The sequence below is a fragment of the Cyanobium sp. Morenito 9A2 genome, assembly GCF_024345575.1.
Classification (GTDB): domain Bacteria; phylum Cyanobacteriota; class Cyanobacteriia; order PCC-6307; family Cyanobiaceae; genus ATX-6F1.
Window position 1 is genome coordinate 54,269 of sequence record NZ_JAGQBJ010000002.1, and the last position, 55,155, is coordinate 109,423.

Genomic DNA, 55,155 nt, shown 5'->3' on the forward strand with positions numbered 1-55,155 from the left:
GAGCGGTGGGCAACGGCTCTTGGCTGGGAGAGGTCATGGCTGCCGGCGTGGGGCGGGTGTCGGGAACAGCTCTCGAAAGCCGTCCAGGCGCACCGGGGCGGGTTCGGGGGCCAGACGCCAGAGCGATTCGAGGTAGAAGTACACCGCCCCGATACCCCGCCCCCGGGCGGCGCGGGTCTGGGCTTCGATGCGCTCCAGGGGCACGGGGCTGCTGCGCTGGCCGGCCATGATCCCGATCGCCGTGGGGATCAGCCGTTGGCTTTCCGCCAGCTCGGGGCGCTCCAGCTGGCTCTCGAAACTGGCCAGGTCGGGGCGGTAGAGCTGAACGACCACCTCGTCGACGATTCCGCGCCGTACCCAGGTGAGCCAGTCCTGGAGCTGCAGGCGGTAGGCGAAGTCGTAGTAGTTGGGAGAGATGGAGACGATGGCGTTGGGCTTGCGCTCCCGCACCGCCTGGCGCAGCCGTGCCATGAAGGCCGTGATCTTGCCGGCGCGCCACGTCACCCAGGCCGGATCCTGGGGGTTGGCGGGGGGATCTTTTTTGGCTTCCTTGCGGTAGAGCGCCACGGTGAACGGGTCGTAGCCGAAGTCTCTCGGCAGGACCATGTGGTCATCGAACTGAATCCCGTCGACGTCGTAGCTGCCGACGATCTCCAGCACCAGCTCGGTGATGAACGCCTGCACGTCGGGGTGGAACGGGTTGAGCCAGACCACCTCCCCCGCCGCCGTGATCGAGGTGGTGCCACCATCGCGCTTGCGTGTCAGCCAGGCGGGATTCTTGGCCACCAGCTCGGAGCTGGGCGGCGCCATGAAACCGAATTCGAACCAGGGGATCACCAGCAAACCGCTCTGGCGGGCGCGGGCACTGATGTCGGCCAGCAGGTCCTGGCCCTGAAGGCCCAGGTAGGTGAAGGATTGAATCCCGCGCCGCTGGGTGACGGCGCTGGGGTAGTAGGCGAAGCCGCTGTTCCAGACCACCGGGTAGAGGGTGTTGAAGTGGAGCGCGCTGAGCTGGTCGATGGTGGCCTGAAGGCGCCCCTGGTCCCGCAGCACGGCCATGTCGTTGCTGGTCAACCAGACGCCGCGGATCTCGGCCCTGGTCAGCGGCGCAGGACCTGGGGGAGGTGGCGCTTCAGGCGCTGGCCCCGTTGGTGGTGGTGGCGCAGGCAGGGGAGGGAGCCAGTCCTGGGCCCGGGACGCTGGGACCAGAGCGGAGGGGAGCAGCAGCAGGCTGCCCAGAACCAGGCCGCAGCAGCGTCCCAAGGACCCGACGCCGGATCTCGTGCCGCCTGATCCCGCGCAGCCGGACGGCCGGGCCGGGCCCATGGTCAGATGCGGAGCCTCGCCCACCAGCACCTTCAGGGCTGCATGGGCTCAACGTTAGGGGGGCTCGACGACGAACGGCCCTGAAGGCAGCATGCTGTTTATGGTGCTGATCGGCTGAGCGCGGCTCAGATGCCTTCCCTGAATGACCGCCTCGCCACAGCCCCTTGGCCTGCCATGGCACACCGTTGATTCCGGACCGTCGCGATGCGGTGGAGGTGGAGCAGGATCCGCTGGCCTAGAGCCTGCGCGCCAAGGAGATCCTGGCTGAAGGTTCCGAACTGGAGCCCAACCAGATCCCTGCCATGCTGCTGTCCGCCGCTGTGCTCGCTCGCCTCCATGGGTTGGAACCGCTGCCGGCGTGAAGCTGTTGCTGGCCGCCACGGCCCCGGGTTGTCTCAGTCGTCGCCTCGGCGAAATGCACCATGACGCGATTCACAGCTTGGAGAGCTCCATGGGCCACGGCAGGAGTGATCAGGACAACGCGGCGATCGCGGATCAAGACAGGAGCGGTTCGCTCAGCAACGATGGGATGGTCCAGATTTCGCCTGAGATCGCGGCTTCCCCCATGACTTGGGGGCTGGTTTCGCTGGGACGCATCCGGAACGGTCGGTGCCATGCGTTGCTGCTGGCTCCCATCGAGCCCGTCGAGGTGGCCCGCAACCCCCATGGATTGCTTGACCATGGGCAGGAATCGCCTGTGATCAGGTGATCGTCGAACCCATGCCCATCATCCGCGCCGACAACCTCTCCAAGACCTACCGGGTCGCCGACAAGCAGCCCGGGCTGCGCGGCACGTTGCGCCATTTCGTCGCCCGCCGGCACCGCGACGTGCCGGCGGTCACGGGGGTGAGCTTCCAGGTCGAACCGGGGGAGGTGGTGGGCTTTCTGGGCCCCAATGGCGCCGGCAAGACCACCACCCTCAAGATGCTCTCGGGCCTGATTCACCCCACGGGCGGCTCGGTGCGGGTGGCGGGCTTCGAGCCCGCCCGGCGCGAGGGCGCTTTTCTGAACCAGATCACCCTGGTGATGGGCCAGAAGCAGCAGTTGATCTGGGACCTGCCGCCGCTCGATTCCCTGCGGGTCAATGCGGCCGTCTACGGCATCCCCGATGGCGAAGCCAAGCGACGCATCGACGAGCTGGCGGAGATGCTCGAACTGGGTCCCGAGCTGACGCGGCCTGTGCGCAAGCTCTCCCTGGGGGAGCGCATGAAGGCCGAGCTGATGGCCGCCCTGCTGCATCAGCCCGCGGTGCTGTTCCTGGATGAACCCACCCTGGGTCTGGATGTCAACGCCCAGGTGCGGGTGCGCGATTTCCTCGCCGACTACAACCGCCGCACGGGTGCCACCGTTCTGCTCACCAGCCACTACATGGGCGACATCACCGCCCTCTGCCCGCGGGTGCTGCTGATCCACCAGGGCCACCTGTTCCATGACGGCTCCCTCGAGGCCCTCACCGAACGGCTCGCCCCCCAGCGCCAGGTGCGGTTGGAGCTGAAGCAGCCCCAGCCACCGGAGGCGTTCGCCGGCTACGGCACCCTGGAGGAGTGCCAGGGCCACCAGGTGCGGCTGCTGATTCCCCGCGAGGGCCTCACAGCCACGGTGGGTCGCCTGCTCACGGCGTTTGAGGTGGTGGATCTGGAGGTGAGCGAGCCGCCGGTGGAAGAGCTGATCGGGCGGCTGTTTCGCCAGGGATCCCTCTAGGCTGCTTGCATTCTGCTAGCAGCCCGCGCCATGCGCACCCTCTACCTGCGCAACGTGCCCGATGAGGTGGCCGAGCGGCTCGAGCGGCTCGCCTCCCGGGCTGGCCTGCCGCTGAGCACGTTCGCGGTGCGTGAGCTCACCGAAGCCTCCAGGCGCGCCGATGCGGCGGCCCTGCTGGAGGGCCTCCCCGACCACGCCATTTCGCTTGAGGCGATCACCCGGGGCCTGGGGGCCGAGCGGGAGGAGCGATGATCGTGGTTGATGCCTCTGCCGTGGTGGCGGGGTTGCTGAACGCAGGCCCAGCCCGCACAGCCTTGGCCATGGAGGCCCTGCAGGCGCCCCACCTGCTGGATGGGGAGGTGGCCTCCGTGTTGCGGCGGCTCTGCCGCACCGGAGAGTTGCAAGTCGTTGGGGCTGAGCACCTGTTGCTCGTTTTCTCAGCCCTGGGAATCCGTCGCCATGCCAGTGCCCCCCTGCTGGGCAGGATCTGGGCGTTGCGCGACAACCTCAGTGCCTACGACGCCAGCTACGTGGCCCTGGCTGAAACCCTGGGCTGTCCGCTGCTCACGGCCGATCGCCGGCTGGCCGCCGCCCCTGGCCCCACCTGTGGAATCACGCTCCTGGCCGCCGCACCACCATGAGGATTCGCCCGAACGCCAGACCCACACCCCTCCAAGCCGCCCTTCGAGCCGCCCGCCACGCCCTCCGCCTGGCCCGGGTGCTGCTGGGTAGCCAATACGCCCTGATGCTCGAATACCGCGCCGAGATCGCCCTCTGGGCGCTCTCCGGCGTGTTGCCGCTGATCATGCTCGGGGTCTGGAGCGGTTCGGGGGCCGCCGCTGATTCAGGCTTCAGCCCCCTGCAGCTGACGCGCTACTTCCTGGCGGCCTTCGTGGTGCGTCAGTTCACGATCATCTGGGTGATTCACGCCTTTGAGGAGGACAACCTCCAGGGCCGCCTCTCCCCCTACCTGCTGCAACCGCTGCCGCCGTTGTGGCGCTACCTGGCCGCCCACCTGGCGGAGCAGGCCACCCGGCTGCCCTTCGTGGTGGTGATCCTGGCGCTGGTGTTCCTGGTGCTGCCCCACACCTTCTGGTTGCCCTCGCCGGCCACCTTCCTACTGGCGGTGCTGGCCACCTTGATGGTGTTTCTGCTCCGCTTTCTGATCCAGAGCCTGATCACGATGCTCTGCTTCTGGAGCGAACGGGCCGCCGCCCTGGAGCGCCTGCAGATGATCCCCTACCTGTTCCTCTCCGGCCTGGTGGCGCCCCTGGACACGTTCCCCGCGGGCATGCGCGCCTTGGCCTACGCCACCCCCTTCCCCTGGATGATCGGCTTTCCGGCCCAGCTGCTCAGCGGTGGTGAGGTGAATCTGGCGCTGGGCTTCGGGGCCCTGCTGGGCTGGACGCTGCTGGTGTTTCCGTTCGTGCTGCTGCTCTGGAGCGCCGGCATGCGTCGTTACGCGGCGATGGGGGCGTGATGCCAGCACCAACGGCGAACTTGCGCTCGACGTTCAGACGCTATCGGCGCACCCTGCGGCGCTTCTGGGCCACATCGCTCACGGCGGAGCTGGAATACCAGGCCAATTTCCTGATTGAGCTGCTTTCGGTGGGCGGCAACCTGGCGGGCAGCATCTTTCTGCTCTCGCTGTTCTTCGCCAATGGCCGCAGCCTGGGGGGCTGGAGCTGGGAGCAGGCGCTGGTGGTGCTGGGGATCTACACCCTGCTCGATGGGATCACCAGCACGCTGCTGCAGCCGAACCTGAGCACGATCGTCACCCACGTGCGCACGGGCACGCTCGATTTCGTGCTGCTCAAGCCGATCGACAGCCAGTTCTGGCTCTCGGCCCGCACGGTGTCCCCCTGGGGTCTGCCGGGGGTGGTGCTGGGGCTGGCGTTGATCGTCGTGGCCGCGGCGCGCTCCGGCGCCACCCCAGATCTGCTCACCGTGCTGAGCGCTGCCCTGCTGCTGCTCTCCAGCACCTTGATTTTGTATGCGCTCTGGTTCGTGCTGGCGGCCACCAGCATCTGGTTCGTGAAGGTCTGGAACGCCACCGAGGTGCTGCGTTCGGCCCTGGTGGCCGGCCGCTACCCGATCAGCGCCTACCCGGCGGCCCTGCGCACCTTCTTCACCGTGGTGCTGCCGGTGGCCTTCCTCACCACCGTGCCCGCCGAGGCGATCCTGGGCACGGGCAGCGCCCGTTGGCTGCTGGCCTCGTTGGTCGTGGCGGCGGCGGCGCTGGCCTTCAGCCGCTGGTTCTGGGGCTTTGCCCTGCGCTTCTACACCTCGGCGTCCAGCTAGAGCCAGGCTCCAGCTGAAGACCAGTGTGCTGCGATCGGTCGCAGGCAAATGGGTAAGTCGACCCATTGCCTGCTGGTTGTAGCCGTCCGATGGTGATCTCAACCGCAGCACCAGAGCCTGCGGAGTCGTGATTCGGAGACCTCCATGGACGACACGCCGCCTAACCAGATGTCAGGAGCGCGCTGACGTTTCGGACCCCTGCTCCAACAGTCTCATTGGGATCTTGGGTCATCCGGCCGAGCCCCGTGCTCAACGGCCACCCACCGCACCGCCCCAGGTGCCCCGGGTCCAACGGACGACCACCGCTTGAACGTCATGGCCCCAGGGGCCTGCGCCAGCCACTCCGCCCCCTGCGCCCAACCTGAGGATCGATCCATCGATCCGTTGCACAACTCTCAAGCCTCTGGCCCCGATGGGCCTCCAAATGGGCAAAGCCCGGTGACCCGCTCGCCGGGCTTTGTTGTGGGACGACCAGAAAACGGCTCCGGGGGGAGTCCCTCCAGTCCGGGCGAAGCCCTCAATCAAGTCGACGGCCCAGCAGCAGATCACGGGCGCCATTGATCGCAGTCATGGTGTGGTGCTGGCCGCCGCGGTCGGGGTGATGCTCGCCGGCCGCCCTTTTCCAGGCCTGGGTGACCACGTCGCTGCTGAGGCGCCCCGCCAGGGCAAGCCCCAGCAAGTGCCGCGCTTCGATGGCTTCAAGATCCGGGCTTTTGCCCAGGGGCGAACGATCGGCCGCGGTGAGGCCGGATCCCTTGCGCTTGCGGCCCTTGCCGCCCGCAGCTTTTGAGTGCTTGGCGGGCTTACCTCCGAATCCCCGGGTGTCGTTGCTGCTGGTGCCGCTGGCCTGGTCGGCCGCTGGTTTCGGTTTCAGCCGAACGAGGGCCGGGCTCATGGGGTTGCTTCGCTATCACTCCAGCATCCTCCATGGGGCCATGCCGGTCTGCGTCACGCATCACCAAGGGCCGGCGTCACGGCTCACCAAGGGGTGACGGCCCTGTCGTTTCGCCCTCCGCTCAGATCGTGCTGAACCGCATCGGCATCAACGTGCCCATCCAGTCGATTGAGGTGGTGTGCAGGTTGTAGTGGGCTGCCTCCACCTGCAACTTTCCCTCGCGCATGCGGTCGGTGAGCAGCACGCTTGAATCCACCAGATTGCGGGCCGAGGTCAGCGTGTGGTGGCGGCAGGCCTGTTCCAGATCGTCGTTTCCCCCCAGGTTGGCCAGTTCCATGCGCAGCTGACCCACCACTTGGGCCAGGTTGGGGGTGAGGTTGATGCGGGGGTTGAGGGCCGCCTGCACCGCGCCGCAGCGGTCGTGGCCCAGCACCACGATCACCGGTACGCCCAGGTGCCCCACGGCGAATTCCAGGGAGCCGATTGAGGCCGCCGACGACATCGTGCCGGCGTTGCGGACCACGAAGAGATCACCGAAACCCGTGTCAAACAGCAGCTCCACGGGTACGCGTGAATCGGCGCAGCCGAGCACCGCGGCCATGGGGTGCTGGGCCTCCTCCAACTCCAGCATCCGACGCCGGTCGCTGTGGGGATGGAGCGAGTGCCCGTCAAGAAAGCGCTGGTGGCCCTCCCGCAGCTGATCCAGCACCTGCTCAGGCGTGGCCAGATCGGTCGAAACAGCCGCGGAAGGGGGCAGGGTGGTGGTCACAGATGGGTGGCTTCTAGTCGGAATTGTCACTGTCGTTGGGTGGTGGCGCTGTCCGGATGGGCACCGACTGACCAAGCCTCCGAAGGGTGCGGCGGCGGGATTGCCCTGACCCACCGGCAAGGCATGGTGGGTTCACAGGTGCTGGGGCAGATGGGATCGGAGTTCGGCCGTCGCCTGCGCCAGTTCCTGGCCCTGTTCGTCGTGTTCGTGCTCAGCGCTGATCTGCCCATCCGGGTGTTTCACATCGCCCAACATCTGATCTGGGGTGGTCCGGGCATCAGCGGTGCGGTCTTGGAGCATGGCCTGCCACTGCTGGCGGTGGGCGTTGCGTTGGTCTGTGCCCTGTACCTCGCCCAAGGAGAGCTGGGCACCCAGCGCTTGATCGCCTCCTACCCGCCGAGCGAGCCCGTGCCCCTCGCCCTGCACGGGCTTGGACTGCTCTCGGGACTGATCATGCTCCTGCTTGAGCGCTGAGGGAGCTGGCGTAGCCCGGATCCTCGCTGCCGAACAGGCGATCGAGGTGAGTGAAGTAAAGCCCGAAATGCACCGCTGGTCGCCGGTGGTGCAGGGCGTGGTGGGAGGGCCCGATCAGCCAGCGCCCCAGCCAGTGGTGGGGGAAGGCCGCCGGCAGTCGGTCCAGGCCGAGGTGGTTGACCACCGCCCAGATGGTCATGGTGGTGAGCACGGCGATCAGAGTGATGGGGTGCAGGGGCAGCACCAGCACCACCGCGATCAGGAAGAGGGCCTGCAAGGCCGCTTCGGGGGGATCGAAGGCGAAGGAGGTCCAGGGGTTGGGGCAGAGGGAGCGGTGATGGCCCCGGTGCATCCAGGGGTAGAGCGCCGGCAGGTGCACCAGCCGGTGGGTCAGGTAGAACCAGGCGTCCTGCAGCACCAGCACCAGGGCGTAGCTCACCATCCCGTAGGTGATCCCGGCCAGGGGCCCCGGCACGGCTGTGTACAGGCGCGTCAGGCCATGGCTGTGGGCCGCCAGCAGGGCCAGGGTCGCCAGGGCGAACACCCCGGCCGAGAGCACCGACAGGCCGATGTCGCGGCGGATGGAGGTGGCCGAAGGTTGCTGGGCCCGGGGCCGGAGCTGGCGGCCGGGCTGGGCGGCTGGTGGGCAGGTGGCTGTTCGTTGCAGCGCCGGGGACTCCGCTCCGCCGCGGTAGAGCAGCAGGTAGGAGCCGCCGGCCACCAGGAAATAGCGCCCCAGGATCAAGCCGAACACGATCAGACCGTCGATCAGCAGGGCGTGCCCCTGAAATCCAGTCGAAAAAGCCAGCGCTGGAATCAGAGTCAACCTGCCCCCACGGCCAGCCCTGCTGGTCCGGCCTCTAGTGTCCCTGTCGCCATCTCCTCTCCCCGCTCCGCTCGCAATCAAGCTAGGCACGGTTTCGCTTGGAGCCGCTTTCCGGCGACACCCGCGGAACGGGCCTTTCCACTGGCACCTGTCCTTCTTGTCCTGCACGCGCCATGGTGAACGATCCGATCACCCTCTTCGGTGTCGTGGCGGTGGCCGTGATGCTGATCGCCTACACCCTTGAAGAACGGGCTCCGGTCTGGGTGCTGGTGTTTGCGGCCGGCTGTCTGGCTTCAGGGGTCTACGCGCTGCTGGCGGGGGCTTGGCCCTATGCGGTGGCGGAGTTGATCTGGACAGTGGTGGCCCTGCGGCGCTGGCGCAGACGCGTCCGGCCCAGGCCCGTGGCCGAGGGAGGCCTGCGCTGACGGTCACCACCGGCTCCCACCGCGCGGGAGATGGCCGCATCAGGCGCCAAAAAGCTGCTCCATGCGGCCTTGCTCAGGAGCCGAGCAGCGCCGTACATTCCAGCCGCTCCTGGGCGCTGGCACGGCGCTCGTGCCGCAACCGGATCGCCTCCGCCAAGTAGGTCGCGTCATCGGCCACACCGCAGAAGCGCGCGGATCCCCAGGTGTGCAGCCAGGGCAGGCCGAGCAGGTACAGGCCGGGGGCCTGGGTGAGGCCTCGCTGGTGGGCCGGCTGGCCGGTTCCATCAAAGATCGGCACCTCCACCCAGGAGAAATCGGGGGAGTAGCCCGTGCACCAGATCACGGCGGCCAGGGTGAGTGGATCCAATTCCTGGGGCGTGGTGCCGACTGTGGGTTGCCAGCAGGGGGCGTAGGGCGGTTCAACGGGCGCCTCAAGGCCGTTGGCGGCGATGTGTTCGTCGATGCTTCGGCGGATGCGGCAGTAGACGGCATCGGCCCCATCGAGGCTGGCGGCCAGGTCGTCACGGAAGCTGATCCGCGCGCTCCCCAGACTCTCCACACGGCCATGCAACACCATGCCCTCCAGGGCCCTGCGGCGCAGGTCGATCTCTCGCCCGCCATCGCGACCGGTGAGGTAGTGGTTGGTCTTGGAGCGCACGGAACGGGGATCGTCGTGCTGCTCGATCGCCATGGCGTAGTAGCCCATGCGATCAAGCCAGTCGACCACGTCCTTGCCGCGGTAGCGCCGGGGCGAGCGCGGGGCGCTGCCCACACTCAGGTGCACCGGACGGCCGGCGAGGAACAGATCTTCAGCGATCTGGCAGCCCGACTGGCCGCTGCCCACCACCAACACCGGACCCTCCGGCAGCTGGCCTGGGTTGCGGTAGTCACGCGCATCCAACTGCAGCAGCCCCTCCGGCAGGCGCAGGGCCTGCCCATGGCGCCTGGGACGGTGGTAGCCACCCGTGGCGATCACCACTTGATCAGCCTCCAGCTCCCCCTCGCTGGTGTGCAGCCGGTAGCCCGTGCCGGCGCTGGTGAGCCGTCTCACCTCCACGCCCTCCCGCACGGCCAGCCCCGCCTGGGCCGCGAAGCGCTTCACGTAGTCGACGATCTGGGTGCGGTTCATGAACCCCTCGGGGTCATCGCCGTCGTAGGGGAAGTCAGGCAGTCGGCATTGCCAGTTGGGGGTCACCAGGCAGAAGGAATCCCAGCGCTGCTGAGCCCAGGCGTAGCCGATGCAGTGCCGCTCCAGCACCAGGGGCTTGAGGCCGCGCTGCTGCAGGCCGTGGGCCACCGACAGCCCCGCCTGACCACCCCCCACCACGACCACGGGGTGGCGCGGGATCTGGGGGGAGGACTTCTCCATGGGCTGCAGGGGATTGAGGACGGCTGCGGTGAATGCTGGAGCGAAGCGCCCGGGGGGCAAGTACCGAAGGCGACCGTTCCGCGGGGTGAGTGCTCAGGAGCGTTGCGGCGCTTCGGTCACATCGGCGACACAAAACAAAACTTCAACCGTGGCACCGTCAACCCGACAACTCTCAGCGATCGACGTCCGATGCCCGAGGTCACCCATCCCGCCCATCAACCCGGGGATTTCCTGGTCGATTACGAGGAGAAGGTCTTTCCCGACGTCAAGGCCGAGCCAGGCGAGAAGGCTCTTGTGACGTTCCATACGGTGGCCTTCGAGGGCTCCATCGGACTGGTGAACCTGCTGCAGGCCAGCCGCCTGATCAACAAGGGCTTCGAAACCTCCATCCTGCTTTACGGCCCCGGCGTGACCCTTGGGGTGCAGCGCGGTTTCCCCAAGCTCGGGGATGCCGCCTTCGATGGCCACCTCAACTTCAACGCCCGCCTTCAGAAATTCATGGACCAGGGCGGCAAGGTCTACGCCTGCCGCTTCGCCCTGCAGGCCCTCTATGGCCATGGCGAAGGTGCTCTGATCCCCGGCATTACTCCGGTGAATCCGCTCGATGTGCTCGACATCATCTTGCTTCACCGCCAGCAGGGGGCCTTCATCCTCGACACCTGGACCCTGTGAGCCCCACCGCCCGTCCCTTGCCCTGAGGTCGCCGAGATGGCTGCCACGATCACCGTCGCCGCAGCCCAGATCCGGCCGGTTCTGTTCTCCCTGGAGGGGTCCGTTGAGCGGGTGCTGGCCGCCATGGCTGAAGCGGCCGCTTCCGGGGTTGAGCTGATCGTCTTCCCCGAGACGTTCTTGCCCTATTACCCCTACTTCTCCTTTGTGGAGCCGGCGGTGTCCATGGGCCAGTCCCACCTGAAGCTCTACGAGCAGGCGGTGGTGGTGCCCGGGCCCGAGATCGAGCGCATCGCTGCTGCCGCCCGCCGGCACAGGCTGCACGTGCTTCTTGGTGTCAATGAGCGCGATGGCGGCAGCCTCTACAACACCCAGCTGCTCATCGACGGCGACGGTGAGCTGGTGCTCAAGCGTCGCAAGATCACGCCGACGTACCACGAGCGCATGGTGTGGGGCCAGGGGGACGGCTCTGGTCTCAAGGTGGTACCCACCACCCTGGGGCGGATCGGCGCCCTGGCCTGCTGGGAGCACTACAACCCCCTGGCCCGCTTCAGCTTGATGGCCCAGGGGGAGGAGATCCATTGCGCCCAATTCCCTGGGTCTCTGGTGGGCCAGATCTTCAGCGAGCAGACCGCCGTCACCCTGCGGCACCACGCCCTGGAAGCCGGTTGTTTCGTGATCTCCTCCACCGCCTGGCTCGATCCCGCCGACCACGCCACGATCACGGCCGATACCTCGCTGCACAAAGCTTTCCAGGGGGGCTGCCACACAGCGGTGATCAGCCCAGAGGGGCGATACCTGGCTGGCCCCTTGCCGGAAGGGGAGGGCCTGGCCATCGCCGAACTCGACCGTTCCTTGATCACCAAACGCAAACGCATGATGGACAGCGTGGGGCACTACAGCCGCCCGGATCTGCTCAGCTTGAAGATCAACCGCACCCCCCAGGTCCATCAGCAGGAGTGGGCGGGTCCCAGCGAGGCCCTCGGCGCCAGCGACGTTCTGGAGGAAACCAACCATGGCTGAGGCCAGCGGGTCGGCCCTGGGCCGGCGGCTCACCGAACTGCAGGTGCGGGGGGTTGTGGATCCGGCCGTTCCCGGCAACCCCGGACGACGGGGCGGTGCCGGACCCTCCGACCATCGGGCGCTCACGATCGAGGGCACCACCGTGATGGTCCCCGTCTACAACGCCACCGCCCAGGACTCCCCCTATCGGCTGACGGCCGGAGACGATGGGGCTCTCCATGTCGAAGCGGAAGGTGTCATGCCCTGGGCTGTGGAGGCGCCACCCGAGCCCCGCTTCTATGGCCTTCAGACGGCCGATGGCATCTCCTATCGCTCGATCGCCCTGCTGCACGGCCGCGACGTGCTGGCCACCACCTTGCTACAAACCTGTATCCGCTTCCGCGACCGAACGCAGTCCTGTCAGTTCTGCGCCATCGAGCAGTCGTTGGAGGAGGGGCGCACCCTGGTGCGCAAGACCCCAGAGCAGGTGGCCGAGGTGGCCGAGGCGGCCATGCGCCTCGATGGGGTGAAACAGCTGGTGATGACCACCGGCACCCCTAACTCCGACGACCGTGGTGCCCGCCTGATGGCGGAGACCGCTGCCGCCGTCAAGGCGCGCGTGCCGCTGCCGATCCAGGCCCAGTGCGAGCCCCCGGAGGATCCGATCTGGTACCGCCGCATGAAGGAGGCAGGGGTGGACAGCCTCGGCATGCACCTGGAGGTGGTGGAGCCGGAGGTGCGGCGGCGGGTGCTGCCGGGCAAGGGCGAACTGACCCTGGAGCGCTACTACGAGGCCTTCGCCAAGGCGGTGGAGGTGTTCGGCCGCGGCCAGGTGTCCACCTACCTGCTGGCGGGGCTCGGTGATTCAGCTGAGTCGTTGATGGCCTGCTGCGAGCGGTTGATCGCCCTTGGGGTTTACCCGTTCGTGGTGCCGTTCGTGCCGATCGCCGGCACACCGCTTGAGGGCCACCCGCCCCCCAGTACCGAGTTCATGCTGCAGGTCTACGGCGCCGTAGGGGGGCTGTTGCGCGCTTCTGACCTGAGCTCGGAGGCGATGAGCGCCGGTTGCGCCAAGTGCGGTGCCTGCTCCGCCCTCTCCCTCTTCGAGGCCACCCCTGAACCCGCCTTCTGAGGGAGCGCCATGTTCTTCATCGACCCCTCCAGCCACAGCATCGGCCGCAGTTCCAGCTCCGCCCCAGCTGCCTTCACGCCTTCGGTGCGGCGCGGCCTGGCCATCGACGCCGAAGACTTTCAGCTTTCACCCACCGCCAGCTCCGAGCGTTTCTCCTTCCACCTGCTGCGATCGAGATCACCCCTGGAGCGTGGCTACTGGGAGCTGAGAAGTGCCATCTTCTGCCAGGAGCAGCACTTGTTCGAAGACTCCGACCGCGACGGACGCGACGATCGCGCCTACCCGATTGCCGCTCTCGATCATGCCGCCGCCCGGGGCGACGGGGTGGTGGGCGTGGTGCGCATCCTTGAGGAGCAGCCGCGGCTCTGGTACGGCGGCCGGTTAGGGGTCCACGGTGACTACCGGCGTCTGAATCAGATCGGCAAGGGGTTGATCTGGAAGGCGGTCACCACCGCCAACGGCTGGGGCTGCGATCGCTTTCTGGCCACAGTGCAGATCCAGAACGTGCGCTTCTTCCAGCGCCTGCATTGGAGCTCCATCGACAGCCTGGAGATCCGTGGCATGGCCCATCACCTGATGGAGGCTGATCTGGCCTACTACCGGGCTGCCGCCGAACGCCGGCCGCTGCTGGCGGCGGCGTGAGTCCCACGCCACTGGAGGAGCTGGCGGCGCGGCTGCAGCGGCTGCCGGGGCTCACTGGCAAGGACGACATCCAACACCCAGCGTCGGTGTTCCCCCACCAGCCCTTTCCCCAGCTGGGACCTGCGGCGGCCCTGGGCGATGACGCCGCTCTGTTGCCGCCACAGGGTGGCGCGCTGCTGCTGGCCTGTGAGGGTCTCCATCCGGGCTTGGTGGAACGGGATCCCTGGTTTGCCGGCTGGTGCGGGGTGCTGGTGAACCTGAGCGACATCGCCGCGATGGGAGGCACACCTCTGGCGGTGGTGAACAGCCTCTGGAGCCGTGGCGGCGAGCCCGCAGAGCAACTGCTGAGTGGGATGCGTGCCGCCTCGGAGACGTTTGCGGTGCCAGTGGTGGGGGGACACACCAACTTGCAAAGCCCCTATGAAGCTCTGTCCGTCGCGGTGCTGGGGGTGGCGCCGGGGCCCATCCTCTCGGCCCGATCCGCCCGCCCCGGGGACAGCTGCCATCTGCTGATCCAGATCGATGGGGGCGTCCTGCGCCGACCGGACCCCTTCTGGGATGCCGCCACTGGCGCCGATCCGGCCCAGCTGCGCGCCCAGCTAGCGCTGCTGCCCCTGATCGCCGCTGAAGGGCTGGCCCATGCCGCCAAGGACATCAGCATGGGCGGCCTGATCGGCACGGCGGCGATGCTGTGCGAGGCGGCGGGCTGCGGCTTAGTGCTCGATCTGGACGCCATCGAGCCGCCCGAGGGGGTGGAACTGGAGGAATGGATCACCTGCTTCCCCAGCTTCGGTTTTCTGCTGGCCAGTGCCCCGGATCAGGGCCAGGCCCTGCGGGCGGTGCTGGAGCCGCATCCCGAGCTCCGCTGCCAGCCGATCGGCCTGTTCCAGGAGGGCCAGGCCCTGGAGTTGAGGCGCGGCGACGAGCGGGTCATCGTGCGCACCGCCGCGACGGCGCTGACGGGCTTTGGGGCGCTGTCGTGACCGGCACGGCCCGGGGGGCGCTGGCGGGTGAAACTCTCCGGGCGTTCACAGGCGGCAGGCCGTGCCCGAAGTCGAGTTGGATCTGGTGTGGCCCGATGGGCGCACCACCCGCCTGTATTCCCCCTCCACGGTGATCCTGAATTACCTGAGCCCCGGCCAGATCGTGTCTGTGCGGGAGCTGCAGGAACGTGGCAGCGAGGCCCTTGAGCAGGCCTCCGAGCGCGTGCGGGACCGCTACGGCTTCGCCTGCACGCGCGCTGAGGAGGAAGGGCGCAAGCTGGAGTGCTGGGCGGCCGGCTACGACAGCCAGGAGCAGGTGTTGGTGACGGCGACGTCCGACACAAACGCTGACCAGCGTTGAGCTTGGGGGCCTGGACGGGGCGCTGGCCAGGGGGGCGCTGGAATCCAGCGGGGGGCCTGGTGGCCTTCACCTGTGCCTCCAGCGAACAACGGTGGGTCTGCTCGACGCTCGCATCGAGCCCCTTCCAGGCGCCGCTCGTGCCGTGGCCCCGCCTGCTGGCGGTCGCGTCGGACCAGGCTCACCCGGTGCCCTTCCCCCCTGCTGGGCGGCCCAGGAGGAGCCGATGGAGGCCAGGCCAACCTCAGGGCGCTAACCGCTCGATCAACCAGGGCTCCCCGGTGGTGCTGCGGACGTAGCGCAAGCGGTCGTGGAGCCGGTTCTCCCGCCCCTGCCAGAACTCCACCTCGCGCGGCACCACCCGGAAGCCTCCCCAGAAGTCAGGCAGGGGTACCTCGCCTCCGGCGAACTTGCGTCGCATCTCCTCCCACTTCAGCTCCAGGAGCGTGCGGGAGTTGATCACGGCACTCTGCTGGGACACCCAGGCCCCGAGCCGGCTGCCCTGGGGCCGCGAGGCGAAAAAGGCCAGGGATTCGCCCACGCTGATGCGCTCGGCGCGGCCGATCACACCCACCTGACGCTCCAGGGCATACCAGGGAAACAGCAGGCTGACCTGGGGGCAGGCGGCGATGTCGCGGGCCTTGCGGCTGCCGTAGTTGGTGAAGAACACGAAGCCCCGCCCGTCGAAAGCCTTGAGCAGCACCGTGCGCGAACTGCAGCGCAAGCCATCGCTGCTGGAGAGCACCAGGGCGTTGGGCTCAGGCAACTCCGCCGCAGTGGCCTCGGAGAGCCAACGGCGGAACTGGGCCACGGGATCGGCCGCCAGATCGCTCCTGCGCAGCCCGGCCAGCCGGTACTCCCGGCGCAGGGAGGCCACCTCCCCGCTGGTGGCGTTGGCGGAGGCTGCGCTGGCGGCCTGATCCATCCAGGGCGTGGCGGTGGAATCGCTGGAGTCACCGTAGGCAGCTGCGGAAGGGGCGCCAGAGCCGCCGGCGGCAGTGGTGCAGCCCTGGCCTCAGGCCATCGCTCCTCCGGCCGGCGGAGACCGAGTCGGCAAACCGTGCGTCCTCGGTGGGGTTCCCCCCTTCCACTGGCCCCCGGTTGCCTGCAGATTGGCCCCACGTGCCCCACAGCCATGGATTGGAAGCCCCGGGCCCTTGGCCACAGAGTCGGCACCCTGCTGATGCGCTGGGGCCTGGCCCTGCAGGCGCCGCCGGTGGCCCCGACGCCCACCCCGTCAGCGGTTCAGCCCCCCGTGCGGCCATTGACAGCACCTGCAGCCTCAACGGAAGCGGCCCTGTCACCCCAGGCGCCGGCGCCAATCCCCCAGCGGCCGGGCGTGCGCCTGCCGCTCTCCGTGGAGCGGGCGGTCCAGAGCCGCAACCTCTCAGTGCTCAAGCGCGAAGCCAGCGATGCCCTGGCGGCCCTCGGTTCGGCCCATGCCCTGGTGACGTCAGCTCGGCTGGCCCAACTCCAGGGCCTGCACCAGGGGCTGGAGCAAGGGAAGGTGTCCGAACAGGATCTCAACGCCGTCGCGATTGATTACCAGGCCTGGCAGCACGACCAAGTGCGCCTGTTCGACGCCCTGCGCCTGGTGGCGGCCATGCAGGTGCCCAGCGGCCGAGCGCTTGATCAGATCGATCCCCGGCTGCACGAGGCGGCCAAACACCACCTGGAGGCGCTTTCGATCGAGTACCAGCGCAACCTGCTCTCCAATCAGTTTCGCAACAGCCTGCCCGCGGCCGGCAGTGATGGCCCTGACAGCGACTGAGCCTCCCCAGGAGCCATGCTGCTGCTGGTTCAGCGCACAACACCATGAGCCATGACGCCGGACGCTCTGAGCGCCACCGCTCCCACCGCGCCGGATGGCTGCGCGCCGTGGTGCTCGGGGCCAACGACGGCATCATTTCGGTGGCCAGCCTGGTGGTGGGCATCGCCGCCTCCGGGGCAGCCAAGGAGCAGGTGCTCGTGGCGGGTGTGGCGGCCACCGTCGCCGGGGCGCTGTCGATGGCGGCGGGGGAATACGTTTCGGTGCAATCCCAGGCCGACACCGAGCGGGCCGATCTGGCCAAGGAGCGCCAGGAACTGGCCCTCGATCCCGCCGGTGAACTCGCTGAGCTGACGGAGATCTACATCCGGCGGGGCCTCGATCACGGACTCGCCCGCCAGGTGGCCGAGCAACTCACGCTCCATGACCCCCTGGGCGCCCATGCCCGCGATGAGCTGGGCCTCAACGAGATCCTGCGGGCCCGGCCGATCCAGGCCGCGGTTGCTTCGGCCGCCAGTTTTGCCATCGGCGCCAGCCTGCCGCTGATCACGCTTGAGCTCACCCCCGCCGGGCGGATCACCGAGTTGGTGACCATCCTTGCGATCGTCGCCCTGGCGCTGCTGGGGGGGCTGTCGGCCTCGATCGGCGGCGCATCGCTCTGGCGTGGTTCCATGCGGATGCTGTTCTGGGGCACGTTCGCCCTGGCGCTCACGGCCGCCGTGGGGAGATTGTTCGGTGCCGCGGGCTGATCCCTGGGCTCGGCCCCTGCCCAGTCCAAGGCTGAGGGTGCGCCGCCAGGGCCATGGTGGCGATCTGCAGGGATGGGGCCAGGGGCGGAGCAGCTGCAGCTTCAGGCTCCAGACCCTGCCGGTGATCAGTTCCTCCGCCCAGGCCAGCTCCAGGTCCTGGCCCTCCAGCCTCTGCGAAGCGTCAGGCGGCACGGTCAGCGGGGCGCGAAAGAGATGGGCCACGCGCTGGTCGTTTCTTGGCCCGAGCCGGTGGGTCAGCTCCCTGGCGTGCCAACAGATTGCCTTGAGCCACGCGCGCCGCAGGGCCTGCTCGGGCGCCCGGGGGCGACGATGCCAGGGGTGTGATCGCGGAGCCGCAGCCACCGGCGGCCCTGCCGCTCCAGCCTAGCGATCGCCACTACGAGGCCCATCGCTTCGGAACCCCCCTCAACCCACCGCGCCTTTGGTTGCCCCTGGCAGGGGGGGCGGGGGCGAGGGCTGGAAGATCGGCATCAGACTGCTGATTCCAAGCATCACGAAGGAGAGCGCGCCCACCAGGGCCAGGAGCCGCAGACCCAGGGGCCTGCCCCGGTCAACGGCGCAATCATCGGGATCCACCTGGGGAGGCAGCGGCCCGCGCCCCTGGGGCGATTGGGGGTGGGGTGCCATGGGCGTAGGGGGTCGGCTGTCTCAAGCTGCGGGCGGCCCCTAGCCTGACAGAGCCGATTGGGCAGGTCTGGCCCGCGCCCGGGGCCGTTGAACAGGTCAGTCTCGCGGCGCCGCCCGTCGAAAGCGGGACGTCCATGCCTGGCGGAAGAGGCACGTCCATGGACCCGACAAGCGCTTCCACCCCTCAACGGATGTCCGATCGGGCTTGAGCTTGGCCCATGGGTAATCTCGACCGCAGCGTTGGCCCCGGGCGCGGTGGCCCCTGCCACCGCTCCAAGGACCGGCAGGGTCCGTCACGTGCTTGGGGAGTCTTGAACGTCGTGAACGGCCAGTCCTGCACAACGGTCCCCGAGCCGGGGGGACACCCCACGCCGGCGCTTGCTGATGGGGGTTGGCGGGGCTTTTTACTGCTCCCCGGAGAAGGACTGATCCTCGTTTCCAGCGCTTCCCGGGTGATCCACCTCGATCGCTGGGCCAGGCACAGGCTTGGGCCGCTTGCCGATCAACTGCTGACGGCACCTCTACCCGAGGCCTGGCCTGAACTCGCCGCCGCGATCGCGACATTCGAGCCCCTCCTGGCGGCCGGCCCCCAGGATCTGAGCCTGAAGACCGGCGCCGACCTGCTCCACCTTCGCCTGTTTCGCACCGATAACGGCGTGGGTGTTGGCCTGCTCAGGGCTCCCGCCCGTGGTCGCGGAGGTGAGCCTCGCCTGCGGATGGTCGAAGCCCTGCTCAACACCATCTTGGAGGCGTTGATCATCACCATGGCGGAGCCGTTGGAGCAGCCTGGCCCGGTGATTGTCTTCGCCAACGATGCGCTGCTCAGCCAGACCGGCTATGCCCGCCATGAACTCCTGGGCCGGAGTCCCCGTCTGCTGCAGGGACCAGGCACGGACCTGGCGACGACGGTGAGCTTCGGCGCAGCGCTGCGCCGCTGGGAACCTGCCTCCATGGAGGTGCTCAATTTCGACCGTCAGGGTCATCCCTTCTGGATTGAGTTGAAGACAGCCCCGCTCGCCGATCCCGATGGTTCCTTCACCCATTGGGTCGCCGTTCAGCGCGATGTCACGCATCGCCGCGCCAGCGAGAGCGCCATGGCCGATCTGGCCTACTGCGACACACTCACGGGGCTTCCGAACCGCCGGAGCCTGATCGGGCGGCTTCAACGCTCCCTGGTGGGTCTTGAAAGGCAGGGCGGACGCCTCGCCCTGGTCTTTTGTGATGTGGACCGATTCAAGGAGGTCAACGACCGCTTCGGGCATGCGGTGGGGGATGCCCTGCTGCTTGAACTCACCCGTCGTTTCCAGACCGTGCTGCGGGCCAGCGACACCCTCGCCCGATTGGGTGGCGATGAGTTCGTGGTGCTCATCGACAACATCGCCAGCGAGGAAGAGGCGCTGCTCCTCGCCCAGCGCATGCGCTTCACACTCCTGGAGCCCTGGTGTCATGAGGGCGATGAGATCTCCCTTTCGATGAGCATGGGCGTCGCCACCACCAACGGTGGTGGCACCAGCGCCGATGAACTGTTGCGCCGCGCCGACCTCACGATGTACCAAGTCAAGGCATCCGGCCGTGATGGCATCGCCGTTTACGACGCCGCCATCGACCTCGAAGTTCAGGAGTCCGTAACGCTGCGCCAACGGCTCGAGCAGGACATCCGCCATGAGCGCCTGTTGCTCCACTACCAACCGATCGTCCGGTTGGAGAACGGCACCATCGTGGGCACCGAGGCCCTCGTCAGGATGGTCGGAGCCAAGGGTGATTTGATCGCTCCCCACCAGTTCATCCCCATGGCGGAGCGCACGGGATTGATCATCCCCATGGAGCGCTGGGTGCTCACGCGGGCGATCGAAACCCTGCGTGCCTTCGAGCATCAGAAGCCCCACTGGCGGCTGGCGATCAATGTCAGCCCGAATCACCTCGAGCGGGGCAACCTGGCCCAGGAGTTGCTCGAGGAGCAACGGCGCTCCGGCGTCGATCTCACACGCCTGACGATCGAGATCACCGAAACGGTGCTGCTGAGCCAGCACATCCAGGCCAAGCGGGACCTCACGGCCCTCAAGGAGGCGGGCGTCACCATCGCCCTGGACGACTTCGGCACTGGTTACTCCAGCCTCGCCTGGCTCACCGAGATGCCCATCGACATCGTCAAGCTCGACAAGACCTACGTCGATCGCCTGGCGAACGACGCACGCACAACGACCCTGATCGGCGGCTTCATCAAGGTGTTCCATGACCTGGGGATCGAAGTGGCCGCCGAAGGCATCGAAACGGAGAACCAACGCCAGCAGCTGCTCGCCCTTGGCTGCCGCACCGGACAGGGTTACCTGTTCGGTGCCCCCACGGCTGAGCTCCCCAGCGATGGGTGGCCCACGGGCGCTGAATCCTGATCCGGAACGGAAGCAGCTGGGCGTGAGCCCTCTCAAGTTTGGGGGAGCGATGGTCGGCTCCGCCCCCCCGACAGAGCTGGCTGCCGATCCCCTGCCGCCGGGTCGCTTCGGCCACCATGGAGCCGGCATGGCCCCCGCTCCACCGGCTTCAACCTCGATGGGCGAGCGCCCTGCCATGGCGGGTGCCGGAGCGCTGGAGCGCAGGGGGAAAGCGATGGAGGATCGTCTGCCTCCGGCCCAGGCAACGTTGAATGGACAGGTGTCCGCGCCGTTCCGCCATGGTTGCTCGTCTGGGTCCTCTGCTGGCCCTGCTCGCCTTCGGGGCGCCGCTGCCCGCGACCCTGCAGGATCCCTCACCCCTGGCTTCGGCGTCCGCTGAGACGGCGACGGAACACACGCATCATCATCAGCAATCGGTGCTGCTGGCGCGGGCGGTCACGCCGCTCGCGGATGATCCCTCCTGCACCCCTGCCGATCGGGTGTTCATTGAGCGCAGTTATCAGCTGGCGCGCCAATCCGTCCAGGAAGGGGGGTTTCCGTTCGGAGCGGTTCTGGTGGTGGACGGAGCGATCGTGGCCGAGTACCGCAACAGCACGGCCTCCAGCCAGGACCCGACCCGCCATGCCGAGCTCGGCCTGATCTCCACCTTCGCGCCCAAGCTCGGTCGTGAGGCCTTCCGGCGCGGCACCCTCTATGCCAGCAGCGAGCCGTGCATCATGTGCGTGGGCGCCATTCTCAACGCCGGACTGCTGCGTGTGGTGTACGGAACCACCCAGACGCAGTTTCAGCGCGTCATTGGCGATCACCCCCAGCCCTCCCCCCTCACCATCCGCGAAATCATCGGTCGCACCAATCCCGCCATCACGGTGAAAGGGCCGTTGCTGGAGAAGGAGGGGCTTGCCATCCACGAAAGCTTCTGGCCCTGGGCCCTGAGAACCTGGGGACGGGACCGCAGCTAGGACGCTCGGAGCCGCTGCGAGCCAATCAACGGACGCTTCCTTTGAGCGCTCGGATCCGCCCCCGAGCGCAGGCCATCAGCAGCGCAATCAGCTCAGCAAGCGTGCGCTCCTGCAGCCCACGATGTTGATCCGACGCTGCCGCGAAGGTCGGTGGGGGCGCACGGGAGGGCACAAGACCCATAGGCTCTGGGCCGCTGCGATCACCACCGTTGGACAACAATTCGTTCCGCTACGAACCACTCGAGCGCTTTGGCGAGGGCCTAACAACCCGCCGGCCCTGGAACACCGCAGCGCTTGCGGGGGTGGAGAGGCTCAATGGACGCGTGGCCATGCTCGGTTTTGCGGCTGCCCTGGTGGGGGAGTGGATCACTGGCCTGGGGCCGGCCGGCCAACTCCTGGCATTGCTGCGCTGGTACCTGGGCTGAGGGGTGGCTGCGGCAGGGCCCCCGGCAACGCCCGGATGGGTCTGGCCCCGACCCACAGCAGCACAACGACCCAGGTTCGGGATGCGCCTGGGTCCCTGCAGCAACTCAGCCAGGATCGAATCCTCGGTCGGCACGGGTGCGCTGTCCAGGGACCCATCCAGACCCCCCTCCTGTTGAGGGGTGCAGCGTTCCATCAAGACGGTCGCCCCGAGCGGGGGGGAGTGGCAACGGTCGCGGCTCCAACCACACCCCAGTGATCCGCCCAGGCCTTGTCCTGACCAGGCTCTGCCTGGCCTCGGTGCTCCAGCAACCGGGCCCACGCTCCCCTGGTCGTCGAGGGTTCCCCACGGTCAGGCCTGCGGGCAAAGGCGCTCGTCCCTCGCTCCATTGCGGCAGCGACGGCCCGCCGTGCCCGGCGGCCCGCTGGCTTGGCTGAGCCCGTTGGGGCCCCGTCCTGGCACCCATCTGAGGAAGGATGGATGCGGGACGGAAGACGGCCAGCCGCAGTCCATGGATCCGGGCTGGGGCCGGGTTACCGCGGCTGAGCCGGAAGCGAGGACCGTGAAAGGAAGGGGGGAACAGGGGTCGGGGCGCTGGACGCCTGCCCTGCTTGAGATGGGTCGCCTGAGATTCGAACTCAGGACCAATCGGTTAAAAGCCGGGTGGTTTGGCTTCAGTGTGCTTGGCATGACTGGCTCTTGTTCATGAAGTGACAGATCTTTTGACAAACATGGTGGTCGCTGCTTCGACTTGCCTGTGCGGAGATCGAGTTGCTTGGCCCGCTTCGAGCACCTCTACCTCGGGTACGGCCTGAGCTTTGTGCTCCCCCGCGAGCAGCAGGTAGAACTCCGCCATGCCCTCCTGCCGGAGCGCCCGATCTATGCCGTGCCCGGCCGGGATCGCCCAAGGGCCTCCTGGACGGCCGAGGTGACCGACTTCGACTACCGCCTGCCCGAGGTCGAGTGGAAGTGGTGGCTCTGGTTCGAACCCGAGAGCCTGGAGCCTCCAGCGACGATCGAGGACATGGCCGAGGGGCACCGCTGGTACCGCTCTGGTGTCAGACTGGCATATTATGACGGATCACCGCTATCTATCCTCTCTACTCTTGAGAACGAAAACGGTAAAGAGAAGAGAGCACACACTCCAAGCCCCGAACAGCCGACAGCCGAAGACGACCATTGCTCCATCCCGATCAGGACTCCGCAAGCGTCCGTCTGAGAAACGAAGGACACGAAGAAACCCCTCATCTCTGACCACCGAGAGGCTGTTCAGCTCCAGAAGCCCCGAGAAGGGGCCTCCACCGACCCCGACCGATAAGTTCCAGCTGCCCGACCCCTCACCCGCCTTCCTGGGGCGCCTAGGGCCCGATCGGGAAGCCTCAGGCCCCAGGGGCAACCCCCCGATGCTGAGCGACTGCCAGATCCGACTCCTGGAGATCGTCGACAAGGTCCGTTGGAGCGAGCCCACCAACGTCTGCGCGTTCCAGCTCCTACGTAGGGCCCTGGGCATGGGCGACCACGTCGTCAACTTGGGGCTTGAATGTGAGTTTGGAGCAGGTTGAGCTCCTGACGGGGGGTGTTATCAGCCAGGGCCATATCGAGATCCCTGCAGGCCTCCGTAGCATGGGTGGTCGCACTTTCGTCATGACACCAAGTCGCCTTAGCCGTCCGGCCTCACGCCGGGCTTCCGTTCTTTCAACAGCCTTTGTCGAAGAGTTCCATCGCCTGCTATTAGAGCGGCCCAACCTGCCGAAGACGGCGCTGGCAAAGTCGGCGCTGGCCATACACCCGGACGGCAAGCGGCTGCGCCTCCACTTCCTTGACGAACGGTCGATGTGCCAGGCACTCCTGCAGCGGCATCGTGCGAAACATTTCGACTCCCACCCGCAGATTTGGAAGCTGCGCGGGACCCGTCAGGGCGTGAAGGCGTAGACAGCCTCGGTAGAAACCCCCAGCTTCACCGCTGGGGTTCATTTGATCAGGCCCGGGCGCTGACGCTGCAAGGCTGCGGCGTCTCCATGTGGAAGATTTCGCGTCTGCGGAACGGGCCTCTGGAACCGACTCCCTGCAACTTGAACCAGCTACATCTCGGCATTTGCGATGCCATGCACGGGTCAATGCTCAAGAGGCAGGGGCAAGGAAGGAGCGGCAGTTTTCCGGTTGGTGAAGTTCGTCACTGCTGGTGACACGGCTCCCCGTCGACATCGTCGAATTCTTCACTAGGTCACTACGTCCGAGAGGCGCTGGTCGCGGAGCTCGGGGCGGTTCTGCTGGGGGATCGGTTTGAGATCGGCAGCGAGATCGAGAGCCATGCCGCCTATCTCGGGCATTGGGTCGAGTTGCTCAAGGAATCAACCAAGGTGCTGTTTCAGGTGCTCGGCGAGGCAAGGCAGGCGGCGGATTTGATCTGTCCGGAGCCCACCCAAGAACCAGCTGAGGTGACTGCTGGCTGAGGTGGCAGGCCTTCCAACCGCCCTATCTCAGCTATAGGTTGAGGTCGTCATTCTGAACAGACACAACTTTCAAGTGACGGACTGCAAGAGGCCCTGCTGGATCAGGCGGTCGAAGTGGTCCCAGACATCATCGGCATGGGTGGCGCTACTGAGATGAAGGCCGAGCTCAAAGTTGGAAAGGTTGGCCGCATCGGTGAGGTTGGCGCTAGTCACGAGTAACTCTTGATCAGCCACCACCGCCTTAACGTGACAAACAGCTTTAACTCCATCAAGAGATAAAGAGCGGGGATCGAAGTACACGGCTGGAGCAGGCAGCTCGGGCCAGAGGCACAACCAGGTCTGCTGTTGAAATTTGCGGAGGAGGGTCTCTGGACTGGAGGTATCACCGCGATCACGCTGGATGTTGCACACGATGCGCACCTGAAACTCCGGCAGCGTCACCATGTGCTCACGGATCAACTGAAATAGGCCCTTGATGAACGGGCCTTTGTAGAAGGCATAGGTGGTCAGAAGCAGACGGTGTTCGGCGCGCTCCACCAATTGACGGATCAACACCGACTGGTCGCGGGTGATCGACCCTGGGCCCGCATCAGGGCCTGACCACACCAGTTCAATCGAACGGGCGGCAACACTGCTGTGCCGTTGGGCCAAGAGGGCTTGAACGGTCATGAGCAGGGCCTCCTGGCTCCCCCCGGCAGATCGCCAACCCTCCAGCCACAGCATCAGCGAGACAGGGTCTTCGGCAAGCCCAACTCTTGCCAGTAAAGCCGAGGGATCACCAAGGCCGGCATCCAGGGAGGCAGGTTCGCCAACGCGTGGATCCAGGGCCACCAGCAAGCGTTCAAGTTCAGCGGTACTCAGATTCGGGAATGGCGCCGCCATCAGGCACGATCCGGGAAGAAGGCCGCGTCTTGCTGGCTCAAGGTGGGCAAGACAAGGGCCCGATCGAGAAATTCGTTACGGCGCTCACAGCTGGTTTCAGCAATCAGCAGACAACCATGACAAGCGGCGCCATGGGCGTAACGCTTCTCCAATTCATTATTAGGTTCGTGGCTGGCGCAGAAAGGATCGTTAGAGCACAGTGAGGCTCGCTCAAGGGCCATCTCCAGCAGCTCATCAATGCGATCAGCCAACGCCACCAGGCCACCCAGTGAACCCTCGGAACCGCTGCCTCCGGTGAAGAGGAGGATGCCATAGCCGATATCATCGAAGGAATAGATCCGTTCTTTGATTGCTGAGGCGCCATAGCCGCAATCAAGAGCAGCTTCTGTGATCAGCAGATGGGCGAGGCTATGGAGCATGAGGTAGGGGCCACCTGGCCATTGGAACTTCTCCTCGGTGAGGCCGTGCTCTTTGTTCCAGGTCTGGAAGGCATCACGATGCTTGGAGAGGTGCTGAACCGCGCCATCGCTCTTGCACCACTCACGAATTGCGCCGCGATCGAAGCCGAGGAAGATCCCTTCGCCGAGATTTTCCACAGCCGGTAGCCAGGTGGCTTCCTTTAGATCGATCTGTGCACGCTTGACGCCCAAGTCAAGGGGATCACCATCGATCTGGCTGACCACCGGCTCCAGGCGGGTGAAACCGAGCTGGGCCATCACCTCTCGCAGCTGGTGCACCTTCAACACCCGGTTGATGCGCTGATGGAACCAGGTTGGTTTGCCCGCCAGATCAAGGAGCTTCGCCTCAAAGCGGCTGCTGCCCTTGCCGCGCTGCAGCCCCTCAATGGGGCCGACCAACGCCCAAAGCTCCTGTCGTTTGAGGGCCTCGGTTTTCTCCGGTACTCCCGCACCACCACGGATGGACTCAAGGGCTTGGAAGATCAGATCGGGCGTTTCTCCCGCCAGTGGTTCCTTGATGTGATCGGGAGCGTAGTCCTCCAGCCAGTCCTTGAGCTTGGCGACGCTGGTGATCTTTTCAAAAATCTTCAGGTGCTTGCTGATCACCTCCCGCACCGCATCGATTGATTCGGGAATCGAAATGGCCGAGATCAACTCAGGGAAGTAGACATTGCTGGCGGAACGCACCAGCAGGCGATTGGCGTAGCTGCCTCCCTTGCCCTTGCCGTTGTCACAGGTTTCCCGGCCGAAGGGACCGAGCCAGGGCCGGTGGCCCTGACAAAACCGAAGCGCAGGCCGCTCGTCCTCATCGCCTTTGAGCTTCTGTTTGGCCTCTGAGAGCTGACGGCGCCCCCACTTCTCCAAGCAGTCAGGGTTGGAGCAGCGCACGAAGATCTCGGTGAAGTCGTTGCCGGCGCCAGCCTCATCCAGCCAAAGCGTGGCCCGGCAGGTGGTCTTGCCGCGATTCACAAACTCGCGCCAGTCGATGTCGCTAAGGTGTCCATTGGGGCAGCTCTGAACAAAGCGCACCGGCACGACGCTATGGGCCTTGCGATCGGCATCGACGTACTTGCGTTTGTCGAGCCGGTCAGCCTCCACCAGGGGGCGACTGCGATAGGACTTGTCAGCAAAGATCTCTGTTTTGTCCAGCTGGGCCACGAACCAGTTGGGGAACTCGGGGCTGCGGATCCCACCCGGACGGCTCTGGCCTCCTGGGCCAACGTCGTGGATGGGTGGCTTGCGCAACCGCAATGAACCAACATTCAGGCTTTGGCGGAGCTTGGCGATCAACCGGGGTTCATCGATCTCCTCTGGAGGTTGCTCAGGGCCGTAGAACCAGAAGTTGAGGCCGCCGATCACGATCGAGCAATCCGGCAGATCGACCATGGCGCCAGGGCCATAGGTGGTGATCAACTGGCTGTGGCGTACCTCTCCCTGGGGGCGCACGGACGGTTGACGGGCCATCAGCTCACCTCACCATCGCCATCGGGGCGTTGGCGGATCAGAGCAGCGCTGGGTTCCACATCGCGCAGGCTCCAGTTGGCCAGGAATTCCTGCTGCATCGCCTTGAGTTCCTTGAGATCAGGATCGAGGGGGGTATGAAGCAGGGGTGCCAATTCCCCCTGCTCCCGGCCGTACTGGAGGAGGCCGTCGTTGTCACGGGCGATGCGGATCCACTTGTCGAGCAGGTTCATCACCTTCTTGCACACCTCAGCCTCGGTGTGTTCGCTGAGTGCCTTGCTTGGAGCTGAGCGGCGGGCGCGATCGGCGAGCCGCTGGGCTACTTCAGTCTGGATGGCACTGATGGCTTCATGGCTGCCGGCATCCTTGGCCCAGGTGAGCTGCGGGCTGAGATGCCGGGCCAACGCCACCGTGATGGCGGGCAGCCCCCGCTCCAGGGCTCTGGAGGACCAGGGCGTGACGCTGGTGGCCTCCACATCCCGATAGAACACCGAATGCCAGAAGCTGAAGCGCTCGTAGTGCGATCGATCGCGCGGGCGGTTCGGATTGAGCAACACCACCACCAGGCCAGGGCGTTGGTCGTCGCGACCGACGCGGCTGCTGGCCTGGATGTATTCGGCGGTGGTTTTGGGCTGACCCAGCATCACCATCAGCCCGAGGCGGGTGATGTCAAGACCTACCGAGATCATGTTGGTGGCAAGCGCCGTGTCGACGCGTTGCTTCTCGTTATCGAAGCTGAGCTCGAGCCGGGCCTTGGTGGTGCTCACCTCCGAAGTGGGTACCCGTGAGGTGAGCTCCAGGGGCTCATTGGCAATCTTGCGGCGGGCATAGCGCGGGCTGGTTTCGTTGAGGCGGCGGCGCTGGTCGTAGGTGGTGAGCTGGGAGGTGACCTCCTCTTCCAGCAGGCGGCGGGTGATGCCGAGCTCCTTGATGGTGTTGAAGTACCCCAGAAACGTCATGTAAGGGTCGACGGGGTTGGGACCCCTGGGTTCACCGCGCTTGTCGCGGGCCCTTCGCTCTTTTTCGGCCTTGGCATAGAGCTTCTGGGCCGTGCTCATCAGAGCCAGGCCCACCCGCAGCAGCAGGGCTTTGATGTTGCGGCCCTGGGCGGACACTCCGAGGTAGAGACGACCCTCTGCTTCTGATGTGGGGGCTGTGTAGGAGAAGAAGGAATCACGCCGGTCGGGGCCGGGGGCCGGGAAGACGGCCGGTGTGCTGCTGCGGCCGAACAAGGCCTGCATCTGCTGGGTGGCGCGGCGCACGGTGGCGGTGGAGGCGACGATCTTGGGCTGCACGACTTGAGGACCGTTGGGAGTCTCCACCTGGCGGGCGCAGAGCTCATCAATCACAGCTTCATAGAGGCCGCCCATCGAGCCGAGCGGGCCGGAGATGAGGTGAAGTTCGTCCTAAATGATCAGATCGGGGGGCTCCAGGCCGCCGGCCAGCGGTTGACCGCCCATGTTGGCGCCATCGCTGGGGCCGAAGAAGCCCTTGCCCGGCTGTGCATGGGAGACGCGGCCAAACAACTTGCCGGTGGCCCCCACCCAGGGCAGCGCGGCGAACTTGTCGACCGTGGCGATCACGAAGGCCGGCAGCCGCTGATAAAGCATTTCATCGACCGCCACCAGGGGCAGGGTGCTGTCTCCGGAGAAGCGGCACTGGCGGTTGCGGCAGCAGACCCGCAGCTCGCTCGGGTGATCGGCATCAGGGAGCAGACGGAACACGCCGCGCACCACAGCGGGGCGCTCATCAGCCAGGGACGCCTTGCCGAGCTCGGTGCCGCACCAGGGGCAGTTGTCGATCGGGATCGGTTTGTTGTCGCCACCGCTCCAGGCCAGCACGCGGGAGCTGGCACTGTTGTCGTCGCCATCTCCTTTGTGGCCGAGCTTGTTGGGGGTGCCGCTCTGCCCCACCCACAAGCCGATCTCGAAGGGCCACTTTCCGAGCAATTGGGGATCCTTACGGCGCTCCAGCTCCAGCGCGCAGATCAAGGTGGAGGCCCGGCCGAGCTGATCAAGGGTGAGCAGGCGCAGGGTATAGCGCATCAACACGCTCATGCCGGCCGATTCGATCGAGCCCTCGTGGCGCAACCGCCGCAGCACCAGGGTGTAAGCCGCCAGCCCCAGGTAAGCCTCAGTCTTGCCACCGCCGGTGGGAAAGAACAGCAGATCGATGGTGTCGCGATCCGCATCGGTGAGCTCGGCCATGCCCACGAGGTTCATCAACAGGAAGGCGAGCTGGAACGGACGCCACTGGGGCTGCTCAGCCTTGGGGTCGCGGCCCCGCATCACCCCGAACCGCTGGCGTGCAGCGGCATCCATCACCCGATTGGCGATGGCAAAGGCCAGTCGCACCCTCTCGTTCTCCAGAGCTTCAATGCCGCGCTCAATGCGCCGTGCCTGCTTGCTCGCCTCCTGCAGCAGCTCCGTGGCCGTGGCCTGCTGCTGCTTGCTGAGTGAGGCCGTCTGGCGCTGCTGGTGGATCCAGTCCGTGTAAGCCCGCAGCAGGGGGCGCCGCAGAGCCGCCTGCACAGGCTCAGCCCCTTCACTGGCCAGGCGATCCAGCTTCGCCATCGAGAGCACCAGGCCGGCCTCCTCCAGTTCTGCCACCCTGGGCAGCACCTTCTCCACGGTGGCCTGGGGCAACCAGGTGGTGCTGATCAGCTGGCAGCGGCCAGCGGCATCAATCTGGGGCGCCACGGAGATGTTGTGGCCCACGGCGAATTCGTGGTCGTCGCGGTAGTGGAGATTGTTGACGCGGTGGTCCCAGTCATTGGCGTTGGCGAGCCGATCAGCGGCGCGGGGATCACGGCGCGCCAGGAAGCCAGAGGTGCAAGCCAGATCCAGCTGCACCTGGAAGGCACTGGCGCGGTCGCGGTCTTCTGCGCTGCGTCCTTCGAAGCGTCGTTCGTTGGTGAGTAACAGGCTCACGGCGACGGCGCCGGGGGGATAGCCCTGATCGAGAGGAGCAGCCCGCAGGTGCCAACGGAGCATGAGCCCTTCGCTGCCGGGCACTTCCCTCGATTCAGCAGAGCGGCCGCTGAGGGTGAATAGCTCGGCAGGGAGGCTGAGTGGCTGCTGGTGGGGCTCACGTAACCAGGCCTCTTCCGCCTTGCTGTCTTCCGGCGGGGCGGTGGGCCGATAGCTGGCCCAGTGCACCATGACCTCCAGACCTGCACCTGCCGGCAACAGCAGGCTCAAGCCAACGGAACAAGGAAAGAACACCCGCCGCGCGGGACCAGCTTCGCTGGCTCCGGTGTCATCGGCGCTTGCGTTGCTTTTGCGCTTGGAGCTGAGGTTCTGGCCATCGAGGCCAGCGAATTCGTCGTCGGCCGCATCATCGGCGCGGGCGTCGAGGCTGGTTTCGCTGGGGATGAGAAAACCGCTCTGGTACCAGCGGTTGGGAGGGCGATCGAGCAGCTCCTCGCGGAGCTCAGCTGCCTCGTCGGTCTGGCCTTCGGCTTCCAGCTGCTCAAGGACTGCCGAGGTAGGGCCCAAGAGATCGAGGGTGAGGGCCTGAATCAGCTGGCTGCGGGTGGTGGATGAGATAGTCAACACGTCACCAGAGCAGACGGCAGGGGAACGTGGCCAGGGCGGAATCGATGCTCACCAGGTGCATGCCTTCCAGCTCAGCCTGGGCCGCCAGCAACCGATCGAACGGATCACGATGGGGCTGCGGGTAGCCACCGGCTCGGAGGCCGTGCTGTAACTGCACAGCGAGCAACTGAAACCCCTGCTGCTGGAGTACGGCAGGCAGGTCGAGAAGCAGAGATTCGACACCAGGAAGCTTGCCCAGTCGGACTTTTGTGGCCAACTCCCAACCCGATGCGGCGCTCACGAAGATGGCCGCCGCTGGATCGTTGATCGCCGTGTGGGCGAGAGGGGAGAGCTTCTCGGGTTCCACCAGCCACCAAAGGAGGGTATGGGTGTCAAGCAGAAGTGAAGGTGCCATCAATGGGGCAATGGGGCCTCGAGGGCGTCGAGCTCCTCGGGGGGAAGTGGGGCGAGCAGAACATCGGTGGCAGGAAGCTGCACCTTCCCCCGCAGCACACCCGGCTGGCGGCGGGGCTGATCGGTCTCCAGCGGCACCAGCCGCGCCCAGGGCTTGCCGTCTTTCGCCACCAGGATCGTTTCGCCGGCATGGGCGGCATCGATGAGCCTGGAGAACTGGGTTTTGGCGTCGTGAACGTTGAAGGAACGCATGGAGATCTCCAGGCATGGAGGGAGGTTAGTCCAGATATGGACCCATCGCTGACCTCTTCCCATGCTTGCTTCGCCCCCCCCCAGCCGCCACCGAAGCAGAAAGAACCATTCACAGGGGCACAGAATAACTAAAAGAGTGACTAGATCTCGCTAAACATGAATGAAACCCACTCCCCGACTGCTTTAACACGAATACGTTGAAGAGCAACCCAGTCTTCGTTGCACGAACGCTTGAATTGCAGCTTATGCTTATCTGCCCAAATTGTTCGCCCGGCCCAGCTCATGTCAATTTTCTCAATACAGATTGAAGTTGGTGGTATCATGTTTAGAACAAGCGAATGCTTCCTTTTCTTGGTCGAACAAAGAATCTGGAGCCCTGAATTTTCACATCCCATGTGGACGCATGGACGACTAAGTGATTATCCTCGATCTCCAGGGTTAACCTTCCTTGCTCGTCAGCAACCTTTGCAGAGAGCATCCATGGCATGCCTATGGCCGACGGTGCTTGCACGGCGAGAATTGGCTCATTGTCAACCGTAAGCACATTTCCCCATGTAGAAGTACAGGATCCTATGGCTATAGATACAGGATGTGTCCCATAGTCGAGCCACTCTCTAGAAAAACCCTGTTGCAAGCATTTTGGTGCTGCATTGTATAGCGCAACAGTATCCCTCGAAAGCAAACCTCTCTTCCTCTTTTGATTGCACTGCATGCAAAGAAGATTCATTCCTTCAGGGCGATGAGCAACGGCATCCTTGAAATCTGGGTCGAAATGCTCGTAATCATAGAAACATGTACCACATATCACACAGCCAAAGCCGCACCTTTGGCGAATTTGCTCCTGAATACTTCTTGGCACTGGGCGGCTTAGACCGTGGCTATTCACCTGTGCCATAGCGGTTCCTAATGTGTCTGAAGAAACTCGTTCAGCCGCTCAGCGATCAACCGCCTCCGCTCCGCCAGGAAAGCCTTGTACCGCTCAACGGTCAGGACATCGGGTTTGGTGGGGATGCACTGGCTCTCAAAGGGCTGTTCCCCATTGGCCACCCGCACCTCAGGGAAGTAGAGAGCCGGTTCCTTGGTACTGATCTTGCGGTTGGCCTTGCCGCTGATGAAGGCGAGGTTGGCGATGTCGTCGGTTTCGCGGCTGGTGACGCTGCTCTTGAGAACAGCCTTGGGGAAGATGTGGTGGAACTGCAGCTGGTGGGCGTTGCCCACATGGCCAAGAGCGATGACCAGGTTGGAGCGCCAATCGCGGGCACCGGCGGCCTTGAAGGCCAGGAACATCGTCTTGAACAGGGCACTGCGCTGATTGCGGCCTTCCTGCTCATCCGGGGTGACATCCAGCCGACCCACCTGCGTGCGCAGCCGATCGAGCAGCTCCTGGAAGCCTCCGCCATCGCGCAGGATCTTGAGGTCCTGGTCGAGCAGGGTTTCGCTGGATCCACGGCTGTAGCGGCCCTTGGCATTGGCGAGCAACACCCAGCGGCGCAGGCCCTGCGCTTCATCGGCGCTGAGCTTGTAGCTTCGCTGGGCCCCGTAATAGCCCAGGCTGATCAGCAGGAACGGCGAGGCCAGTAAGGCTGGGCTGGTGATGCTGGCATTGCTGCGCAGGAAGTTGATGGCGAACTCCATGCCGCGGCAGCCGTCATCCCAGCCGGCCTTCAACGCATCTGGCGTGAGACTGGCCACGGTGAGAAAGCGGGACTGACCGGTGACGTGGGCAACCAGATTCTTGAGGTGCAGGCCGAGGTCGAGTTCGAAACCGTCTTTCGTGCAATCGGACTGGAAGGCCTGGAAAACCTTCAGGGAGCCACGCCACTTGGCGGTGATCTGGGCGAGAGCAAGATCGGAACTACGAAGCTTGGCACCCAGGGAGTTGACTCGCACGAAGATCTCAGTGAATTCGTCGTAGGAGAGGGTGCGCTCCAGCACATCCATCCGGTAGATGTATTTACGGATGTCCTTTAGGCGATTGAGACGTTGGGTGTAGATCTCGGCGCGTGGATCATCGAGGCTCGTGATTCCAGCTCGTCTGAGGAAGTAGTTGTTGTCATTCTTGCCAGTAAATACCTCGCTGACCTTCACCCACTGGGGCAGCTGCTCGAGTTTGCGGGTGCCCACCACGAAGGTCATCTTGTCGAAGCGCTTCTGCAGTTCATCTTCTGAGGCATCGGCTTCCTCGTCGGTGGGCTCTTCCTCGTCTTCTGTCATCTCGAGAGCGTCGATGTTGTTGTCGTCAACCTCGGTGATGAAGGAGAGCGTATCCGGGTGCTCGAGGTTGAAGAGAAGCTCGATCGGACGGACGCGACCGTTCACCTGAACGGGTTCGCCGCGGATGACGGCCGAGAGGGAGGTGAGACGCTGCTGACCATCGAGCAGGAGCTGGGTTTTGGCGTAGGGATTGGCCTACTGACCAACGGAAAAATCCTGCTGCGGAACAATCTCATCGGTTTCCCAGATCAGGATGGCGCCCGAGGGATAGCCGCGATAGAGGGAATCCAGCAGATCGCGCACGCGGGTGGAGCGCCAGGCATAGCGGCGCTGCATCTCCGGGAGGCGCAGCTCACCGCGCTCGATCTTGCTGACGAGTTCCTCGACGGTGGCTTCGGCTTTGGCCATGGGATCAGCTGGATTCCTGATTCAGTTGTTGCAGTGCTTGGGCGCAGTGCTGAACGAGCAGAGGAAGATCTGTCTGGATGGCACCCCAGACAATGCGATCGCTCACGCTGAGGTATTCGTGGGTTAACAGGTTGCGGAAGTCGATGATCTGGCGGCCCTCCGGGATTCGCTCGAACAGCTCGGGAGCTCTCTGGGAGATCACCCTGAGTGCTTCGCCGATGATGATGAACTCGCGCTCCACCGCCGAGCGGATCAGCCGGTTGCTTCCGTAGGTCTCACCATCGACTCCCACGGTCGCTGCCTCGATGGCGGATGCGGCTTCGAGAATGTCGTTGAGGTAGGCGCGGGGATCACGCTGCATAGATTTCCTGCTTGCTGGCCTCGATCGACGCTTTGACGTAGGGATTGCGCACGGCATCAGCCATCACCAGATCAACGCGCGAGGCCAGACCAAGGCGCAGATCGTTGAGGAGTGCGAAGTAGGCCTTGTAGAGACTGGAGGGATCGAGTTGCTGGAACTCCACCAGCAGGTCGATGTCGCTTTCACCAGGCCGATAATCTGGCCGCAGCACCGAGCCGAACACATGCATGCGCTCCACATGATGCCGCCGGCAGGCGTCAGCGATGGCTTCCAGCTGGGTCTGGGCAAGGGAGAGGGTCACAACGCCAGACCGATCTGCTCGGTTTGCATGGGTTCAGTCTCGCCCAACTGGCCGGCCTTGCCAGGTCGGCCTCGGCGTTTGGCGGCGCCCCCAGCACTGGCTGCCTTCTTGGCCCCCTTGCCCTGCAACCCCAGCGCCACCTCTTGGGCGTACCGCTCGGCGTTGAGGGCGAGCAGCCGAGCCAGCACGTCGTCACGCACAGCCTCAGGCCAGCGGTAGCGCCAGGGCAGCTTGCGGCGGCCGGTGATGGCGCCGTAGGCCTCCAGCTGGCCCTGGAAATCGAGGGCGTCGCCTGCGTCCCAGAAGAACAGCTCGCCGCTGTCGATGCGCTCCTGCAGCTCCTCAGGGAGCTGGATGTCTTCGTCGGTGTCGAGGTAATCGAGGCCGAAGCCGCAGGCGGTGGGAACATCGCTCCATCCATAGGCGTTGAGCGCTGCCTGATCCATCTCGCCGTGGAGGCGGCGCAGCTCCAGCAGGCCGGGGCTCGTTTCGGTGGGATCGTGGAAGCGATTGTAGGTATAGGTTAGGCCTTCATCGCTGGCTACCATCAACTCAGCACGGAACTGGTAGTAGTGCTCACCGATGACCTTGAGGGCCTGACATTGGCCCTGAAAAGGATGAGAAAACGCTGCGATATCGAGCAAGTTGTCGGGGAATGGGAAGGTTTCGAAGCAGTCTTCTTGCCCGTAAACATGGCGCTCATCTTGTGTCTTACCAAAACGGATAGACAATATTTCATGTATCATTGACTGAAGTAGGGCAAAGTCACTATAAAGCGAAATTAGCGAAATAATTATAAACCTATTCGTAAACACCATATCAGAAGGAAGAATCGCAAAACTTATGTGACTTGTAACCTGCGAGATCGCTAAAACCCGTTCTTTCCTGCTAATTGCTTCGTAAAGGGCTGGCGTATACGTTCCATATTGCCACCAGCAGGTTTTTCGCCGTATTGCGATTGAGTACTCCCCCTGAATGGACTCCCTCATTGGCTTGACGCGATCGCGAACGATTTGCAAAAGTGCTGGCCAACTTTCAGCCTCTTGGAGGTTCATATCTTGAAAGCAGATTGCATATCGCTAAGACTTTAGGGTTGGACTACTGTTTAATTCTTTTCCTCCAATGAGTGGTCTGAGAACATGAGAAGTACTGCTATCACTTCGCAGCAATGTTCTTGCTCCTTCTAGGGGCCAGCATTCTCATCGGTCGGATCATCTTTGAATACAAAGCCGTCACCATACAGAACGCACCCTCTAAAGGATCTTCCTGCGTTCACACTTGATCTACAGGATTCTTGCTCGATTGGCGTGGGGAGAAGGTATGAGTTATAGACGTCTAATTCTTCTGCGCTGGACTGCTTTATGATATGAACCACGCTGACACTAACTGCGGCAGAGCCAGGCCAAGGAATCTTTTTGGTAGCGTTATATATAGTGCCTCCTTGCATGACAATCTGCTTTAGGCCTGCCAGCCTGCTATCTCCTTCTGCAACGGTGCTAGTCGCAATCAATCCTAGGCATCCACCAGTATTCAGCGCCACAAAAGATTGTCTGAAAAAATAACAACACAGGTCGACCCCTTTCCCGCCTCCTTCTTTGAAGTGACTACGCAGCCATTCTGGGTATAGATCACCCAGAATGGGGTGAATCTTATTGCCACCCAAGAAGGGTGGATTGCCAACGAACACATCAAAGCCAACCTGCCGGCGACTGAATACATCGGGAAACTCCAGTTGCCAGTGCAGCGGTGTGATGCCCTTCTCGCCGTCGCGCAGCCGCTTCAGCGGTTTCTCCATCACCGCTTCCAGCTCAGCAGCATCTGCGGCCGACACTGTTTCGGCCAGGTAGATCTTCTGCAGCTCCTCGCGATCTATGGGCTTGCTGCCGTTGAAGAAGGCCGCCACCAGTAGATCGCCGGTGGTGCGCAGAAAGGCGGTGCTTGCCTGCAGCTGGCGCAGCGCCTGGCGTTTGTGGTCGGCGTCGGCGTCGCTGCGGCTGTCGGCATGGAAGAGCTCGAAGCCTTCATGCTCCTGCTGGCGCAGATCGCGTAGCTGGCCTTCCCACAGTTCGCGTTGCTTGGCGGCGCCCTTGAGTGCCGCTTCGATCTCGGCGCGGCTCACCCCCACCAGGGAATCGCCGCACTTGAGGGCGTGATCCACAAACGTGAAGGGCAGCTCCTTGCTGAGCGTCACCAGCCAGAGCGAGAGCTTGGCCAGGTTCACCGCAAAGGGGTTCTTGTCCACCCCATACAGGCAGCGCTGGGCGATCAAGTGGCGGGCGTAGAGGTCTTTGTCCCACTCCTTCCTGAACTCCGTCGAGAAGCCCGGCCCACCCGGTGCCTCCCAGGCCGTCACCAGCCAGCCGGCCAGAAAACGGCAGACGGCCACCAGGAACGCCCCCGAGCCCATCGCCGGATCGCACACCTTCAGAGCCAGCACCTGTTCGGCGGAGGGCTTGCCGTTGCAACGCTCCAGCCAGGGCCGGAAGGCCTCGGCCACGATCGGTTCGGTGAGGGCGCGCGGCGTGTAGTGGCTGCCGCTGCGGCGGCGCTCCTCGGTGGGCTGCAGCACCAGGCTGCCCGCCGGCAGCACCCGTGGCGTGTGGTGCGACAGGCGTTTACCCAGCGCTGCCGCCAGATTCTCCTGGCTGGTTGCCTCTTTGAGGGCTCGAGCAATGGGAGCGGCCAGTTTTAACTTCACGCCCGCTTGCTCATCCAGCCAGTTCGCCCGCTTGGCAGCCGCTTGGGCGAGCAGATCATCGGCGTTCACCACCACCGTGATCGTGATCTTCTGGCGTGGCGGCCGGTGGGTGATCCCCAGGCTGGGCCCGCTCGCACACTCCACCTTGAAGCCCATGATCCCCTCGTAGACCGAGCCGATCTGCTCCACATCCAGCGCCCGATAGTTGAGGATCTGGCCGCCCAGCACCAGCAACTTGGTGAGCACCTGCTCCACCACGTCATCGCTGATTGCCGGCACCGCCTCGATTGGGTCGTCGGCGTAGTGGCTGCCGGCGGCGCGGCCCTCCAGGAACGGGTAGGCATTGGGATCGAACAGCTCGCCGTGGCGGGCCGGCAGGTAGGCCCGGGTGGGTCCGCCGCCGTCGTACACCAGCCGGAACAGGCTCAGCAATCCGGCCCAGGCCCCACGGCGCCCCTCCATCTGTCCCTGATGTTCGTCCTTGTCCTGGCGCAGACGCAGCGCCAATCCGCTGACGCTGTAGTGCTGGCCGTAGAGGGAATCACCCGGCATCAGTTCTTCGTCTTCGGCGTAGAGCAGGAACACCAGCCGCAGCAGCACGGTGATCAGGCCGCCGTAGATGTGATCCGGTTGATCCCTGGGAAGATCGCCCAGCACAGTGCGGTTGTTGTCTTTGGCCTGCCGCTCCGCGGCATCGAAGCCCTCCACCAGAATCCACAGCGCCTCCAGCACCTGCTCGGCCAGGCGCGTGCTCACCTCGTTCTGCTCCTTACGGCTCGCCGCCATCAGCGGCTTCAGGCGGGTGGCGCTGGAGCCGCCTTCAAACAAGCGATCCGGGCCCAGCAGCATCTGCAGGGCGGCGAGCATCGGCCGGCCGTCCACCGTGGTCATCGGCTCCAGCGGGAAGCTGAGGTGGCCGCTCGATTCCCCCCGCGGCGCGACCACCAGCCGCAGGGCCACACCATTCCAGAGCAGCCCGATCGGGTGCTCGCTTTCCTTCAGCAGCCGCTCAAAGCGTTGCTGCGGGGAAGCCATCCACTGGCGGCGGCCATCGCCCCCCTTCGCGATGGCGTCGAAGTCGGTGCCGATCGGCAGTTCCTGCACCAGCAACTGGGCAGTCCCTTCGGGATCCTTCACCACCCAGGTGGGGATCAGGGTCTCGTCGTAGTCGTCGAGAGGCACCGCAATCGGCTGCTCCAGGGCCGAGGCAGCCAGCAGATCGTCGGGTTGCCAATCGAGCAGCTCCGTCGCGAACGCCTCGAAGCTGGGGGCCACGCTGGCCCACTCCCCCGTCTCGGGCAGCTGCTGGTCTTGCAGCAGCTCCTCCAGCCGCCGCTGCCAATCGGCCAGCACCGCTGTAGCGCTCTCGGGGAAGATTCCCAGGCGGTTGAGCACCACCGGCTCCACCACCAGGCCCACGGGGTTGGCCATGCCCTTCCACTCCTCGTGGGTGTGGATCCCCGGGGGACGCGGACGCATCAGGGCGCTTCCTCCGTCGCAGCAGCACCCCAGCTGCAACCGTTCTGGTTGCAGAATGGGTGCACCCGTCGCGGCGTGTCTGCCATGGCCAGGAGCCTCACCCTCAAGAATCTCCCGGACGCGTTGTACGAACGCCTGCAGGCGTCGGCCCAGCAGCACCGCCGCAGCCTCAACAGCGAGGCGATCGTTTGCCTGGAGAGCGTGCTGCAACCACCCACGCTCACTGCCGCCGTGCGGCTGGAGCAGCTGCGCCAGCTGCGGGCCACCCTGCCGCCTGATGCGGTGTTCGAGCCCGGTGAGATCGACGCCTTCAAGCGCGAGGGCCGCCCGTGATCGTGGTGGACACCAACGTGGTGGCCTACCTGCTGCTGCGCGGGCCACACACAGCCAACGCCGAAGCGCTTCTCGCCCGCGATCCCGAGTGGGCGGCCCCAGCCCTGTGGCGCAGTGAGCTGCGCAACGTGCTCGCCGGCTATCTGCGGCGCGGCACCCTGAGCCTCAGCCAGGTGCTCGCTCTGCAGAGTTACGCGGAAGATCTGTTGGCGGATCAGGAGGTGCCGGTGAGCTCCTCCGAGGTGTTCCGTCTTGTGGCAGCCAGCGATTGCAGCGCCTACGACTGCGAATTCATTGCCGCTGCCGAGACCCTCGGTATCCCTCTGGTGACCAGCGACCGCCAGCTGCTGCGGGCCTTTCCTGAAATCACGATCCCGCTGCATCAGGGCAGCTCCAGCGGCCAGAGGTAGATCGCCCCCGCCGGCTCGATCCTCGCTGCGGTGCTCACTTCGAACGTGCGGCGGATGGCGTGGGGCTCCACCTCCAGATCCCGATCGATGCGGGCCAGCCGTTTCTCCCAGTGGTTGCGGTTTTCACGCAGCTGCCGCAGTTGCGCTTGCTCATCGGCTGCAAAGCCAAAAGCCAGTTGCTCACTGTCTGAATCGTGCTTCGTTTTGGTCTTGAGAATCCGCTCGCGCTGCTCCTGCAGCACTTTCACGAAAGCTGCTGCTTCTGCGTCGGCCCTTTGACCCAGCCGGTCCTTGAGTTGGGCCACATCGGCCGGCAGCCCCAGGCGCAGCTGTTGCTGCACCGCAGGGCTCGCAGCAGGAAGTCGTTGCTGCAGGCTCACCTCCAGGTCGGCAAGGGCCCTATCGGTCTTGGTGGCGTTGAGCGCCCGCAGCCGGCGCGCGGGATCGGCAGGATCCCATTCGGCCACCAGCTCAATCACCTCATCGTGGAGACGCGCCGCGCCATGGCCGTAGAGCGACAGACGGGCGAGAAGAATAAGTTTGGCGGTGTCGTCGCCCGTGGTGATCACCGCCGCCCGGCTCAACTCATCGGTCTGGAAGCCGCGCACCAGAAAACGGTTGAGCAACCGCTGCACCAACGGGTGCTCCAGGTGCAGGTGCACCCGATCGGCATTCACTTCCTTCGGGTCCTTGAACACAACCGGTTGCGGTGTGGTCTCACGCCGCCAGTCCCATAGCTTCTGGCCGGGTTGTCGTGGCGGGCGGAGAGCATCAAGGACATCGCCCCAGCTGTGTTCGCCGCCGGGAAGCTCCTTGGCGCTGGGGAAGATCCATTCCGCCCGGTCGGGATCCTCCCTGGCCTTGGCTGCATCTTTCGGCCGCAACTGCGGAATGGCGTCGGCGTCTTTGGCACTCACCCGCAGGCTGGTGTTCAGCGCATCGCGGAACAGCTCGCTGCTGAAGTGCAACCAGTCTTCCGACTTCTGCAACGCCTTCTCCAGCCGGCTGATCTGGGATTTCAATTCTTCGGTTCGCACGCGGCTGTCTTCCAGCTCCACGCTCATCAACGCCTGGGTGCGTTTGAAGCCTTCATCCTGATCCACGCCCCCGATCTCCGCGATCATCGCTGCAATGGTTGTGGGGTTGATCCCCTTGGCCAGCAGCTCGTTGAGCTTGCCCACCACCACCGGCGGCAGCGATCCCAGCGCAGAGCGGATCTCCTCGGTCTTCCTCACGAGCACATCCAGCACCCGATCTTCCGGTCGTTGGGGCAGAACGAAGTAGTGGCAGTACACCTCCGGTGAGCGCTGCAGGGTGCGGTCGATGCGGCCATTGCGCTGCTCCATCCGCCCCGGGTTCCAGGGCACATCGAAATGGAAGAGGTAGCGGCAGTGGTTCTGCAGATTCACCCCCTCCCGTGCCGCATCGGTGGCGATCAGGATCCGCAGGGGGTCGAGATCCGGTGGGCTGTTGAAGCTGCGTTTGAGCGCTTCGCGCTTCTCATCGCCGATGCCGCCATGGAAGGTGGCGATCCGCTTGGCCTCGAGGTCGCTGCCGGCGATCAGGCCTCGGAGTTGCTCCTCCAGCCAGCGCTTGGTGTCGGCGTACTCAGTGAAGATCAACAGCCGCTCGCCATTCCAGCGGGCGCCCTCCTGGCCCAGATCGGGGCAGAGGTGGCGGCGGATCCATTCGCGCAGGTAACCGATGCGTGAATCGGCCTCGAAGCGGGCTCGTTTGCTGATCGCGTCCATGGCCTTGAGCAGCTCCCACTCCTGCTCCCCAGCAGCCAGGCCTGCCGTGGCCACAGCCAGGCGATGCTCCTGATCGGCCTCCTCCAGCACGCTGTCTTCATCGGCATCGGCCCGTTCGTCGTCTCCGTCGATCCCCTGTTGCAACAGGTCCAGCCGTTTCAGCTGCTCCGTGTGGTTGACGCTGCGCAGCGGCTGGGCCTGCTCACGGCGCCTGAGGGTGTCGCTGTGCACGCCCAGGGTGCGGTGGAACGCCTCCACTGAACTGAGCAGGCGCTTCTGCAGGTTCGTCACCACCAGCAGCTCCGCGGCCCGTTGCCTGGTGCCGGCCCCCTTGAGGCGCTCTTCCCGGCTCGTTCGGTAGTGCTGCAACAGCTCCGCGAGCTTCAGCTCGGGGGTTTCGGCGGCCAGGCCATCAAGCACCACCGGCACCACGTTGCGTTTGGGCAGATCCACGCCGATCTGGCGCAGATCCTCCTTGAGACGCCGCACCAGCACCGGCTCGAGATCCGCTTTGCGCACGCTCACACCACGGCAGAACCTGGTGGGATCGAGGATCTCCAGCAGGGCCGAGAAGCTGTTGCTGTGCCCGTTGTGGGGCGTGGCCGAAAGAAACAGCTTGTGCTCGAACCGCCAGGCCAGATCCCGCACCGCCCGGGTGAGCTTGGAATCAATCGCGTACTTCGAGGCGCTGGCCGGAGCCGCATTGTGCGCCTCATCGAGGATCAGCAGCGAGCGCGCGCCATCACCCAGCCAGTCACGCAGGGGGCCGGCGTAGTCCTCGTTGCGCACCAGCGCCTGGCTGAGGATGAAGCGGGTATGGGTCGCCCAGGGGTTGATGCCCCAGCCTCGTTCGCGCCGCATGCGGCTCACGTAGGCCCGGTCCATCACCGCAAAGCCCATCCCGAAGCGGCTTTGCATTTCCCCCTGCCACTGCAGCACCACCGATGGCGGCGCCACCACCACCACCCGCTGCACCTTCTGGCGCAGCAGCAGCTCCCGCATGATCAGCCCGGCCTCGATCGTCTTGCCCAGGCCCACGTCATCGGCGATGAACAGGCTCACCCGCGGCATCCGCAACGCCTTTCGCAACGGTTCCAGCTGGTAGGGCTTCACGTCGATGCCGGCCCGCAACGGCGCCTGGAACAGGCCCGGATCGGTGCTGGTGACGCAGTTCCACTGCAGGGTGTGCAGGTAGCTGGAGAACACCCGGGCGTCATCGAAGCCCCGCTGCCCCACCGTGTCCCAGGTGCTCTCGCCCAACACGCGGGCATCCACTTCCCGCTCCCACAGCACCTCCAGCACCCGGCCATTCACACCGTCATCCAGACACGCCATGCGCACGACGGTGTCAGCGCCGTCCTCTTCCGACGGCCGCACATCCTCCACGAGGTGATTGTGGGTGCGGCAGTAGACCACGGCACCAGGCTTCGGTTTCAGGTGATCGCTAGCTGAAGTGGCCGTCATGGTTCTCCCTGGATCGTGGCTTCCAGAGCCTCCACATAGGCCTGCAGCCGGCTGACAAGCCAGGCCGCCAGCTCGGGCCAGGTGGTGGAATCGCGGGCATCGGCCTCCAGCGATTGAGAAAGCCCGTAGCCGTCGCCGTCGCTGATCGGCGCGCCCAACCGCTGCTCGAGCTCTTGCTGATGCTCCAACAGCACGTCCCTTGACTCCTCCAGGGATTGCCCGCGCCTGCCGCGCACGAAGATGCCGCAGCGGTACACGGAGATGTAGGCCACCACCACCAGGCTGCTGTTTTTCAGGGGATGCCAGCGGGAGCTGGCCGCGTCCGCGGGGCCCCACTGGGCCTGGTCGGGGTAGAGCTCCAGCAGCTTGCTCCAGAAGGCCAGCCGGAACTGGCCCAGGGCGGAGAGCTCACCTGTTTGCGAGGCCACCTGCTGCTGCAGCTTCCGGTCCCAGCCGTTGGGTTTGGCCACCACCTCGAACAGAGGGGCGATCGGTGAATCACCGATCCGTACCGCCTTCACCTGCACCGCGACGAACGCGAAGGGATCAACGGTGTGATCGTTCAGCCAGTGGACCGCCGAGAGGTGGGGGTCGCGGAAGTCGCTGGCGATCCAGACAATCACCTGGGCCTCCAGGCCCGCCAGGTAGGTGAGGATCTGACCCAGGTGGTTGTGGTCGGTCTGCTCAAGCTGGTTCTCGATCAACACCAGCGAGCCGTCCTGGGGGTTGCGCGCCAGCAGATCGGCGTAGAAGGAGCCCACACTCACCTCCTGGCCCTCCAGCTCCAGGGGGATGCCCAGGGCGGTTGAGAGGCGATTCAGGTTTTCCGCCAGCCAGGGGGTGAAGCTCAGGGCCTCATGGGCCCAGGCCTGTCGCAGGTCCACGGTCTCCAGCTGGCCCAGGCAGGGGATCTCCGTCATGCCGATCCAACTGCCCCGTGCACAAAAGGAAGCTAGTGGGTGCAGCGGTTTTTTTTGCCGTTTCTCCCTAGACCAGGTCTGGCCGGGAAGGCTGTCTCAGTTAGAGAAATCTGAATCGATTCATGACCAGCCCATGGCTGGTGCTGGCCATTCACTCTTCTTGGGTGCTCAGCTGGAGTTCACCTCTTTGATCCGATGGCCGACAGCAAGCAAGGGGAGTTGACCCTCCTGGTGCCAGACCCTGAATCGATGCCAGTGCGGCCTGGTGCCGCCCAGGCCGCACTGGAGTGCAAAGGCATCCGCTCCACCAAGGATTTCCCTGCCGATCTAACGGCCCTGAGCCGTGAGCAGCTCGAGCACCATTACCAGGCGATGCGCAACAGCCACGCCTCGCTCACGCGCTCGAGGGCCCAGCTGCAACGCCGCTCCAGGGAGCTGACGGTGGCGCGCGAGCGGTTCCTGGAAACTCTGCGCGGTTACGAGGGTCGCATGATGGAGCTCGGCGCGGAGAAGGCGGAGGCCTTCCGCATCGCCCAGGAGATGCACCGGGAGCTGGAGGCCTTCGAGAAGAAGCAACAGGCTCTTGATGGAATCCTCGAGGAACTTGATGCCGCCAAGGAGGAAGCCGGTTACTGGAGCATCTTCAGCATCACCCGGCTGATTGAGCGCATGCGTCGCCTGCTGCGCGGTGGGGACGAGAGCTGATGGGGGAGCTGAGCGATCGCTTCGGGGAACTGATGGCGCGCATGGCCAACGGCGATGCCGAGCTGTTTCGCACCGTGGGCGACCAGAACGCCGCGATCCGTCAGTTGGTGGAGGAGGTGGCGCCAGCGGAGGCAACCGGGGCCCTGGAGGCCTCGGCACTCAATGGGGCAGCCCAATCCCTGCTGCCGCGGGACCAGTGCCAGCCAGCAGCCCTCAAGGCCCGCTTCCGCACGGCCGCGGCCGCCCATGCTCACCTGGAGGCCGCCCTGGGCCCAGCTCCCACCAAGAAGAAAACCTGGGACCACCTGAGCAGCGTGTTTGAAAGCGGTGCCTGGCCCGCACCGGCCCGTGCGCTGGCGCAATCGGGAGCAGGGCGCAGCGGCGTCAGCGAGGAGGCCCTGGCCCTGGTGGAGACACGCTTGATCAGGCGCATCGACCAGCTGGAACATCGCGTGATGGCGGCTTTAGACAAGGTGCTGCTGGGCAAGACCTGATCTGCACGAATGGCGACCCATTTGCGCTTCAACCCCGAAGGGCATTCCCGTGTCTCTGAAATCATCCTGGCTGGGCGCACGGGGTATGGGCCCTGTGATCCGCAGCGGGTGCTCGAACAGGGAGTCGTCAAGCTCTACGAAACGCACCCTGGAGGGCCCCCTTCGAGCTCAATGACACCGTGAATGGACCCTGGATCGCCACATTCACCGTGACCAGGTCTTACCGGGTTCAATGGCTCGACAAGGTGCGCACCGTCATCGAGTTTGACCCCAGCACCCTGACGACGGAGTACGTCGTCACCACACCCAAGTTCAATGTCGATGGGGTCTACTACGACAGCCCTCCGGTGACCGAGAACCCCCATTGATTGGGTGATTCCTGGCGCACGATCCCTCTCTTGCCCTTCCGGCGAAACGAAGCAGAAAGCCAGGCCTCAGCCGCTGAGCAGCTCCCGTAGGAACTGATCGCTCAAGGCCACCGCCGTGGCCCAGTGTTCCGCTTCGCTGAGCCCGGAGCTGCGGGTGGGCTTGAAGCTGTGGTCACCGCTGGGGATCCAGCGCAGTTGCACCTGCGGCGAGAGGACGTAGGTCTCCACCTCCTCGCGGCGACCGAACGTATCCCGCTCCCCCTGCAGGATCAGGGTGGACGTCTGCAAGGCGCTCAGGTGCTCGGTGCGCAGCTGCAGCGGTTTGCCGGGCGGGTGGAAGGGATAGCCCAGACAGAGGCAGCCGCGCACCCGATCGCTGGCGGCCAGCTCATCGGCCAGCAGGCTTGCCACTCGGCCGCCCATCGACTTGCCGCCGATGAACAGCGGCCGGTCCGGCTCCTCCATCTGCTCCAGCCGCACCTGCTGGCGGAACGCCTCCTGCAGCACCGGCATCCGGTCGGGTCCCTGACGCCTGCCCAGGATTCGCTGCCGGGCCATGTAAGGAAACTCGAAGCGCACCACGCGCCAGCCCCGCTGCGCCAGGCCGCTGGCGATGGCCGCCATGAACGGGCTGTCCATCGGTGCACCGGCCCCATGGGCCAGCAGCTCGGTGGCCTGCGCGGTGTCGGGGCCATCGATCAAGGGAAACGCCTCGGCTTCCACAATTAGGTACGAAAGCAACGGTTGCAGCCGTAACAGCTAGAGCCTGCTCCAGCAACCTTCCCCTTATCGCCCATGTCCGGTTATTCGATCCGGCCCATGCGGCCTGCAGATCTGCCCCAGGTGACCGAGTGGGCGCGGCGGGAAGGCTTCTGCCCTGGCCCATGCGATGTCGACGACTATCGCGACACCGATTCTGACGGCCTATGGGTGGGCTGCCTTAACGGCGAGCCTGTGGGGTGTATCGCCGGCGTCCGCTACGACGACCAATACGGCTTTATCGGCTTGTTCCTGGTCCGCCCTGAGCACCGCGGCCATGGTTACGGCGTGGCCCTCTGGGAGCGGGCCCTGGCCCACCTTGAAGGGGTGGCCTGCGTGGGACTGGAGGCGGCCGATGCGCGAATGGTGGACTACACCGGCTGGGGGTTCACCGCCGCAGGCGCAACCCTGCGCTGGCGGCGGGACACAGGTGGCCGGGGGGATCGCGACGCCGCTGCGCCCGAACCACAGGGGATCACCCTGCTGCCGGCAGCCGCCGTGCCCAAGGATGTGGTGCAGGACTATGACGCCCGCCATGAGGCCACTCCCCGGCCGCTCTTCTTGGGCCTCTGGCTGGGGGAGCCGAATCCCGGCACTGTGGTGGTAGCTCTCGACGCCCAGGGCTGCTGTCGCGGCTACGGCCGCATCCGGCCCTGCCTGCTGGATGGCCCAGAGCGGGCAGGGGGCTGGCGGCTAGGGCCGTTGATCGCTGACAGCAGCCCCATTGCGCAGGCCCTGATCGATCAGCTGGCCGCCCAGCGCAATGGCCCGGTGTTGATCGACGCTCCGGATGCCAACCTTCGCTCCGAACCGCTGCTGCGTACGTCGGGCTTCTCGGTAGTGAGCCATACGGTGCGCATGTACCGCGGTGGGCCTCCCCAGCTACCGCTGCAAGACCTCTACGGCTTGGCCTGCCTTGAGCTGGGCTGAAATGGTTGGGAACAGGAAGGATCTGGTGTCAGCCGAGTGGCCGGCGGGCAGCCATCCCTGCTGGCCCCGCAGAAGGCCTGCCCAACAGTCGCCGCCTGCGCGCCGGCCAGCTGGACTCGTACAAGCAGAGCTGCCGAACGTGCTCCACCAGCAGCTGTTCCAGGCCGGCGGCATGGGAGCGCAGCTCTGGAGTCTGAACCTGACCTCACCAGGGCATCACCTAGCCGTTGTCATGCCAGACGTTTCCAGAGTTCTCCTGGATCTGCCTATCGCAGCTGGGTCCCATCCGCCTCACGATCTCAACAACCTGCGCCAAGCTCCAAATACCAGCAGGAGTGGCATGGGCCAACAGCGCCCCCGTTACGAGCAGCAGGCCCAGGCAGGTACTCGATTGCCGTTGGAGCGGTTCGGGCCCGAGCGCCCTGGGCCAGGCCTGGAGATGAGCGAGCGGGGCCGCCTACCGGAAGAGCCACTCGGTCCGTTGTTCGAGCAGGCAGCGGCGGGCAAGCAGGGCTGACAGGCGCTGGCGCAACGCTGCAGATCCGACCATCGGCCCTCACCGCATCGCGGCCTGGCGACGATGGCAGACGACGCAGTTGGCATGCAGCCAAGAGCTACATCACCGGTCTTCCGGTAGTGATTGCCTGCTCCACGATGTCGGCTGCGCGGGCCACACCGCCGGCGCGGCCTATGTCCTGCTGCAGCCTGTGGGCGTTCTCTCGGTACGAGAGGTCGAGCCACACCTGATCAATAGCGGCCCGCAGTCGAGCCATCGAAATCCGCTTCAGGGGAACCACCGCGCCGCTGCCGGTCCAGGCCACGCGGGCGGCCACGCCTGGCTGGTCGTTGGCTATGGGGATTGCCACCATCGGCACCCCGTTGCTGAGCGATTCCAGCACCGTGTTGAGGCCGGCATGGGTGATGGTGAGGGCGGCGCGGGACAGCAACTCCAGCTGCGGCGCAAAGCCCACCACCAGGGGCGCACCGGGCAAGGGCGGCAGGGCCTCTGGCGTGCTGCCGCCGCCGAGGGCGATCACCAGCTGGGCGTCGAGGTGGCGGCAGGCCTCGGCGATGGTGGCGAACAGCCCCAGTTGTTGGTTCTGGATCGTGCCCAGGGAGGCATAGATCAGCGGCTGGCCGGTGAGCAGGTGCCAGGGGAAAGGCACCGACTCGCGGCTGGCCGTATCGCTGAGCGGGCCGACGAAGTGAAACCAGGCCGGCAGCTGGCGCCGGGGGTACTCGAAGGTGGCCGGCTGCTGGCAGATCTGGGCCAGCGGCGACCAGGCCTGGGAGCCGTCCGTCAGCATCGGCAGTCTGTTCTGGCGCCGGAAGTCCGCCACGATGTCGGTGATCGGACGGGCCAGACGGGACAGCACCCTCTGGCCAAGCCGGTTGCGCAGCTGCGCCCAGGCGGACGGGTGGTACCGCCAGCCGGTATTCACCGGCGGCACCGCCGGCTCCGGATTGAGCAAAAGGGCGCAGCTCACGCTCACAAACGGCAGATCAAGGGCGTTGGCCACGGTGGCTCCGCCAAAGGAGGTCTGATCGATCACCAGGGCCTCCACCCCCAGCCGCCGGAACGCCAACGGTGCCTCGCGCAGCACCAATGCCGTGGAGCGCCCGAAATACTCCACCGTGGTGCGGAAGGCCGCCGGGCCGCTGAGCTCGCCCATGTGGGCAAAGATCTCCCGGGTGGCGCCGGCCGGAAACTCAGCCTGGCCGATCGGCTCGAACCCCAGCCCGGCGGCCCGCACCCTGGCCTCGGCATCGGCGATGCCAACGAGGGTGACCCGATGGCCGCGCTTCATCAGCGCATGGCCCAGGGTGGTCATGGGGTGGAGATGGCCGCTGGCGGGGGGGCAGAGCAGGCCGAAATGGGTCATCGGCGCTGCCGAGTGGCAATCGATCGCAGCCTAAGAGTTCGCTGAAAAACCAGTTGCCCTCTCCGAAATGGGCACTTGCCTAGTCGTTGATGCGAGGTCACAAGGAGCGCTCCGGCTCCCTGTGTTTCTACGTCTCAATCGAGGAGTGGATTCCGACCAGCCTCCGCGAATGCGGATCCGCAAGCCGGTGATCGTGATGGGTTCTGATGGCCTTAGTCGAGGCCTAAGCCAAGAACATCCTCAGAAGCCTTCGCCATGGAGCCAGCTCTCCCGCTGCCGCACCCAGGGCCTCGTCTGGTCAATGTTCATCAGGCCAAAACCCAGTTGTCGCGCCTGATCGATGCGGCCCATGCCGGTGAGACGATCGTTCTGGCCAAGGCCGGTAAGCCCTGGGCCAGGCTGATGCCGCTGGCACCGCCACCCCCGCAGCGTGTTCCGGGTCGCCTGCGCAGCCAGGGCCCCTTGGGCGATCCCGTCGTCTTGCTGGAGCCGATGGAGGCTGATGAGCTCGCCAGCTGGGACGAGAGCTCCCTGATCTCGGCAGTCCCTCACCCGTGAGTGCTGCTGCCGGCTATCTGATCGACAGCCATGTGCTGCTCTGGTGGTGGTTCGATCCGGATCGGCTCTCCTCAGCCGTTCAGGAACGCCTCATCGACCCGGCTAATCCGATCCTGGTGAGCGCAGCATCGATGTGGGAACTCAGCCTCAAGTACCACCGCGGCAAGCTGCCTGAACTCGCTGATTCCATCGCAGATCTGCAGGGGCTGCTGCAGGCCGATCGCTTCATTGGTCTGCCGATCACAGCAGCCCATGGGCTGAGGGCCGGGGCCTACCCCCAACCTCACCGGGATCCCCACCGCTCCGCGGAAGACTGCGTCTTCGATCGCATCCTCGCCGCCCAGGCCGAATTGGAACGGCTGGTGCTGCTCACGGCCGATTCACAGCTCTCCGCCTTTCCCTGCCAAACCCTCTGGTGACCTCGCTGGGAAATTGAGTCCAGCGGCTGGAGCAGACGGTTCACGGCCGGCAGGAGTGCTTGGGCAGGCAACGCCGGGCCGAGGGGCCATCAGGGGCGAAGCGACGGTTCGAGTTATCCCGGAGAAGAAAAACCGCAGCCCAAGCAGAAGGCGGCAAGATCGGCCTACACCTTGGCCAAGAGCCGGTGCGCTCCCATGCCCTTCCGCTTCCGCCGCAGCGCCCGCTTGGGCCCCCTGCGCTTCAACTTTGCCAAATCCGGCCTCAGCTCGATCTCGCTCGGTGGCCCTGGGGCCTCCTTCAACATCCCCGTGGCGCGCTCCGGCGGCGCCCGCACCACGGTGGGGTTGCCCGGCACCGGTCTGAGCTGGAGCGTCGAGCAGGGAGGGGAGCCCAGCGGCCGGCGAGCAGCCATCCCTGCTGGCCCCGCAGAAGACCTGCCCAACAGCCGCCGCCTCCGGCCCAGCCAGCTCGATGCGCTCAAGGCGAGCTGTCTGAATGTGCTGCGCGAGCAGCTGTTCCAGCCCGGTGGCATGGGAGCGCAACTCTGGGAGCTGAACCTGGTGGGCCGCTTGTTGAACGATCCCGACATCAGTAATCGCGGCTACGGGCAGCTGGCAGTGATCGAAACCCCAGAAGCAATGGAGGCCTACCTGCTGCGGGCCCAGGGCCAGGACGATCTCAAGCGCAGGGCCAAGCGCTGCGTCGAGGCGGTTCAGGAAGCGGTCAAGCTCGTGAGCGCCAGGAGTTGGCTGCTCCAGCGGCCTTGAAGCTCGGCTGGTATTCCCCCTTGCCACCAACCTCAACAGTCCCGCAGGCCAGGTTGAAGACCAACAGAAGGCCCTTCTGCGTGGGATTATCGGATGAATGAATGACCTGCGCGAGGGCGATCTGATCGACGAAGACGAGCTGCTGGTCTACGTCAACTTGCTCAAGAACAAGCTGCTCAAATCCAGGCTCCTCCAGCAGCAAGCCGCCAGCCAGAGGAAAGAGGAGTTCAGTGAGTCTCCCGATCTTCAGAGGGAGTTGAGCATCGCGATCACGGGCGCCCTCGACACCCACACCGCCATGAGCACCGAGGCGCTGAATGAACCGGACTTTTGTTCGGAACTCAAGGTCATCCTGCTGAACATTGAAGGGCTGTGGGAGGGGTTGAAGAAGAAGGCTGAAGCCCGGGCAAAGCGAGCTGCTCGTGCTCGGAGTAAGTCGCTTGAGGACATGCGGCTGAACAACGTTCAGCTCTTGCTTGACCGAATTCCGGACCCCGATGGAGATCTGCATGACTGGTCGGAGTTCGCCCACACGATCGACGGCTACGAGGTTGCTGGGTCTTTCGAGGCGTGTGCTGCTCTCCTCAACGACAACACCGCCACAACCTTGACGGAATTGCGCTGCGCCTTGTTCTTCTTATCGCGGCAGGATCGCCATGGGGGATATTTCGACTGCACGCCCCAGGCGCGTGAGCTGCTGCGGAGAATCCAGGAGAAGGTCAAGGCCGGCGACTTGGAGTGAGCTCAAGAGGGCGACCCATGGCTTGAGCCCCTTACTCCCACTACCAGTGATGATCCTGATCAGGTATCCCCCTTGCACAGCACGTCTCTGACGGTCGCGACCAGTCGGGGAGGGCGGCGGTCAAGGGCGTCTGATCACTGAGATCAGGATCACGCTTCGGCAGAGGTTCTTGCCGAGGGTTTCATCATGATTACCCCCCCCCGCAGCAGGCGGCAGGCCTGAGATCCGGATCCCGCTGGGCCTCCTGTTGCCCGTCTCGATCGGCGACTGAACCAATACCAAACCTATCCACGATGGTCCAAGTGCTGCCAAGACTGGTTGATCCTTACCCCAGTCCGTCCTCAATCTGTCAAGGAGGTTATTAGAGCGCCATGTCAGATCGCCTTCGCAGTTGGGTTCTCAGGTTCTAAGTCCATGGCAAGAACCTTCCAGCCGATCCACTCGGCCGCCGCCTGGAGCAGCACCAGGCCAGGGAGTTCTGGACCACGGCCTACGCCTTCACCTCCAGCAGCGGCTACCTCAACAAGGCCCACGCCCAGCACCTGGAGGGCCAGCTGTTGCGCCTCGCCCAAGAGGCCAAGCGTTGCTGCCTGGAGAACGCCGTGGGTGGCCGCAGCATCTCCCTGGCCGAGATGGACCGAGCCGAGGCCGATGGCTTTCTCGAAGAGCTGCTGCTTTGCGGCCCGGTGCTGGGGCTGCGGATCTTCGAGCAGCCCTTGCGCCCGATCAACCAGAAGCGCAGCGATCTGCTCCTGCTCAAGGATCCCCAAGCCAGCGGGCAGGGTTTCGAGTCTCCAGGCGGCTTCGTTCAATTCCCCTTCCATGGCTGCAGCCCTGCTGCTCGCCCGCTCTGCCAACGGATCGGCGGCGGTGGCGGACCAACCGTGACGACGGAGTCGGGCCGTAGCACTGCACAGAAGCAGGTCCCCGGTGAAGACGTGCTCGTCTATGAGGCCTCCGATGGCCAGATGGCCGTGGAGGTGCGCCTGGAGCAGGACACCGTCTGGCTGAGCCAGGCGCAGATGGCGGCGCTGTTCGGCTGGGAGCGCTCGGTGGTCACTCGCCACGTGGGCGACGTCTTCAAGGAGAGGGAACTGCCCGAAGAAAGCAATGTTCATTTTTTGCACGTTGCAGGCTCAGGCAAGCCCGTGGGCTCCTACTGCCTCGACGGTGAAGGTCCATCTGGAGTGCTTGGGCCTGACCGCGTCCTGATCAGTTCACGTTCTTTAGGGCAGCCATCGCCCTGGCTCTGGCCAGGATCTCGGGCGTGATCCCCTCCAGGTTCAGGCTTTCACGGCTTTGTCGTTGGGCTCCCTCATCGAGTGCCTTCTGGCGTGCCATGCCCCGCTCCTTCTGCTCGGCGGTCAGTTCGGCGAGGTAACGCTTGGCGTGGATCGCCTCGCTGTGTCCCATGGCGGAGGCCTTGAGAGAGGTCGACCAGGTCGTCATCTCCCTCGCCCGGATCGCCCAGGCGTGTCGGAGGTCGTAGGCCTTGCAGCGCCCCCGCCTGGCCTTGGGCTTGGTCTTGCCCGGAACAGATCTTGGTTGGTGGCTGCCGTACAGCTTCACCGGGATCTCCCGGTCCTCCCGACCGCTGTTCTTGAGCCAGTGGGCGACGATGCGCCCCAGGTCGCTGTTGTTCCAGAACTGCAGGGTCCCATCGGCGGCTTCGGCTGCCTTGACGGGGTAGCGCTTGCGCAGTTCCTTGAGCATCTTCTGGCCGTGCAGAAGGTCATCGAGGCGGTAGCGCTTCAGCCAAGCCTCGGGCTGGGCGATGGCGAATCGGTGCCCCGTCTTGGTGGCTGAATCGCCGCCGGCTTCAAAGGCGCTGATCTGCAGGAAGGTCGGATCGGAGCACTGGCCCGGAAGCTGCTCGATGTGCCAGATCTCGGGGGGCCGCAGACCGAAGGTGGCGATCATTGCCATCACCCACCCCCGTAGGGGATCGATCTGTTGCAACTGGTCCAGCCAGGCCTGGAGTTCCTCGCTCCGGGGGATGAATCGAGGACTGGGTGCCTTCGGGCGGCCGGCGATGGCTTTCAAGTCCTCCAGCTTCCGGCGAAGTTCTGGCGTGGCGATCGAGATTCCCTTCTTGGCCAGGTAGTTGACCATCTGGATCGTGCCGTAGAAGACGCTGGTGTTGAAGGCTCGCGGGACCAGGGGCTGGCTGGAATCGGTGCGGTGCGCCAGCAGCGACGCGGGGGTGTACAGGCAGAACTGCTCCAGCTGCTCAGCCCTTGCTTCTTGGTCGTCACTGAAGGCGACACCGAAGTAGCCCTTGTCACAGAAGCAACTGAAAGGGTTCCGGTCTCGGGCTTTCGGTCCCCCAGGTGCGATGTCTTCCTTGATCACACGGCGGATCTCACCCCAGCTCAGGCCACGGCTGGAGACGCCGCCCTTGGTTGAGCCATCGAGTTGACTCCAGTCGAGACCTGGGCCACCTCGCTTGAGGTCCTTGCTGGCCGCCAGCAGGATCCCTGCCAGAGCTTCCACGGCTTCGTCGTCGTCTGCCTGGTAGGCCTTGGCAGAGAGCGTCCGTCCGTCTCTCTTCGTCTCGTAGACGGTCAGATACGGGCTGCCCTGGCGTTCACGCAGCCGGTAGCGGCAGCCCGCCAGGCGGAGACGCTGAATCGCCTGCTCGACCGCCCTCCGCCCGTACACCGACCGCCCGTCGCACCTGCCCCAGTCTGCCAGGAATGTTTGTCACTCAGTGACAGAAAAGTGCGTCAACTGGTCACAACCTGCACCAACTCGCACAAGTTGAGCCGGCTGGTGGATGACTGAGAAAGCCTGTTGGAGAATGGAGTTTGCCCCACATCTCTTGGCCTGCTTGAGATGGGTCGCCTGAGATTCGAACTCAGGACCAATCGGTTAAAAGCCGAGTGCTCTACCGCTGAGCTAGCGACCCGCCCGGATGGGCACGAAGGGAACGTATCACAGGGCGGTGGCGCCATCGGGTGAGCGCTTTTGGGCCAACCATGGCCCTGTCCCAGGAGACCTGCGGAGATCCGTAACCGGGTCCGCCGTTTGAGGAATGGCCAGCGATGCTCCCGTGATGCTGCAGCATCGAAACCGTTCATGGCCAGAACCTCCTCTCCAAGATGGTGGAGGCCTCCCCCAGGGCAACCACCGCTTCAGTCGGCCATCAGCCCCAGGGCGGCCTTCGTGAACCGCCCGGCAGCTGAGGCCAAGCGCATGAAGAAAGCCGCCGCCTCGACCGCTGAACAGGTGACCCGTGCAGGCGTTCTTATCGGCAAGGCACCAAGGGGAGAATGGGGCCTCTGCCCCCGACCCATGGCCACCCCGCCCTGGCCCCAACCCACCCTTCACCCCGACGCCTGGGTGGCCCCCAGCGCTGTTGTGGTGGGCGATGTGACCTTGGAGGCGGGGGCGAGCCTCTGGCCGCTGGCCGTGGCCCGTGGCGACGTCTGCTCGATCCATGTGGGCGCCTTCAGCAACATCCAGGACGGAGCCGTGCTCCATGGCGATCCCGGTCAACCTGTGCGCATCGGCGCCGAGGTGACCGTGGGCCACCGGGCCGTGGTGCACGGAGCCACGTTGGGGGATGGCTGCCTGGTGGGGATCGGCGCCGTGGTGCTGGGCGGGGTGACGGTGGGTGAGGGGGCCCTGGTGGCCGCAGGCGCCGTGGTCACACGCGATGTGCCGCCCCGCACCCTGGTGGCGGGGGTGCCGGCCCTGCCCCGGCGGGAGATCAGCCCCGCCGCTGCCGCCGAGCAGCGGGCCCACGCCCGCCGCTACGCCGTGCTCGCCCAGGCCCATGCCGGCCGCAGCGCCTTCACGGGTTTCGAGAACGGCTGAAGAATCCTTTTCGGTCCACTGCCGATTGCTGCGTTTTCGATCAACGCTGCCCCCGGACCCTGGCCGGGTCCGGATGTTCCCTAGGATCAGCCGACGCTGAACTTG

58 protein-coding genes, 1 tRNA gene and 1 pseudogene (1 of these 60 running past the window's edge) are annotated in these 55,155 nt (G+C 65.3%); 35 read left to right on the plus strand and 25 right to left on the minus strand.

What is annotated here, in order from left to right:
- Together KBY88_RS03760 and KBY88_RS03765 are read right to left on the minus strand one after the other, a co-directional pair.
- On the minus strand, positions 1-37 hold the 5' portion of the coding sequence (locus tag KBY88_RS03760; RefSeq protein ID WP_254938579.1) for a DUF4334 domain-containing protein. It extends 521 nt beyond the left edge of the window; the window shows 37 of its 558 coding nt (coding positions 1-37); its start codon is at positions 35-37; its stop codon lies beyond the left edge, outside the window.
- Positions 34-1,074 carry a family 10 glycosylhydrolase gene (locus KBY88_RS03765; RefSeq protein ID WP_396102479.1) on the minus strand — a complete coding sequence of 347 codons (1,041 nt, stop codon included), beginning with the start codon at positions 1,072-1,074 and terminating at the stop codon, positions 34-36. Before KBY88_RS03765 ends, KBY88_RS03760 begins: the two co-directional genes overlap by 4 nt.
- A 972-nt stretch (positions 1,075-2,046) precedes the next feature.
- Here KBY88_RS03765 and KBY88_RS03770 point away from each other — a divergent pair.
- From KBY88_RS03770 to KBY88_RS03790, 5 genes are all read left to right on the plus strand, one after another.
- On the plus strand, positions 2,047-3,027 hold the full coding sequence (locus KBY88_RS03770; RefSeq protein WP_261348455.1) for an ABC transporter ATP-binding protein: 981 nt from the start codon (positions 2,047-2,049) through the stop codon (positions 3,025-3,027).
- Between the two features lie 30 nt (positions 3,028-3,057).
- Positions 3,058-3,279 carry a hypothetical protein gene (locus KBY88_RS03775; protein WP_254938581.1) on the plus strand — a complete coding sequence of 74 codons (222 nt, stop codon included), beginning with the start codon at positions 3,058-3,060 and terminating at the stop codon, positions 3,277-3,279.
- Complete coding sequence (locus tag KBY88_RS03780) at positions 3,276-3,668, plus strand: type II toxin-antitoxin system VapC family toxin (RefSeq protein ID WP_254938582.1); 393 nt, start codon at positions 3,276-3,278, stop codon at positions 3,666-3,668. The genes KBY88_RS03775 and KBY88_RS03780 overlap by 4 nt, the downstream gene beginning before the upstream one ends.
- Positions 3,669-3,772: 104 nt before the next feature.
- Entirely contained in the window at positions 3,773-4,507 is a 735-nt protein-coding gene (locus KBY88_RS03785; protein ID WP_254938820.1) for an ABC transporter permease, read from the plus strand.
- A gap of 20 nt (positions 4,508-4,527) precedes the next feature.
- Complete coding sequence (locus KBY88_RS03790; protein WP_254938583.1) at positions 4,528-5,328, plus strand: ABC transporter permease; 801 nt, start codon at positions 4,528-4,530, stop codon at positions 5,326-5,328.
- Between the two features lie 517 nt (positions 5,329-5,845).
- On the opposite strand, the gene KBY88_RS03795 is transcribed toward KBY88_RS03790, so the two are convergent.
- Together KBY88_RS03795 and KBY88_RS03800 are read right to left on the minus strand one after the other, a co-directional pair.
- A complete protein-coding gene (locus tag KBY88_RS03795; RefSeq protein WP_254938584.1) occupies positions 5,846-6,223 on the minus strand; it encodes a molecular chaperone DnaJ in 378 nt (125 codons plus the stop codon).
- A 121-nt stretch (positions 6,224-6,344) separates the two neighbouring features.
- Entirely contained in the window at positions 6,345-6,992 is a 648-nt protein-coding gene (locus KBY88_RS03800; protein WP_254938585.1) for a carbonic anhydrase, read from the minus strand.
- Positions 6,993-7,115: 123 nt separating this feature from the next.
- Between KBY88_RS03800 and KBY88_RS03805 the strand changes: the two genes are divergently transcribed.
- Entirely contained in the window at positions 7,116-7,466 is a 351-nt protein-coding gene (locus tag KBY88_RS03805) for a hypothetical protein (protein ID WP_254938586.1), read from the plus strand.
- On the opposite strand, the gene KBY88_RS03810 is transcribed toward KBY88_RS03805, so the two are convergent.
- Complete coding sequence (locus KBY88_RS03810; protein WP_315858098.1) at positions 7,444-8,292, minus strand: sterol desaturase family protein; 849 nt, start codon at positions 8,290-8,292, stop codon at positions 7,444-7,446. The two genes, KBY88_RS03805 and KBY88_RS03810, sit on opposite strands and share 23 nt — an antisense overlap.
- A 173-nt stretch (positions 8,293-8,465) precedes the next feature.
- On the opposite strand from KBY88_RS03810, the gene KBY88_RS03815 reads away from it, so the two are divergent.
- Entirely contained in the window at positions 8,466-8,717 is a 252-nt protein-coding gene (locus KBY88_RS03815) for a hypothetical protein (RefSeq protein WP_254938587.1), read from the plus strand.
- A 73-nt stretch (positions 8,718-8,790) separates the two neighbouring features.
- Here the strand turns inward: KBY88_RS03815 and KBY88_RS03820 are convergent, their stop codons facing one another.
- On the minus strand, positions 8,791-10,086 hold the full coding sequence (locus tag KBY88_RS03820) for an MSMEG_0569 family flavin-dependent oxidoreductase (protein WP_254938588.1): 1,296 nt from the start codon (positions 10,084-10,086) through the stop codon (positions 8,791-8,793).
- A 189-nt stretch (positions 10,087-10,275) separates the two neighbouring features.
- Between KBY88_RS03820 and KBY88_RS03825 the strand changes: the two genes are divergently transcribed.
- The 6 genes from KBY88_RS03825 (at position 10,276) to KBY88_RS03850 (ending at position 14,875) form a co-directional block, all read left to right on the plus strand.
- On the plus strand, positions 10,276-10,758 hold the full coding sequence (locus tag KBY88_RS03825; protein ID WP_254938589.1) for an MSMEG_0572/Sll0783 family nitrogen starvation response protein: 483 nt from the start codon (positions 10,276-10,278) through the stop codon (positions 10,756-10,758).
- Positions 10,759-10,794: 36 nt separating this feature from the next.
- Entirely contained in the window at positions 10,795-11,778 is a 984-nt protein-coding gene (locus KBY88_RS03830) for a Nit6803 family nitrilase (RefSeq protein ID WP_254938590.1), read from the plus strand.
- Complete coding sequence (locus KBY88_RS03835; RefSeq protein ID WP_254938591.1) at positions 11,771-12,889, plus strand: MSMEG_0568 family radical SAM protein; 1,119 nt, start codon at positions 11,771-11,773, stop codon at positions 12,887-12,889. Before KBY88_RS03830 ends, KBY88_RS03835 begins: the two co-directional genes overlap by 8 nt.
- 9 nt (positions 12,890-12,898) lie before the next feature.
- Positions 12,899-13,531: an MSMEG_0567/Sll0786 family nitrogen starvation N-acetyltransferase gene (locus tag KBY88_RS03840; protein WP_254938592.1), complete on the plus strand. Its 633-nt coding sequence runs from the start codon at positions 12,899-12,901 to the stop codon at positions 13,529-13,531.
- Positions 13,528-14,514 (plus strand): sll0787 family AIR synthase-like protein, encoded by a 987-nt coding sequence (locus KBY88_RS03845; protein ID WP_254938593.1) that lies wholly within the window; start codon positions 13,528-13,530, stop codon positions 14,512-14,514. The genes KBY88_RS03840 and KBY88_RS03845 overlap by 4 nt, the downstream gene beginning before the upstream one ends.
- A 61-nt stretch (positions 14,515-14,575) precedes the next feature.
- Entirely contained in the window at positions 14,576-14,875 is a 300-nt protein-coding gene (locus KBY88_RS03850) for an MSMEG_0570 family nitrogen starvation response protein (protein ID WP_254938594.1), read from the plus strand.
- A 241-nt stretch (positions 14,876-15,116) separates the two neighbouring features.
- On the opposite strand, the gene pdxH is transcribed toward KBY88_RS03850, so the two are convergent.
- Positions 15,117-15,797: a pyridoxamine 5'-phosphate oxidase gene (pdxH, locus tag KBY88_RS03855; RefSeq protein WP_254938595.1), complete on the minus strand. Its 681-nt coding sequence runs from the start codon at positions 15,795-15,797 to the stop codon at positions 15,117-15,119.
- Positions 15,798-16,007: 210 nt separating this feature from the next.
- Here pdxH and KBY88_RS03860 point away from each other — a divergent pair, with 210 nt between their 5' ends.
- Together KBY88_RS03860 and KBY88_RS03865 are read left to right on the plus strand one after the other, a co-directional pair.
- Complete coding sequence (locus KBY88_RS03860) at positions 16,008-16,643, plus strand: hypothetical protein (protein ID WP_254938596.1); 636 nt, start codon at positions 16,008-16,010, stop codon at positions 16,641-16,643.
- Positions 16,644-16,687: 44 nt separating this feature from the next.
- Positions 16,688-17,389, plus strand: coding sequence for a VIT1/CCC1 transporter family protein (locus KBY88_RS03865; RefSeq protein ID WP_254938597.1), 702 nt, complete (start codon positions 16,688-16,690; stop codon positions 17,387-17,389).
- Positions 17,390-17,815: 426 nt separating this feature from the next.
- On the opposite strand, the gene KBY88_RS03870 is transcribed toward KBY88_RS03865, so the two are convergent.
- Positions 17,816-18,037, minus strand: a complete 222-nt coding sequence (locus tag KBY88_RS03870; protein ID WP_254938598.1) for a hypothetical protein — start codon at positions 18,035-18,037, stop codon at positions 17,816-17,818.
- 320 nt (positions 18,038-18,357) lie between these two features.
- Between KBY88_RS03870 and KBY88_RS03875 the strand changes: the two genes are divergently transcribed.
- From KBY88_RS03875 to KBY88_RS03900, 6 genes are all read left to right on the plus strand, one after another.
- Complete coding sequence (locus KBY88_RS03875; RefSeq protein ID WP_254938822.1) at positions 18,358-20,427, plus strand: putative bifunctional diguanylate cyclase/phosphodiesterase; 2,070 nt, start codon at positions 18,358-18,360, stop codon at positions 20,425-20,427.
- Positions 20,428-20,705: 278 nt separating this feature from the next.
- The gene (locus KBY88_RS03880) at positions 20,706-21,386 is read left to right on the plus strand and encodes a nucleoside deaminase (protein WP_254938599.1); all 681 of its coding nucleotides are present in this window, start codon (positions 20,706-20,708) and stop codon (positions 21,384-21,386) included.
- Positions 21,387-21,595: 209 nt separating this feature from the next.
- Complete coding sequence (locus KBY88_RS03885) at positions 21,596-21,811, plus strand: chlorophyll a/b-binding protein (RefSeq protein WP_254938600.1); 216 nt, start codon at positions 21,596-21,598, stop codon at positions 21,809-21,811.
- Positions 21,812-22,585: 774 nt separating this feature from the next.
- Complete coding sequence (locus KBY88_RS03890; RefSeq protein WP_254938601.1) at positions 22,586-23,029, plus strand: hypothetical protein; 444 nt, start codon at positions 22,586-22,588, stop codon at positions 23,027-23,029.
- A gap of 317 nt (positions 23,030-23,346) precedes the next feature.
- A complete protein-coding gene (locus tag KBY88_RS03895) occupies positions 23,347-23,742 on the plus strand; it encodes a hypothetical protein (protein ID WP_254938602.1) in 396 nt (131 codons plus the stop codon).
- A gap of 338 nt (positions 23,743-24,080) precedes the next feature.
- Entirely contained in the window at positions 24,081-24,263 is a 183-nt protein-coding gene (locus tag KBY88_RS03900) for a hypothetical protein (RefSeq protein WP_254938823.1), read from the plus strand.
- 69 nt (positions 24,264-24,332) lie between these two features.
- Here the strand turns inward: KBY88_RS03900 and KBY88_RS03905 are convergent, their stop codons facing one another.
- The 10 genes and pseudogenes from KBY88_RS03905 to KBY88_RS03950 form a co-directional block, all read right to left on the minus strand.
- Complete coding sequence (locus tag KBY88_RS03905) at positions 24,333-25,145, minus strand: phospholipase D-like domain-containing protein (RefSeq protein ID WP_254938603.1); 813 nt, start codon at positions 25,143-25,145, stop codon at positions 24,333-24,335.
- On the minus strand, positions 25,145-27,067 hold the full coding sequence (gene drmB / locus KBY88_RS03910) for an MrfA Zn-binding domain-containing protein (RefSeq protein ID WP_254938604.1): 1,923 nt from the start codon (positions 27,065-27,067) through the stop codon (positions 25,145-25,147). The genes KBY88_RS03905 and drmB overlap by 1 nt, the downstream gene beginning before the upstream one ends.
- The gene (locus KBY88_RS03915) at positions 27,067-28,434 is read right to left on the minus strand and encodes a helicase-related protein (protein WP_254938605.1); all 1,368 of its coding nucleotides are present in this window, start codon (positions 28,432-28,434) and stop codon (positions 27,067-27,069) included. Before KBY88_RS03915 ends, drmB begins: the two co-directional genes overlap by 1 nt.
- Positions 28,435-28,470: 36 nt before the next feature.
- Entirely contained in the window at positions 28,471-30,618 is a 2,148-nt protein-coding gene (locus tag KBY88_RS03920) for a putative DISARM system helicase DrmA (RefSeq protein WP_254938606.1), read from the minus strand.
- Positions 30,619-30,622: 4 nt separating this feature from the next.
- A complete protein-coding gene (locus KBY88_RS03925; RefSeq protein ID WP_254938607.1) occupies positions 30,623-31,015 on the minus strand; it encodes a type II toxin-antitoxin system VapC family toxin in 393 nt (130 codons plus the stop codon).
- Entirely contained in the window at positions 31,015-31,266 is a 252-nt protein-coding gene (locus KBY88_RS03930; RefSeq protein WP_254938608.1) for a type II toxin-antitoxin system Phd/YefM family antitoxin, read from the minus strand. The genes KBY88_RS03925 and KBY88_RS03930 overlap by 1 nt, the downstream gene beginning before the upstream one ends.
- A gap of 903 nt (positions 31,267-32,169) precedes the next feature.
- Positions 32,170-33,888: pseudogene (locus KBY88_RS03935) on the minus strand (GmrSD restriction endonuclease domain-containing protein).
- 4 nt (positions 33,889-33,892) lie between these two features.
- A complete protein-coding gene (locus tag KBY88_RS03940) occupies positions 33,893-34,249 on the minus strand; it encodes a HepT-like ribonuclease domain-containing protein (RefSeq protein WP_254938609.1) in 357 nt (118 codons plus the stop codon).
- Positions 34,239-34,550: a nucleotidyltransferase family protein gene (locus KBY88_RS03945; protein ID WP_254938610.1), complete on the minus strand. Its 312-nt coding sequence runs from the start codon at positions 34,548-34,550 to the stop codon at positions 34,239-34,241. The genes KBY88_RS03940 and KBY88_RS03945 overlap by 11 nt, the downstream gene beginning before the upstream one ends.
- Positions 34,547-35,098: a hypothetical protein gene (locus KBY88_RS03950; protein WP_254938611.1), complete on the minus strand. Its 552-nt coding sequence runs from the start codon at positions 35,096-35,098 to the stop codon at positions 34,547-34,549. The genes KBY88_RS03945 and KBY88_RS03950 overlap by 4 nt, the downstream gene beginning before the upstream one ends.
- Before the next feature lie 24 nt (positions 35,099-35,122).
- On the opposite strand from KBY88_RS03950, the gene KBY88_RS03955 reads away from it, so the two are divergent.
- A complete protein-coding gene (locus KBY88_RS03955) occupies positions 35,123-35,299 on the plus strand; it encodes a hypothetical protein (RefSeq protein WP_254938612.1) in 177 nt (58 codons plus the stop codon).
- 434 nt (positions 35,300-35,733) lie between these two features.
- Here the strand turns inward: KBY88_RS03955 and KBY88_RS03960 are convergent, their stop codons facing one another.
- Positions 35,734-38,727, minus strand: a complete 2,994-nt coding sequence (locus KBY88_RS03960; protein WP_254938613.1) for an Eco57I restriction-modification methylase domain-containing protein — start codon at positions 38,725-38,727, stop codon at positions 35,734-35,736.
- A gap of 84 nt (positions 38,728-38,811) precedes the next feature.
- On the opposite strand from KBY88_RS03960, the gene KBY88_RS03965 reads away from it, so the two are divergent.
- Both KBY88_RS03965 and KBY88_RS03970 read left to right on the plus strand, forming a co-directional pair.
- On the plus strand, positions 38,812-39,060 hold the full coding sequence (locus tag KBY88_RS03965) for a FitA-like ribbon-helix-helix domain-containing protein (protein WP_254938614.1): 249 nt from the start codon (positions 38,812-38,814) through the stop codon (positions 39,058-39,060).
- A complete protein-coding gene (locus tag KBY88_RS03970) occupies positions 39,057-39,470 on the plus strand; it encodes a type II toxin-antitoxin system VapC family toxin (protein WP_254938615.1) in 414 nt (137 codons plus the stop codon). Before KBY88_RS03965 ends, KBY88_RS03970 begins: the two co-directional genes overlap by 4 nt.
- Here KBY88_RS03970 and drmD read toward each other — a convergent pair.
- Together drmD and KBY88_RS03980 are read right to left on the minus strand one after the other, a co-directional pair.
- Positions 39,443-42,685, minus strand: coding sequence for a DISARM system SNF2-like helicase DrmD (gene drmD / locus KBY88_RS03975; RefSeq protein WP_254938616.1), 3,243 nt, complete (start codon positions 42,683-42,685; stop codon positions 39,443-39,445). The genes KBY88_RS03970 and drmD overlap by 28 nt on opposite strands.
- Positions 42,682-43,605 (minus strand): hypothetical protein, encoded by a 924-nt coding sequence (locus tag KBY88_RS03980; protein WP_254938617.1) that lies wholly within the window; start codon positions 43,603-43,605, stop codon positions 42,682-42,684. The genes drmD and KBY88_RS03980 overlap by 4 nt, the downstream gene beginning before the upstream one ends.
- Before the next feature lie 195 nt (positions 43,606-43,800).
- Here KBY88_RS03980 and KBY88_RS03985 point away from each other — a divergent pair, with 195 nt between their 5' ends.
- From KBY88_RS03985 to KBY88_RS03995, 3 genes are all read left to right on the plus strand, one after another.
- A complete protein-coding gene (locus KBY88_RS03985) occupies positions 43,801-44,310 on the plus strand; it encodes a hypothetical protein (RefSeq protein WP_254938618.1) in 510 nt (169 codons plus the stop codon).
- On the plus strand, positions 44,310-44,804 hold the full coding sequence (locus tag KBY88_RS03990; protein ID WP_254938619.1) for a hypothetical protein: 495 nt from the start codon (positions 44,310-44,312) through the stop codon (positions 44,802-44,804). Before KBY88_RS03985 ends, KBY88_RS03990 begins: the two co-directional genes overlap by 1 nt.
- Before the next feature lie 209 nt (positions 44,805-45,013).
- Positions 45,014-45,172, plus strand: coding sequence for a hypothetical protein (locus tag KBY88_RS03995; RefSeq protein WP_254938620.1), 159 nt, complete (start codon positions 45,014-45,016; stop codon positions 45,170-45,172).
- Positions 45,173-45,238: 66 nt separating this feature from the next.
- Here the strand turns inward: KBY88_RS03995 and KBY88_RS04000 are convergent, their stop codons facing one another.
- Positions 45,239-45,913 (minus strand): alpha/beta family hydrolase, encoded by a 675-nt coding sequence (locus KBY88_RS04000; RefSeq protein WP_254938621.1) that lies wholly within the window; start codon positions 45,911-45,913, stop codon positions 45,239-45,241.
- A 78-nt stretch (positions 45,914-45,991) separates the two neighbouring features.
- Here KBY88_RS04000 and KBY88_RS04005 point away from each other — a divergent pair, with 78 nt between their 5' ends.
- Entirely contained in the window at positions 45,992-46,861 is an 870-nt protein-coding gene (locus tag KBY88_RS04005) for a GNAT family N-acetyltransferase (RefSeq protein WP_396102493.1), read from the plus strand.
- A gap of 340 nt (positions 46,862-47,201) precedes the next feature.
- Positions 47,202-47,378, plus strand: coding sequence for a hypothetical protein (locus tag KBY88_RS04010; RefSeq protein ID WP_254938623.1), 177 nt, complete (start codon positions 47,202-47,204; stop codon positions 47,376-47,378).
- A 97-nt stretch (positions 47,379-47,475) separates the two neighbouring features.
- Here KBY88_RS04010 and KBY88_RS04015 read toward each other — a convergent pair whose 3' ends face one another.
- Positions 47,476-48,744 (minus strand): glycosyltransferase, encoded by a 1,269-nt coding sequence (locus KBY88_RS04015; RefSeq protein ID WP_254938624.1) that lies wholly within the window; start codon positions 48,742-48,744, stop codon positions 47,476-47,478.
- 255 nt (positions 48,745-48,999) lie between these two features.
- On the opposite strand from KBY88_RS04015, the gene KBY88_RS04020 reads away from it, so the two are divergent.
- The 5 genes from KBY88_RS04020 (at position 49,000) to KBY88_RS04040 (ending at position 52,502) form a co-directional block, all read left to right on the plus strand.
- The gene (locus KBY88_RS04020; RefSeq protein ID WP_254938625.1) at positions 49,000-49,302 is read left to right on the plus strand and encodes a type II toxin-antitoxin system Phd/YefM family antitoxin; all 303 of its coding nucleotides are present in this window, start codon (positions 49,000-49,002) and stop codon (positions 49,300-49,302) included.
- Positions 49,299-49,721: a type II toxin-antitoxin system VapC family toxin gene (locus KBY88_RS04025; protein WP_254938626.1), complete on the plus strand. Its 423-nt coding sequence runs from the start codon at positions 49,299-49,301 to the stop codon at positions 49,719-49,721. The genes KBY88_RS04020 and KBY88_RS04025 overlap by 4 nt, the downstream gene beginning before the upstream one ends.
- 195 nt (positions 49,722-49,916) lie before the next feature.
- A complete protein-coding gene (locus KBY88_RS04030) occupies positions 49,917-50,489 on the plus strand; it encodes a DUF4236 domain-containing protein (protein ID WP_254938627.1) in 573 nt (190 codons plus the stop codon).
- A gap of 97 nt (positions 50,490-50,586) precedes the next feature.
- Positions 50,587-51,231, plus strand: a complete 645-nt coding sequence (locus KBY88_RS04035) for a hypothetical protein (RefSeq protein WP_254938628.1) — start codon at positions 50,587-50,589, stop codon at positions 51,229-51,231.
- Positions 51,232-51,788: 557 nt separating this feature from the next.
- Positions 51,789-52,502, plus strand: a complete 714-nt coding sequence (locus KBY88_RS04040; protein ID WP_254938629.1) for a virulence RhuM family protein — start codon at positions 51,789-51,791, stop codon at positions 52,500-52,502.
- Here KBY88_RS04040 and KBY88_RS04045 read toward each other — a convergent pair.
- Positions 52,444-53,892: a site-specific integrase gene (locus KBY88_RS04045; protein WP_254938630.1), complete on the minus strand. Its 1,449-nt coding sequence runs from the start codon at positions 53,890-53,892 to the stop codon at positions 52,444-52,446. The genes KBY88_RS04040 and KBY88_RS04045 overlap by 59 nt on opposite strands.
- Before the next feature lie 175 nt (positions 53,893-54,067).
- Positions 54,068-54,139: transfer RNA gene (locus KBY88_RS04050), tRNA-Lys, on the minus strand.
- Positions 54,140-54,525: 386 nt separating this feature from the next.
- Between KBY88_RS04050 and KBY88_RS04055 the strand changes: the two genes are divergently transcribed.
- Positions 54,526-55,050 (plus strand): gamma carbonic anhydrase family protein, encoded by a 525-nt coding sequence (locus KBY88_RS04055; RefSeq protein WP_254938631.1) that lies wholly within the window; start codon positions 54,526-54,528, stop codon positions 55,048-55,050.
- The last annotated feature ends 105 nt before the right edge of the window (positions 55,051-55,155 follow it).

Coding starts and splice junctions, on each gene's coding strand:
- KBY88_RS03770 (WP_261348455.1), top strand. CDS start 2,047: ATGCCCATCATCCGCGCCGACAACCTCTCCAAGACCTACCGGGTCGCC.
- KBY88_RS03775 (WP_254938581.1), top strand. CDS start 3,058: ATGCGCACCCTCTACCTGCGCAACGTGCCCGATGAGGTGGCCGAGCGG.
- KBY88_RS03780 (WP_254938582.1), top strand. CDS start 3,276: ATGATCGTGGTTGATGCCTCTGCCGTGGTGGCGGGGTTGCTGAACGCA.
- KBY88_RS03785 (WP_254938820.1), top strand. CDS start 3,773: ATGCTCGAATACCGCGCCGAGATCGCCCTCTGGGCGCTCTCCGGCGTG.
- KBY88_RS03795 (WP_254938584.1), bottom strand. CDS start 6,223: ATGAGCCCGGCCCTCGTTCGGCTGAAACCGAAACCAGCGGCCGACCAG.
- KBY88_RS03805 (WP_254938586.1), top strand. CDS start 7,116: ATGGTGGGTTCACAGGTGCTGGGGCAGATGGGATCGGAGTTCGGCCGT.
- KBY88_RS03815 (WP_254938587.1), top strand. CDS start 8,466: ATGGTGAACGATCCGATCACCCTCTTCGGTGTCGTGGCGGTGGCCGTG.
- KBY88_RS03820 (WP_254938588.1), bottom strand. CDS start 10,086: ATGGAGAAGTCCTCCCCCCAGATCCCGCGCCACCCCGTGGTCGTGGTG.
- KBY88_RS03825 (WP_254938589.1), top strand. CDS start 10,276: ATGCCCGAGGTCACCCATCCCGCCCATCAACCCGGGGATTTCCTGGTC.
- KBY88_RS03830 (WP_254938590.1), top strand. CDS start 10,795: ATGGCTGCCACGATCACCGTCGCCGCAGCCCAGATCCGGCCGGTTCTG.
- KBY88_RS03835 (WP_254938591.1), top strand. CDS start 11,771: ATGGCTGAGGCCAGCGGGTCGGCCCTGGGCCGGCGGCTCACCGAACTG.
- KBY88_RS03840 (WP_254938592.1), top strand. CDS start 12,899: ATGTTCTTCATCGACCCCTCCAGCCACAGCATCGGCCGCAGTTCCAGC.
- pdxH (WP_254938595.1), bottom strand. CDS start 15,797: ATGGATCAGGCCGCCAGCGCAGCCTCCGCCAACGCCACCAGCGGGGAG.
- KBY88_RS03860 (WP_254938596.1), top strand. CDS start 16,008: ATGGATTGGAAGCCCCGGGCCCTTGGCCACAGAGTCGGCACCCTGCTG.
- KBY88_RS03865 (WP_254938597.1), top strand. CDS start 16,688: ATGAGCCATGACGCCGGACGCTCTGAGCGCCACCGCTCCCACCGCGCC.
- KBY88_RS03870 (WP_254938598.1), bottom strand. CDS start 18,037: ATGGCACCCCACCCCCAATCGCCCCAGGGGCGCGGGCCGCTGCCTCCC.
- KBY88_RS03880 (WP_254938599.1), top strand. CDS start 20,706: ATGGTTGCTCGTCTGGGTCCTCTGCTGGCCCTGCTCGCCTTCGGGGCG.
- KBY88_RS03905 (WP_254938603.1), bottom strand. CDS start 25,145: ATGGCGGCGCCATTCCCGAATCTGAGTACCGCTGAACTTGAACGCTTG.
- drmB (WP_254938604.1), bottom strand. CDS start 27,067: ATGGCCCGTCAACCGTCCGTGCGCCCCCAGGGAGAGGTACGCCACAGC.
- KBY88_RS03915 (WP_254938605.1), bottom strand. CDS start 28,434: ATGGGCGGCCTCTATGAAGCTGTGATTGATGAGCTCTGCGCCCGCCAG.
- KBY88_RS03925 (WP_254938607.1), bottom strand. CDS start 31,015: ATGGCACCTTCACTTCTGCTTGACACCCATACCCTCCTTTGGTGGCTG.
- KBY88_RS03930 (WP_254938608.1), bottom strand. CDS start 31,266: ATGCGTTCCTTCAACGTTCACGACGCCAAAACCCAGTTCTCCAGGCTC.
- KBY88_RS03940 (WP_254938609.1), bottom strand. CDS start 34,249: ATGCAGCGTGATCCCCGCGCCTACCTCAACGACATTCTCGAAGCCGCA.
- KBY88_RS03950 (WP_254938611.1), bottom strand. CDS start 35,098: ATGGTAGCCAGCGATGAAGGCCTAACCTATACCTACAATCGCTTCCAC.
- KBY88_RS03960 (WP_254938613.1), bottom strand. CDS start 38,727: ATGCGTCCGCGTCCCCCGGGGATCCACACCCACGAGGAGTGGAAGGGC.
- KBY88_RS03965 (WP_254938614.1), top strand. CDS start 38,812: ATGGCCAGGAGCCTCACCCTCAAGAATCTCCCGGACGCGTTGTACGAA.
- drmD (WP_254938616.1), bottom strand. CDS start 42,685: ATGACGGCCACTTCAGCTAGCGATCACCTGAAACCGAAGCCTGGTGCC.
- KBY88_RS03980 (WP_254938617.1), bottom strand. CDS start 43,605: ATGACGGAGATCCCCTGCCTGGGCCAGCTGGAGACCGTGGACCTGCGA.
- KBY88_RS03985 (WP_254938618.1), top strand. CDS start 43,801: ATGGCCGACAGCAAGCAAGGGGAGTTGACCCTCCTGGTGCCAGACCCT.
- KBY88_RS03990 (WP_254938619.1), top strand. CDS start 44,310: ATGGGGGAGCTGAGCGATCGCTTCGGGGAACTGATGGCGCGCATGGCC.
- KBY88_RS04005 (WP_396102493.1), top strand. CDS start 45,992: ATGCGGCCTGCAGATCTGCCCCAGGTGACCGAGTGGGCGCGGCGGGAA.
- KBY88_RS04010 (WP_254938623.1), top strand. CDS start 47,202: ATGGGCCAACAGCGCCCCCGTTACGAGCAGCAGGCCCAGGCAGGTACT.
- KBY88_RS04015 (WP_254938624.1), bottom strand. CDS start 48,744: ATGACCCATTTCGGCCTGCTCTGCCCCCCCGCCAGCGGCCATCTCCAC.
- KBY88_RS04020 (WP_254938625.1), top strand. CDS start 49,000: ATGGAGCCAGCTCTCCCGCTGCCGCACCCAGGGCCTCGTCTGGTCAAT.
- KBY88_RS04030 (WP_254938627.1), top strand. CDS start 49,917: ATGCCCTTCCGCTTCCGCCGCAGCGCCCGCTTGGGCCCCCTGCGCTTC.
- KBY88_RS04035 (WP_254938628.1), top strand. CDS start 50,587: ATGAATGACCTGCGCGAGGGCGATCTGATCGACGAAGACGAGCTGCTG.
- KBY88_RS04055 (WP_254938631.1), top strand. CDS start 54,526: ATGGCCACCCCGCCCTGGCCCCAACCCACCCTTCACCCCGACGCCTGG.